The following is a 57671-nucleotide window of genomic DNA, read 5'->3' as shown; positions in this document are numbered from 1 at the left end:
AAGTGAGCAAGGTCGTTTCAGCGGCGCAGGCAGCCGGTCTGATCAAGGATGGCATGACCGTGTCCGTCTCCTCGTCGAGCGGTCTCGGCTGCCCGGACGCCGTGCTCGCCGCCATCGGTGAGCGCTTCGACGCGGAAGGCCACCCGAAAGATATCACCACGCTGCACCCGATCGCCGCGGGCGACATGTATGGCATCAAGGGCATCGACCATCTGGCAAAGCCTGGCCTTTTGAAGCGCACCTTGTGCGGCTCCTATCCATCCGGTCCCTCCTCTTCCGAACCGCCGCGGATCTGGAAGATGATCGGCGACAATTCGGTGGCCGCCTACAACGTGCCGTCCGGCATCCTGTTCGACATGCACCGCGAAGCCGCCGCCAAGCGGCCGGGCGTGCTGACCAAGGTCGGGCTCGACACCTTCGCCGACCCGCGCCATCAGGGCTGTGCCATGAACGCGGCGGCCAGCGAACCGATCGTCTCGGTGCAGCAGTTCGACGGCGAGGAATGGCTGTATTTCCGCTCGATCGTGCCCCACGTCTCGATCATCCGCGCCACCACGGCGGATGAGCGCGGCAACCTCACCTATGAACATGAAGGCGCCTATCTCGGCGGCCTCGAACAGGCACTCGCCGCTCGCAACAATGGCGGTGTCGTCATCGCTCAGGTCAAGCGCGTCGTCGAAAACGGCACGCTCAAGCCGCATGACGTGCGCGTGCCGGGCGTGCTGGTCGATCACATCGTCGTCGCGCCCGACCAGTTGCAGACGACGCTGACCCCGTACGACCCGGCCATATCAGGCGAGATCTTCCGGCCGCTGTCGACCTTCCGCAACGCCGAGATGAACGTCCAGAAGGTGATCGCCCGCCGCGTCGCCATGGAACTGCGCGACGGCATGGCCGTCAACATCGGTTTCGGCATCTCCGCCAACGTTCCGCGCATCCTTCTGGAAGAAGGCCAGCACGGCAAGGTGACCTGGGTGATCGAGCAGGGCGCGGTCGGCGGCGTGCCGCTGCTCGACTTCAAGTTCGGCTGCTCGTCGAATGCCGACGCCTTCATGCCCTCGCCGCACCAGTTCATCTATTTCCAGGCCGGCGGCTTCGACGCTTCGCTGCTCTCCTTCCTGCAGATCGACCGCCATGGCTCGGTCAACGTCTCGAAACTGTCGGCGCGGCCGCATGTCACCGCCGGCGCCGGCGGTTTCGTCGACATCACCGCACGGGCAAAGAAGATTGTTTTCTCGGGTTTCTTCAATGCCGGCGCAAAACTGTCATTGGCCGATGGCGGCATCCGCATCGACCAGGAGGGCAAGGTCAAGAAAATCGTCGGCGAGGTCGAGCACATCTCCTTCTCCGGCAAGCGCGCGGTCGCGCAAGGTCAGGACATCACCTATGTCACCGAGCGCTGCGTGATGAAGCTGACGCCTGACGGGCTGATGGTGACGGAACTGGCGCCGGGCATCGATCTGGAGCGCGATGTGCTGGGGCAGTCCGAGATCGCACTCGGTGTCGCCAACGACCTGAAGGTAACGCCGGCGGCACTCTATCACAACCAGCCGATCGGCCTGTCGCTCAATGGCGGCGCCTCGCTCGGAGGCGCGCATGGCTGAACGCCTCGTCACCTTCGAGCAGGACGGCGCCATCGGCATCGTCACCTTGCGCCGCCCGGAGAAATTCAACGCGCTGGATATTCCGATGCTTCGCGCGCTCGAAACAGCGCTCGACGAAGCGGAGGCGGCCGACAGCGTGCGTGTCGTGCTCATCCGCGGCGAAGGCAAGGGCTTCTGTGCCGGTGGCGATGTCGAGGCCTGGGCCGCCATGAGTGCCGCCGATTTCCAGGTGCAATGGGTGCGCTACGGCCACCGCGTCTTCGACCGGCTGGCGCGGCTGCGGCAACCGACCGTCGCCGTGCTGTCGGGCCACGCGCTGGGCGGCGGGCTGGAACTGGCGGCAGCCTGCGATTTCCGGGTCGCGGAAACACAGGTGAAATTGGGCTTCCCCGAAACCTCCATCGGCGTCGTGCCTGGCTGGTCCGGTACGCAGCGCGCCGTGCGCCGTTTCGGCGCTCAGACGGTGCGTCGCATGGCGTTGGGTGGCGAGGTTCTCCTTGCTCCTGAAGCGCTGGCCCTGGGCGCGGTCGATCGAGTGGTCGAAACCGGCAAGGCACTCGCCGAGGCCAAGGCCTGGGCCGAGAAGATCGCCGAGCGCGGTCCGCTGGCGACGGAAGCGGCCAAGCTGATGATCGCGGTTGCCGAAGGTGAGGAAAGTGCCGCCGCGACCGAAGCGCTGGCCAGCGGCTTCATTGCGCTGACCGGCGACCTCAAAGCCGGCGTCGGCGCCTTCAAGGCCAGGCAGAAACCGGCATTTTCAAGATCCTGAGGAATCACGACCCAAGATGAACGCGCCTCTCAACATCGCCATGCCCGCCGAGGCTTCCGCAGCGCCGAAGACCTATCGGCTGCTGATCGATGGCAAACATGTCGATGCCCGCGACGGCAGGACGCTGGAGCGCAACAGCCCCGGCCACGGCTTCACGGTCTCGCGTTACGCGCAGGCCGGCGAGGCCGAGGTGGAAGCGGCGATGCAAGCCGCGCACAGGGCGTTCGAGACCGGTCCCTGGCCGCGCATGAAGGCGGCCGAACGCGCCGCGCTCCTGCACAAGGCGGCCGACCTGATCGAAGCTCGGCTTGAAGACATTGCCCGTCTCGATGCGCTGGAATCCGGCAAGCCGATCGCCCAGGCCCGCGGCGAGATCGGCGGCGCCGTCGACATCTGGCGCTATGCCGCTTCGCTCGCCCGCACGCTGCATGGCGAGAGCTACGCCAATCTCGGCGACGCCATGCTGGGCGTCGTGCTGCGCGAACCGATCGGCGTCGTCTCGATCATCACGCCGTGGAATTTCCCGTTCCTGATCGTCAGCCAGAAACTGCCCTTCGCGCTCGCCGCCGGCTGCACGGCGGTGGTCAAGCCGAGCGAAATGACCTCGGCCTCGACCTTCGTGCTCGGCGACATCCTGATCGAGGCCGGCCTGCCTGCCGGCGTCGTCAACATCCTGGCCGGCCTGGGCAGCGATGTCGGCGCACCGATGGTCAGCCACCCCTTGGTCGAGATGGTGTCCTTCACCGGCTCCACCCGCGTCGGCAAGATGACCATGGCTTCCGCCGCGCAGTCGCTGAAGAAGGTCTCGATGGAGCTCGGCGGCAAGAACGGCCAGATCGTCTTCCCCGATGCCGACCTCGAAGCCGCGGCCGACGCGGCGGTGTTCGGCGGCTTCTTCAATGCCGGCGAATGCTGCAATGCCGGCAGCCGGCTGATCGTGCACGAGGCGATCGCCGACGATTTTCTGGCCGCCGTGAGGACACTAACGGCCAAGGTGACAGTCGGCGATCCGCTCGACGACAGGACCAAGGTCGGCGCGATGATCTCGTCGGACCACATGGCCAAGGTGACCGGTTACGTGACGGCAGCGGCAAGCGACGGCAGCAGCATCTACAGCGGCGGCAAGCAATTGGCCTCCAATGCCGGCCAATATCTCGACCCGACCATCATCCGCGGCGTCACCGATGACATGGCCATCGCGCGTGAGGAAGTGTTCGGCCCGGTGCTCTCCGTGCTGACTTTTGAATCGATTGAAAAGGCGTTGCACATCGCCAACAACACGCCCTATGGTTTGTCGGCGGGCGTGTGGAGCGCCAGCATCGACACATGCATGTCGGTAGCGCGTGGGGTGCGTTCGGGGACGGTTTGGGTGAACACATTCATGGAAGGTTATCCCGAGCTGCCTTTCGGGGGCTACAAGCAGTCCGGTCTCGGACGCGAACTCGGCAAGCGCGCCGTCGAGGATTATACCGAGGAAAAGACAATCCAGTTTCATCGCGGCCAGCGCACCGGATGGTGGGTCGGCTGAGTTGGGAAGAACCCGGTGGGCTTCCACCGGTCGTGTAATGCAACAAGGGAGGAAGTACATGTTGCGCAAACTGCTTATCGGAACGGCTCTCGCATCGGGGCTCGCTTTCGCAGCCCATGCCGAGGACGTCAAGGAAGTGCAGATGCTGCATTGGTGGACGTCGGGCGGCGAAGCGGCTGCCCTCAACGTCCTCAAGGGCGATCTGGCCAAGGAAGGCTATGCCTGGAAGGACGTGCCGGTGGCCGGTGGCGGCGGCGACGCTGCGATGACCGCGCTGAAGGCGATGGTCGCGGCCGGCAATTACCCGACCGCCTCGCAGATGCTCGGCTACACCGTGCTCGACTATGCCGCTGCCGGCGTCATGGGCGACCTGACCGAGACGGCGAAGAAGGAAGGCTGGGACAAGTCGGTTCCGGCGGCCCTGCAGAAGTTCTCGGTCTATGACGGCAAGTGGGTCGCGGCTCCGGTCAACGTCCACTCGGTCAACTGGCTGTGGATCAACAAGGCCGTCATGGACAAGATCGGCGGCGCCGAGCCGAAGACTTTCGACGACTTCGTTGCGCTGCTCGACAAAGCCAAGGCGGCAGGCGTGATCCCGCTCGCTCTCGGCGGCCAGAACTGGCAGGAGGCCACCATGTTCGACTCGGTCGTGCTGTCGACCGGCGGACCTGAGTTCTACAAGAAGGCTTTCAACGACCTCGACGACGCGTCGCTCAAGTCCGACACGATGAAGAAGTCGTTCGACAACCTCGCCAAGCTCGTCACCTATGTCGACCCGAATTTCTCGGGCCGCGACTGGAACCTTGCCACCGCCATGGTCATCAAGGGCGATGCCCTGGTGCAGGTCATGGGCGACTGGGCCAAAGGCGAGTTCCACGCCGCCAAGAAGACCCCGGGCACGGACTTCCTGTGCTATCGCTTCCCGGGCACCGACGGCTCGGTGATCTACAACTCCGACATGTTCGGCATGTTCAACGTTCCGGACGACCGCAAGGCCGCCCAGGTCGCACTGGCCACCGCCACCCTGTCGAAGAGCTTCCAGTCGGCCTTCAACGTCGTCAAGGGTTCCGTTCCGGCCCGTACCGACGTTCCGGACACCGACTTCGACGCTTGCGGCAAGAAGGGCATCGCCGACCTGAAGGCCGCCAATGAAGGTGGCACGCTGTTCGGTTCGCTGGCCCAGGGCTACGGCGCGCCTCCGGCAGTCGCCAATGCCTACAAGGACGTCGTCTCCAAGTTCGTGCATGGTCAGATCAAGACCTCGGACGAAGCCGTGACCGAGCTGGTCAAGGCGATCGACGACGCCAAGTAGGCGCTACGCCAGAAAACACCTTCCCCGCTTCGGCGGGGAAGGTTTTATCCCAACGATTGGCCGGCTCAACAGCATGCCGACCGAAGACCCGTATGCACGGGCCGCTTGCCGCCTGACGGCAGAGCACGGACGACCCAAAACGGGAGGAGCTCATGAGCACGGTAGCGACAAGCCAAATCAAGCTGACGCCGGAGCACACCAGGCCACGCGCCTCGGTGCGCTCGCGCCTGCAGGACGCCTTGCCGAAGATCGTGCTGGCGCCGAGCTTCGCCATCACCATCGTCTTCGTCTACGGCTTCATCCTGTGGACGATCTATCTGTCCTTCACCAACTCCAAGACCTTCCCGTCCTATGTCATCACCGGCTCGCGCGCCTATCAGCGGCTGTGGGGCTGGACCTTCGACACCGACCCGCCTTCGAGCTGGTACACGTCGATCACCAATATGGGCATTTTCGGCTTTCTCTATATCCTGATCTGCCTGGCGCTCGGCCTGTTCCTGGCCATCCTGCTCGACCAGAAGATCCGCGGCGAAGGCGTGCTGCGTCCCATCTACCTCTATCCCATGGCGCTCTCCTTCATCGTCACCGGTGTCGCCTGGAAATGGTTCCTCGATCCGGGTCTTGGCCTCGAGCAGACGTTGCACCAGTGGGGCTGGACGAGCTTCCATTTCGACTGGATCAAGAACAAGGATTTCGTCATCTACACGGTGGTCATTGCCGGCGTCTGGCAGGCTTCCGGCTTCATCATGGCGATGTTCCTGGCCGGCCTGCGCGGCATCGATGGCGAAATCATGAAGGCGGCGCAGATCGACGGCGCCACCACCTTCCAGCTCTATCGCCGCATCGTCATTCCGCTGCTGCGGCCGATCTTCCTGTCGGCCTTCATCGTGCTCGCCCACCTTGCCATCAAGTCCTATGACCTTGTCGTGGCGCTGACCTCCGGTGGACCCGGCGGCTCGGCCTGGCTGCCATCCAACTTCATGTACGAGTACACTTTCAAGCGTAACGAGATGGCTGTCGGCTCGGCAAGTGCGGTGATCATGCTGATGACCATCGTCGCCATCATCGTGCCCTATCTCTATTCCGAATTGCGGGAGAAGCCGCGATGAGCGCTGTCACCACTCCCGCCCGCCAAGCCTCCGGCGGCGTCAATGTCAAACTCGTCAACCGCATCGTCATCTATGGGCTGCTGGCGCTGTTCGCGCTGTTCTACCTGATGCCGCTGTTCGTCATGCTGGTCACCTCGTTCAAGACCATGGACGAGATCCAGAACGGCAACATGCTGGCGCTGCCCAAGGCGCCGACCTTCGATCCATGGCTGAAGGCCTGGGGCGAGACCTGCGTCGGCCTCACCTGTGCCGGCATCAAGGGCTATTTCTGGAACTCCATCAAGATGGTGGTTCCGGCCGTCATCATTTCGACGATGCTCGGAGCGCTGAACGGCTACGTGCTGACCAAATGGCGTTTCCGTGGCGCCACGCTGGTGTTCGGGCTGATGCTATTCGCCTGCTTCATCCCGTTCCAGTCGGTGCTGTTGCCGATGGCCACGATCCTCGGCAGCCTCGGCCGCTTCGGCGTGACGCTGCAGAATTCGATCGGAACCAGCTTCGGGCTCGGCAATCCGACCGTAAACCTGGTCTTCGTCCACGTCGTCTACGGCCTCGGCTTCACCACCTTGTTCTTCCGCAACTATTACGAGGCGTTCCCGACGGAATTGGTGAAAGCCGCCCAGGTCGATGGTGCGTCCTTCTTCCAGATCTTCCGCCGCATAATGCTGCCGAACTCGATGCCGATCTTCGTCGTCACCGTGATCTACCAGTTCACCAACATCTGGAACGACTTCCTGTTCGCCTCCGCCTATGCCGGCACCGGCGACTCGATGCCGATGACGGTGGCGCTCAACAACGTCGTCAACACCTCGACCGGCGTCGTCGAATACAACGTCAACATGGCGGCGGCGATGATCGCCGCACTCCCAACCCTTCTCGTCTATGTGCTCGCCGGCCGCTATTTCGTGCGCGGTCTCATGGCCGGCGCCGTCAAAGGATGATCCGATGGCTTTTCTGGAAATTGATGGTCTGAGGAAGCGCTTCGGCCAGGTCGAGATACTCAAGGGCATTGACCTCGATCTGGAAAAGGGTGGCTTCCTGGTGCTGGTGGGTCCCTCCGGCTGCGGCAAGTCCACGCTTCTCAACACCATCGCCGGGCTGGAGACGATCACCTCGGGTGAAATCCGCGTCGACGGCCGCGCCATCAACGATCTCCACCCTTCGAAGCGCGACATCGCCATGGTGTTCCAGAGCTACGCGCTCTATCCGAACATGACGGTGGCCGGCAACATCTCCTTTGGCATGGAGATGCGCGGCGTGCCGGCGGCGGAGCGCCAGAAGGCGATCGACAAGGTGGCCAAGGTTTTGCAGATCGGCCACCTGCTGCAGCGCAAGCCGAGCCAGCTTTCAGGCGGCCAGCGCCAGCGCGTCGCCATGGGGCGGGCGCTGGTGCGCGACCCCAAGCTGTTCCTGTTCGACGAGCCTTTGTCCAACCTCGACGCCAAGCTGCGCGTCGACATGCGCATCGAGATCAAGCGCCTGCATGCCACCACCGGCACCACAATCGTCTACGTCACCCACGATCAGATCGAGGCGATGACGCTGGCGACCAAGATCGCCGTCATGCGCGACGGCGAGGTGCAGCAGTTCGGCACGCCGGCCGAGATCTACAACAACCCCAGCAATTTGTTCGTTGCCGACTTCATGGGCTCGCCGGCGATGAACCTGATCCCGGCGACCATCGCCACCTCAGGCAATGCACTGTCCGTTGTGCTGCAGCGCGAGGCGCGCGAGCCCATCACCTTGCCGATGGCCAATGCCCCGGCGGGCCTGTCGGCTTTCCAGGGCAAGCCGATCATCTTCGGCGTCCGCCCGGAGGCACTGACCGATCCGGAAGGTGCGGAACGAAACGCCTCGAACATCGCCACCGCTGACCTGCACATCGAAGTGGTCGAGCCGGCTGGTTCCGACACTTTCGCCGTCACCAATCTCGGCGGCAAGGGCGTGGTGGCGCGGCTGCGTGCCGACGCCAACATCCAGCCGGGCACCAGCACGCCGCTCGCCTTCAATCTGACCAAGGCGGTATTCTTCGATCCGGCGACCGAAAACCGCATCCTCTGAGCGAAATGACAAATCCCGATATCGTCATCATCGGCTCCGGCATTGGCGGCTCGACAATTGCTTCCGGCCTGGCCGGCAGCGGCGCCTCGATCCTGATGCTGGAGCGCGGCGACCCCTTGCCGGCAACGCCGCATGCGCGCGATACGCGTTCCATCTTCGTCGACGGCCACTACCGGCCGAAGGAGATGTGGCGCGAGGCCGGTGGAGCGGCCTTCAACCCCGGTAATTACTATTATGTCGGCGGCAATTCGAAATTTTACGGCGCGGTGCTGATCCGCTATCGCAAGGAAGATTTTGCCGCCATGGAACATTTCGGCGGCGTCTCGCCGGCCTGGCCTTTTTCCTATGACGAATTCGAGCCCTGGTATTCCAAGGCCGAGCAGCTGTTTCGCGTCCGCGGCGCACTGGGCGAGGATCCGACCGAGCCGTTCCACTCGGTCCCCTATGCCTATAAGCCGGTGCCCGACGAGGCGCCGATCGCGCGCGCCCGCGCCGAGCTCAAGGGACTGGGCCTGCATCCCGCCTCGCTGCCGCTCGGCGTCGATATCAACACTTGGTTGAAGGAAGGCAAGACCGGCTGGGACGCGTTTCCCAACACCGGCCAGGGCAAGGTCGACGCGCAGACCGGACCGCTGACGGCGGCACTGACGGACACCAATATCCGGCTCGAAACTGGCTGCTATGTCGAATACCTGGAGACCTCGGCCGACGGCAAAACGATTGCTGCCATCCACTATCGGCAGAATGGCGAGCTGAAAAAGGTCGCGCCGAAGCTGGTGATCCTGTCCGCCGGCGCGGTCAATTCCGCCGTTATCCTGCTGCGCTCGCCGTCTTCCGATGGCAAAGGCCTCGCCAACAGCTCCGACCAGGTCGGCCGCAATTTCATGAACCACAATTCGAGCGCCATGCTGGCGATCGATCCGCGCCGCCGCAACGATGCCGTCTACCAGAAGACGCTGATGCTGAACGATTACTACCTGTCCGACGGCAAGGGCGGCAAACCTCTGGGCAATGTCCAGCTGCTCGGCAAGATCGACGGCAATATGCTGAAGGCCAACGTGAAGTCGATGCCGAAATTCGCGCTCGACTTCATGGCCGGCCACGCCGTCGACTGGTACCTGATGTGCGAGGACCTGCCCGATCCGGAAAGCCGCATCATGGTCGACGGCAAGGACATCGTCATGCAGTGGCGGCGCTCCAACATGCAGTCGCTCGATGGGCTGACCAAGGTGATGCGCGAAAACTTCCGCGCCTGCGGTTACCCCATCGTGCTGTCGCGCCCCTTCGACAAGCGCACCCCCTCGCATCAGTGCGGCACGGTCAAGATGGGCGACGACCCGGCGACCGCGCCGCTCGATCCGTTCTGCCGGTCCTTCGACCACCATAACCTGTTCGTCGTCGACGGCAGTTTTTTGCCGAACTCGGCCGCTGTGAACCCCGCGCTGTCGATCGCAGCTCAGGCGCTGCGTGTCGCCGACCATATCCGCAAGGCTAGCCTCCAATGACCCGCCCGTCGGCCCTTGTTACGGGCGGCGCGCGCGGCATTGGGCTTGCCTGTGCGGAGGCACTGGCCGATGCCGGCTTCGACATCCTCGTTGCCGATCTGGCCGAGAAAGCCGCAGACGGGCTGGCCGGGAACATCACCGCACGCGGCGCGAAATTCGCCTACACCCAATGCGACATCGCAGACCTCGACACCCACACAGCACTTGTCGATGCCGCGCTACGCGCCTTCGGCCGCATCGACTGCCTCGTCAACAATGCCGGCGTCGGCGCCGTCGTTCGCGGCGATTTGCTGGAGCTAAAACCGGAGAATTTCGACCGCACGCTCGGCATCAACCTGCGCGGCACCGTGTTCCTCAGCCAGGCCGTCGCCAAGGCGATGCTGGCCGCACCAGGCGACGGCCCAAAATCGATCATCACCATCACCTCGGTCAGCGCCGAAATGGCGTCGCCCGAACGCCCGGACTACTGCATCTCCAAGGCCGGGCTTTCGATGTGGGTGAAGAACCTTGCGCTCAGGCTCGCTCCGGAAAACATCGGCGTGTTCGAGGTGAGGCCGGGCATCATCCGCACCGACATGACTGCAGGCGTGACCGCCAAATACGACGCCCTGATCGACGGTGGACTGGTGCCGGCAAAGCGCTGGGGCGAAGCATCAGACATCGGCGCCGTGGTGGCGACGCTTGCCGCCGGCAAGCTCGGCTTTTCGACCGGCTCGATCATCAATGTCGACGGCGCCCTCTCCGTGCCGCGGCTGTAAGTGGACAGTGTCATGACCGACTACATCATCGTGGGCGCCGGCCCGGCCGGCTGCGTTCTGGCCAACCGGCTGAGCGAGGACCCGGCCAATTCCGTGCTGCTGCTGGAGGCCGGTGGCAAGGACTGGCATCCCTATATCCATATGCCGGCGGGCTTCGCCAAGATGACCAAGGGCATCGCGTCCTGGGGCTGGTCGACCGTGCCGCAAAAACACATGAAGGACCGCGTCTTCTGGTACACGCAGGCCAAGGTGATCGGCGGCGGTTCCTCCATCAACGCCCAGATCTACACGCGTGGCAATGCCCGCGACTATGACGCCTGGGAGAAGGAAGGGGGTCTTGCCGGCTGGGGCTATCGCGACGTGCTGCCCTACTTCAAGCGGGCCGAGAACAACCAGCGCTTTGCCAACGACTTCCACGGCGACCAGGGCCCACTCGGCGTGTCGAACCCGATCTCGCCGCTGCCGATCTGCGAGGCCTATTTCCGCGCTGGCCAGGAGATGGGCATTCCCTTCAACCCGGATTTCAATGGCGCTGCCCAGGAAGGCGTCGGCTACTATCAGCTCACCCAGAAGGATGCCCGGCGTTCCTCCGCTTCGGTGGCCTATCTCAAGCCGATCCGCGCCCGCAAGAACCTGACCGTCAGGACCGATGTTCTGGTGACCCGCATCGTCGTCGAGAACAGTCGCGCCATCGGCGTCGAGATCGTCGACAGGCCAGGCGGCGAGAAGAAAATCTTGCGCGCCGAGCGCGAGGTGATCGTCTCGTCCGGCGCCATCGGGTCGCCGAAGCTGCTGATGCAATCGGGCATCGGCCCAGCGGACCATCTCAAGTCGGTCGGCATCACGCCGGTGCACGACCTGCCCGGCGTCGGCTCCAACATGCAGGATCATCTCGATCTGTTCGTCATCGCCGAGTGCACCGGCGACCACACCTACGACAATTACGCCAAGCTGCACCGCACCGCCTGGGCCGGCCTGCAATATCTGCTTTTGAAAAAGGGGCCGGTCGCCTCCAGCCTGTTCGAGACCGGCGGTTTCTGGTACGCAGACCCGACCGCCGGCTCGCCCGACATCCAGTTCCATCTCGGCCTGGGCTCAGGCATCGAGGCCGGCGTCGAGAAGCTGAACAATCCCGGCGTCACCTTGAACTCGGCCTTCCTGCGGCCACGCTCGCGCGGCACCGTTCGCCTGAAGAGCGCCGACCCGGCCGACCATCCGCTGATCGATCCTAACTACTGGTCCGATCCCTACGACCGAGCAATGTCGATCAAGGGACTGCGGCTGGCGCGCGAGATCATGCGGCAGAAGGCGCTTGCCCCCTACGTGCTGCGCGAGGTGCTGCCCGGCCCTTCGCTCGCCAGCGACGACGAGCTGTTCGACTACGCCTGCCGCAGCTCCAAGACCGATCACCACCCGGTCGGCACCTGTCGCATGGGCCATGATGAGATGGCGGTGGTGACGCCGGATCTCAAACTGCGCGGCATCGAGGGATTGCGTGTCTGCGATGCTTCGGTGATGCCGCGCGTGCCCTCCTCCAACACCAACGCACCGACCATCATGGTCGGCGAGAAGGGTGCCGACCTGATACTCGGCCGCGAGCCCTTGCCGCCGGCTGTGTTTTCCGGCAACCGGGCTGCTTAGGAGCAAAAGATGATCAGGCACTGTGTCTTCGTCAAATTCCGCAATGATGTCGGTATCGGTGAACACAAGGCGATCCATGCCGACCTCGAGGCGTTGCGCCAGGTGATCGACGGCATGGACACCGTCCATTTCAGTGCCAATGTCAGCCCGGAGCCGTTCGCGCGCGGCTTCAGCCATGGCCTCACCATCGATTTCCGCGATGCCGCCGCGCGCGACGCCTATCTGGTGCATGAAGCGCATCAGCGGGCCGGGGCCCGGCTGGTCGCCGCACTGGAAGGCGGCACCGACGGGTTGATGGTCTTCGACCTCGAGCTTACGAAAAAGTGACCGCTTAGCCTTTCGAAAGCCGGCTGAATGCTGTTCTCTTTTGCCAATCGGGCGACATATCGTTCCTTTGGGGGATACAAAGGAGGACGCCTTGAACCTCACTGCCGAGCAGAAGAAAACCGTCCTGGCCTCGTTCCTGGGGTGGACGCTGGATGCTTTTGATTTCTTCCTGCTGACATTCCTGCTCACCGATATTGCGAGTGAATTCCAGACAGACGTCCCGGCGGTCTCAAAGGCACTGTTCCTGACCTTGGCGATGCGCTTCATCGGCGCGTTCTTCTTTGGCATGCTCGCCGACAAATACGGGCGCAAGCCCATCCTCATGCTCAACATCGTCAGTTACTCGGTGATCGGCGCGCTCGCCGCCTTCTCGCCCAGTCTCGGCATCTTCCTGGCGCTGCGTGCGCTGTTCGGCATCGCCATGGGCGGCGAATGGGGGCTCGGCAGTTCGCTCGCCATGGAATCCGTCCCGCCGAGTGCACGCGGCTTCGTCTCGGGCATCCTGCAATGCGGCTATCCAGCCGGCTACCTGCTGGCGGCCGTGGTCTATGGTCTGCTCTATCAGCAGACGATCGCCGGTTACACGATCGGCTGGCGTGCCATGTTCCTGCTCTCCTTCATCCCGGCGCTGATCGTGCTCTTCATCCGCTCGCATGTGCCGGAATCGCCGGCCTTCGTCGAGGCGCAGAAGACCGCCAGGCCCGGCATGCTGGAAACGGTGCGCAAGCACTGGGGTATTGCGCTCTATGCCGTCGTGCTGATGATGTTCTTCAATTTCTTCAGTCATGGCACGCAGGATCTCTATCCGACCTTCCTGAAGAAGCAGCATGGCTTCGATCCGCATACGGTGAGTTGGATCACCATCGTCGCCAACATCGGCGCCATCGTCGGCGGCCTGGCGTTCGGCGCGCTGTCCGAGAAGATCGGCCGCGTCAACGCCATCACGCTCGCCTGCCTGATAGCGCTGCCGTCGATTCCGCTATGGGCCTACAGCTCGACACCGTTCATGCTCGCCGTCGGCGCCTTCGTCATGCAGGTCGCCGTCCAGGGCGCATGGGGCGTCATCCCGGTGCATTTGAACGAGCTGTCGCCCGGCGCTGTGCGCGCGACCTTGCCCGGTTTCATCTACCAGGCCGGCAATCTGGCGGCGTCCTATGGCGGCCCGTATCAGGCCGGCATCGCCGAAGCGCCTGGAGGCAGCTATGGCTACGCACTGGCGCTGTTTGCCGGCGTGGTCGCCATCTGCATCATCGTCGTCATCCGCTTCAGTCCCGAACGGCGCGGCCAGGTCATGACGGTGCTGGACCACGAGGTCAGCCGAGTCTGAGCGCCACCACACCGGCGACAATGCTGAGCGCGGCCGCGCCGCGCCAGCCCGTCATCTTCTCGCCGAGCGCGAAGACCGAGATCATCATGGCAAACAGGATCGAGGTCTCGCGCAGCGAGGCCACCGAGGCGATCGGCGCCTTGGTCATCGCCCACATCACGATCCAGTAGGCAGCGCCGCTGAGCACGCCTGTGAACAGTCCGGTCTTCCAGTCGCGCGCCAGAACAGGAAGCGCCTTGGGACCCCGGAAGATCAGGCACAGCACCAGGGCGCCAAAAGCATCGCAAATGAACAGCCAGGCGGCATAGCTCTGCGCGGTGGCCGCCAGCCGCGCGCCGCTGCCGTCCGACAGCGTGTAGCTGGCGATGAAGATCGATGTGCCGAGCGCAAAACCGACCGCGCGCAGGTTCAGCTTCTCCAGATGCGCGCCGCCGCGAAACGACATCACCAGCGTGCCGGCCGACAACAGGAAGATGCCCAGAATGGCAAGCGGCGCCGGCACTTCGGCAACGACGAACATGCCGCCGAGGGCTGCCAGCAAAGGTGCCGTGCCGCGCGCCAGCGGATAGGTCTGGGCGAAATCGCCGGCCTGGTAGGCGCCGATCAGGAAGGTGCGGTAGCCCATGTGGAAGAGGACCGAGGCGATGATGTAGGGCCACACCTGCGCCTTCGGCACCTCGACGAAGGGCAATACCACCAGGCCCGCGACACCCATGCCCAGCGTCATCAGCGTGATCGACAGGAAACGGTCGAGATGGACCTTGACCAGCGCGTTCCAGATCGCGTGCATGGCGGCGGCGGCAAGCACCACGAAGAAGACGAACAGGGTCATGCACAGCTCATGTGGCGATGCCCGGCGTCTCCAGATCGATGTCGATCCGCAGCGGAAAATGGTCCGACGCAATCTCGCCGATGTCGGCGCCAACCGAGCGCACGCGGCCCGCGAACATGCCGCCGACAAAGCAATGGTCGAGCCGGCGGTTCGTCAGTTTGCCGTCGATGGTCTTCACATGAGTGTGGAAATCCCGGGTGTGGAAATCCAGGACCGGCTCGCTGGCGACAGCGGCTGCGTCAACGAAGCCGTCCAGATAGGCGGCACCGCGATGATAGGGCGTGCTGCCGACGATGCGGCGGTATTCCGCGCTGCCCGGCTCCATGTTGAAATCGCCCATCCAGATCGCCGCCAGCGGATTTTCCGGCTCGGCCTCGCCGCTGGTCCAGTTGCGCGACGGCTCGTCGTCGGCGCCGCTCCACGGGCCACCCTCGGAAGGCGCCCGGCGGTGTTGGGCGAGCAGATAGTCGATCTGCTCCAGCCGCTCCTCCGCCGCGATGTGGGCGAGGTGCAGCGACAGCACCCGCAGCGGCCCGGCCGGTGTGCGGATCATGCATTCGAGTGCGGCGTTGCGGGTGTTGAGCGGCCGCAGCGTACGCCGCATCGGCAGCGCGTGAAGCCGCGACCAGGCGATCGGCAGCTTCGACAGCACCATAGTGCCGAACTGCCGGCGCCGATTGACCAGGCGGCCGTCGCGCCGCTCGCTGGCGTCCATGTCCAAGGCCGGTCCATAGACCCAATGATAATCCGGCAGCAGGCGTGAAAGCAGTTCGGGCTGGTCGTCGAAATTGCTGCGCTGCCAGTGCCGCTCCACCTCTTGCAGCGCAATGATGTCGGCGCCGGCAACGATCCGCGCCGCGCGCGAAAGATCGTAGCGGCCGTCGCTGCCGAACCCGTACTGGATGTTGTAGCTGACCAGCTTCATTGCTTATCCGGCTCAATTTCGACGTTGGCAGTAGCGGTTCGGCGAATTGGTTGCAATGTGCAGCGAAATGGCATCGGCTTGGGCCAGAAGCCTCCCTGCCGGCCCGGCTGCCTAGTCGGCCTAGTCGGTCGTCAGGGGTTGGAACCGGCCAGCCGGCGACGCCGCCAGTTCCGACCAGTCGATCTCTTCCTCCAGCCGGTGATAGGCTTCATCGCCGATCGTGCCGTTGCTGCGCAATTCCTCGAGCGTGTCGCGCTGGCGGTTGATGGCATAGAGGCGCAACCGGTCATATTCGGTTGCGGCTTGCGCGTCGTCCGGGTTTTCAGCGATCACACGCTGAGCCTCATACTGCTCGCGCACGACGGCGGCCGCCGCCGACGTCTTGCGGCTCAACACGTCGAGCGCGGCCTGCATGACGGCGACGCGTGCCTGAGCCACTTCGCGATCTATTGTCGTATCCCGTTCGAAGTCGAGTATCCGCAGCAGGGGCTTCAGCGTCATGCCTTGCAGCACGAGCGTGCCCAGAACCACCGCGAAGGCCGCAAGCACGATCGGATCACGACCGGGAAAATTGGCTGGCAGTGCAATGGCCACCACCAGCGTCACCAACCCTCGCATGCCGCACCAGCCGACGAGAATGGCGCCGCCGAACGTCGGCAACTCCCGCCTTGCCTCTTTGCCACCGAAGCGGGCAATCCATCGGATGATCGCGACGTAACTCGCCACCCAGACAAGACGTGCGACGATAACGACGACCAGCACCGTTGCGGCGAAAAGGAAGGCTTCGCCTTGCCCGTCTCCGGCCAGCCGGCCGACGATCGAACGCGCCTGCAGGCCCATCAGCACGAAGGCCAGCACGTTGAGCACGAACACTGCCGATTCCCATACCGAATAGGTGCTGACGCGGCGTCTCGCCGACATGCGGCGCGGCGCTGTGCGCGCAATCGTCATGGCATAGACGACGATGGTGATGATGGCGGACAGGCCCAGCCTGTCAGCCAGTATCCAGACCCCGAAAGTCCCGGCGAATTGCACCACCGTGCTGCTTGCCGCGTCCTCGATACGGGTGAGCGTCAAGAGTGAGATGCGGCCAAACAGGTAACCCGCGATCAGGCTGCCGATCGTCCCCAGCAGGATCGTCGGAACGGCGTTGCTCAGCATGATCGAGCCGAGCGCGGCCGAAACCGCCAACCGGTAGATCAGCAGCGCGGTGGCGTCGTTGAGCAGGCTCTCGCCTTGCAGGATGGCGGTGATGCGATGCGGTACCTTGAACTGGCTGAGCACAGCGCTTGCCGCCACCGCATCCGGTGGCGCCACGATGGCGCCGAGCGCGATGGCCGCCGCGATCGGCAGGCCGGCCATCTTCCAGCCGACGAAGGCCACGACGGCAGTGGTGAAGACAACGGCGCCCAGCGCCAGCAGCGCCAGCGACAGCCGGTAGCGCTTGAGGTCGCGCAGCGACGTGTCATAGGCGGCATCGAGAAGCACCGGCGCGATGAACAGGGCAAGCGCCAGTTCCGGATCGATCTCGATCGTTGGCGCACCGGGTACGAAAGCGATCGCAACCCCGGCCAGCGCCAGCAGCGACGGATAGGGAATCTCCAGCCGTCGCGACAGCGCCGTCAGCGCAACGGCGGTCAAAAGCAGGACAAGCGTCAGTTCGAAGAGAGCCATGGCTCATCGTAGCGACGGAACAAGCCGATTGGCAGTGCCAAAGTCATTACAGTAGGCAGTTACGTGCCGTGTGGTGGCGCGGCGGTTAGTGCAGCACCAGCATGTCGCCCGACGAGAACGAAATCTCGGCCTTCTCGCCGACGGCGGGCGGCGGCGTCGCCGGGCTGTTGAACGTGTCGAGCGACACCGTGTTGCCGCCGATGCCGACGCGAACCCGGATCACCGAGCCGAGGAAGTGGACTTCGGAAATCTCGCCGGACAGGCTGGAATCGCGGCCAGGCTGACGGCCGAGCGAGATCGCTTCCGGCCGCAGCGCCAGCGACAGCGTGTCGCCGGACTTCGAACCATTGAGCTTGCCCTTGAGCGAGACTTCCTGGGTGTTGACCTGCACCTTGCCGGCCGCGGCATCGGTGACCTTGCCTTCGAGCACGTTGAGCGTGCCGACGAAATTGGCAACGAACTTGGTCGCCGGCCGGTTGTAGATCTCGAACGGCGTGCCGACCTGCTCGGCCTTGCCGCCATACATGACCGCGATGCGGTCGGAGATCGACAGCGCCTCTTCCTGGTCATGGGTGACGAAAATGGTGGTGATGCCGAGCTTCTTCTGGATCGAGCGGATCTCCTCGCGCAGCGACACGCGCACCTTGGCGTCGAGCGCCGAGAGCGGCTCGTCGAGCAGCAGAAGCTTCGGCTTCGGCGCGATGGCGCGCGCCAGCGCGATGCGCTGCTGTTGGCCACCGGAGAGCTGGTAGGGATAACGATCGGCCATCTGCGGCAGTTTGATCATGTCGAGCATCTCGGCGACACGCCTGTCGGCATCGGCCTTCGACATGCCGGCGACCTTCAGCCCGAAAGCGATGTTCTGTGCCACGGTCAGGTTGGGAAACAGCGCGTAGGCCTGGAACACCATGCCGACATTGCGCTGGTTGGGCTTCAGCCTCGTAATGTCCCTGCCTGCGACGACGATCTTGCCGGCCGACGGCTCCTCGAAGCCGGCGACCATGCGCAGCACGGTGGTCTTGCCGCAACCGGACGGCCCGAGGAAGGAAACGAATTCACCGGGCTCGACGTCGAGACTGAAATCCTGGACCACGGTGTTGGAACCGTAGGACTTTCGCACATGCTGGATGGACAGGAATGGCTCGGCCATGGCTTTTTCTCTCAGGTCAGTGCTTTTCGTTCAGTTCGGGCGGTTCGCCGATTTCGGCGCGAAGCGGGACAGGATCTGGATCAGCGACATGCAGCCCCAGGTAATGGCGAAGGCGATGATGGCAAGGGCCGCCGGTTCATAGGCGCGGTTGGCGCCGATGTTCTGCAAATACGGGCCGAAGGCCGGGCGATTGAGCAGGCTGGCCATGGTGAACTCGCCGATGACGATGGCAAAGGTCAGGAAGGCGCCCGACAGCACGGCGATCAGCACATTGGGCAGGATGACGCGGCCGATGATCGTTCCCCAGCCGGCGCCCAGGATCTGTGCCGCTTCCGTCAAGGTGCGCACGTCGATGGTGCGCAGCCCGGTATCGACCGCGCGATACATGTAAGGCAGCGCCAGCGTCGCATAACCGATCACCAGCAAGGCATTGGCGCCCATGTTGCTGCCCAGGAACGGAAGCGGCGAATTGGAGCCGTACATCCTGATATAGCCGAAGACGATGACGATGGCCGGAATGACCAGCGGCAGCAGCGTGATGAATTCGACGATCGGCCTGAGCTGCGGCAGGCGCAGCCGGATCCAGTAGGCCGCCGGCACCACGATCAGCACACCCAGAATGATGGTGAAGATGGCAGCGACCACCGAATACAGGAAGGTCGACTGGAAGCGCGCGTCGCCCAGCACGATCTGATAGGCGTCGAAGGAATGGACGCCTCGGCGCATGCGCAGCGAAAACTCGACCGTCGCCATCAGCGGAATGAAGAAATAGGCCGCACCGATGATGAAGACGACCCAGGCCCAGAATTTTCCCGACTTCATTTCAGCCACCTCTCCGAGCGAGTCCGGAACCAGATGTAGAAGACATTGGCGAGTCCGGTGATGACGATCATGCCGAAGGCGATGGCATAGCCGAGCTGCGGATTGTGCAGCACGTCGCCGTTGATCTGCGAGTACAGCTTGATGGGAACGATGTTGAGCGCCGGACCGGCAAACGCATAAGCGGTGGCGATGGCGCCGAAGGCGTTGGCGAACAGAAGGATGACCGTTCCAAGGAAGCTCGGCCATATCACCGGTATGACCACCATGCGCCAATACTGCGCCTGAGTGGCGCCGAGCGTCGCTGCCGCCTCGCCCCATTCCTTCTTCAGTCCGTCAATGGCCGGCACGATGATGACCACCATCAGCGGAATCTGGAAGAACAGATAGACCGCGATCAGGCCCGACGTGGTGAGGAAATTGAAGCCCATCGCATAGATGTTGATATTGAGCACATCACGCAGAAGCGTTGTGACGATGCCGACACGGCCGAGCGTGGCCAGGAACGCGAAGGCGAGCGGCAAGCCCGCGAAATTCGACGCGACACCGGAAAAGGTCAACGTCGCGGAGCGCGTCCAGCTCGGCAGCCCGCCGCGCACGATGGCGATGGCGATTGCCAGGCCGGCAAAGGCGCCGATGATGGCCGACCAGAAACTGATCTTGATCGAGACCCAATAGGAACTGCTGATCGAGGGATCGCTGACCAGTTGCAGGATGTTGTCCAGCGTGAACTGGCCATCGCTTCGCTGGAAAGCTCCCACCACGAGATAGATCGTGGGCAGGATCAGGAACATCAGGGCGAAGATGAAGAACGGCGCCACACCAATCCATTGCGTCGGCAAGCGGAAAGCGGTCGCCTCGTTCGGTGGCGCGGGCTTGGTGGCAATCGTTCGATTTGAAAGCGAGAGGTCGGTCATGCGCCGGCTACCGTCTTCGAGGGAAGGCCGGGCGGCCTCGCGACCGCCCGGTGGATTTCAAGTCTTACTTGACGTTGGCGCCGACAACGGCGTCCCAGTTCTTGCTGATGACTTCCTTGGCCTTGCCCTGCTCGTCGAGCGTCGGGAATGCGGCCGAGGCGTAGGATTCCGCCGGCGGCAGCTTGGCCAGCACGTCCGCCGGGATCTTGCCGTTCTTGGCGAGATCGTTGAAGCGGATCGGGTGGCAATAGCCCTTCAGCCAGCCGACCTGGCCTTCGTCGGAATAGAGGTATTCCATCCAGAGCTTCGCTGCGTTCGGATGCGGCGCAAAGGCGCTGATGGCCTGCACGTAGACACCAGCGACGACGCCGGTCTTCGGCACCACGACATCGACGGGCGGGTTGCCCTTCAGCGTGTCGCGGCCAGCAAGCGCGTTATAGTCCCAGTTGATTAGGATCGGCGTCTGGCCCTGGGCGAGCGTAGCGGGCTTGCCAACGACTGGGACGAAATTGCCGGCGGCGTTGAGCTTCTTGAAGAAGTCGAGACCAGCGGTACCGGCAGCTTCACCAGCGGCAGCCCCCGACGACAGGCCGGCGGCATAAACCGCCTGGATGGCCTGGTTCGAAGCGCGCGGATCACCGGCGACGGCAACCGCGTTGGCGAATTCAGGCTTCAGCAGGTCCGCCCAGTCAGCCGGCGCTTCCTTGATCAGATCCTTGTTCACCATGAACGAAAGAACGCCGTAGTAGTCGCCGTACCAGGCGCCGTCGGCATCCTTGGCGCTGTCAGGGATCGAGTCCCAGGTCGACACCTTGTAAGGCATCAGCAGGCCGTCGGCCTTGGCGGTCGGACCGAAGGACAGGCCGACGTCGATGACGTCGGGTGCCTGCGGGCCCTTGTTGTCCTTGTTGGCCTTGATCGCCTCGACCTCGTCGCCGGAGCCGGCATCGGGGTTGAGCTCATTGATGGTGATTTCGGGATACTTAGCCTTGAAGCCGGCGATGACGTCGCCGTAACCGCACCAGTCATGCGGCAGCGCGATGGTGGTTAGCTGGCCTTCAGCCTTGGCGGCCTTGACGAGATCATCCAGCGAAGCCGCGGACGAAATCACCGACGACACCATCAGTGTCGCGGCCGAAAGGGAAAGCACTTTCCCCGTGAATTTGAACATGTGTTCTCTCCGTTGAACTGACGCCGTTGGACGCCTGCGATGCGGTAGCGTTTTCGTGTGACAGCCAGATGAAAGGTTTGTGAAACCATTGGCCGGCAGCGGAAAAGTTAACTCTTTTTAACGGGCTGTAGCAATTAGCCGTCACTTATTTTTCCGGCTAATCACTTTCTGCCTTGTTCTCCATCCCTTCCCCCTTGGTTAGCGCTTATTTTCAGATCAACTTTCCGCAACGGCAGGCCGTCTCAGATCGTGCCGGCGATCGCGTTTTCCAGCAGCGTCAGTGCCGCCTTCTTGGTCAGCTTGACCGGATTGCCGCCGGCCGTCGGATCGACCACCGCCATGTCGGCGATCAGCGCCTTGCGCTTCTTGTCCATGTCGAGCCCCTTGATCAGGCCCGGCAGCGCATGCGGCACCTTCAATTCCTTGCGCAGCTTGATGATCGCCTTGGCGAAGCCGTCGAAACCGCCCTTGATGCCACAGTAGGCGGCGAGCCTGGCGATACGCTCCTCGATGGCGTCACGGTTGAAGGCGAGCACATAGGGTATGAACACGGCGTTGGTCATGCCGTGATGGGTGTCGTAGAGCGCACCGATCGGATGCGACAGCGAATGGATGGCGCCGAGCCCCTTCTGGAAGGCGGTGGCGCCCATCGCGGCGGCACTCATCATGTGCGCGCGGGCGACGAGATCCCGGCCGTTGGCGAAGGCCTTGGGCAGGTTTTCGAACACCAGACGCACGCCTTCGACCGCAATGCCGTCGGCCATCGGATGATAGCCCGGCGCGCAATAGGCTTCGAGGCAATGGGCCAGCGCGTCCATGCCGGTGCCGGCTGTGATGAAGCCCGGCATGCCGACCGACAGTTCCGGGTCGGCGATCACGATCGCCGGCAGCAGCTTGGGATGGAAGATGACCTTCTTGGTGTGGGTCGCCTCATTGGTGATGACCCCGGCGCGGCCGACTTCCGACCCGGTGCCGGCCGTGGTCGGCACCGCGATGATCGGAGCGATCGCATCCGAATTGGCGCGCGTCCACCAATCGTCGACATCCTCGAAATCCCACACCGGCCGCGTCTGGCCGGCCTGGAAGGCGATCAGCTTGCCCAGATCGAGCGCCGAGCCGCCGCCGAAAGCTATGACGCCGTCATGCTTGCCCTTCTTGAACACGGCAATGCCGGCGGTCAGGTTGGACTCGACCGGGTTCGGCCTCACCTCGGAGAAGACGCCATAGGGGATTTTGGCGTCGTCGAGGATCTTCAGGGTCGAGGCCACGACCGGCAGTTTGGCCAGGCCCGGATCGGTGACGAACAAAGGCCGCTTGATGCCGGTGGCACCAAGCACCTCGGGCAGTTCCTTGATACGCCCGGCGCCGAAGCGAACGGTGGTGGGGTAGTTCCATTTGGAGATCAGCTTGGACATTTTTTGTCTTTCGAAAAATCAGATGGCTTCGCGCAGGTGGAAGGATTTCGGCCGGGTCAGATTGTCGTAGCCGATGGCTGACAGCCCCGCGCCCTTGCCGGTGTCCTTGACGCCGGTCCAGACCAGGGCCGGATCGAGATAGTCGCAGCGGTTCATGAACACCGTGCCGGTCTCGACGCGGTTGCCGATCGCCACCGCGTGCTCGGTATCGCGCGTCCAGATCGAGGCCGTCAGCCCATAGGGACTGTCGTTCATCAGCGCGATCGCCTCCTCGTCGTTGCGCACCTTCATGATGCCGACGATCGGACCGAAACTCTCCTCGCGCATGACGCTCATCTGGTGATCGACCTCGGTCAGCACCTCCGGCGCCAGATAGGGCGAGCCAGCCTTGTCGTCGGCCATCTTCATGTTGATGTGCGCCTTGGCACCCTTGCGCAGCGCCTCGGCCTTCTGCTCGCGGATCAGATCGGCGAAACGAGCCTGCGCCATCGGCCCCATCGTCGTTGCCTGATCGAGCGGATTGCCGACGACATAGTTCTTCGTCTCGGCGATGAAGCCCTCGACGAATTCATCATAGACCTTTTCGTGCACATAGACACGCTCGATGCCGCAGCAGCATTGGCCGGAATTGTAGAAGGCGCCGTCAACCAGATTGGCGACCGCATGGTCCATCTTGGCGTCGGGCAGCACATAGGCCGGGTCCTTGCCGCCAAGCTCGAGCCCGAGCGTCATGAAGGTGCCCGCCGCCGCCTTTTCGATGGCACGGCCGCCGGCGACCGAGCCGGTGAAATTGACATGGTCGATCTTGCCCGAACCGAGCAGCTTTTCGGTCTGGGCATGGTTGAGCACGACATTCTGGAACACGCCCTTGGGCAGGCCGACCTTGTCGAAGGCCTGCTGAAAACGCTCGCCGACGAGCAGCGTCTGCGCCGCGTGCTTCAGGATGACGCTGTTGCCGGCCATCAGCGCCGGCACGATGGTGTTGACGGCCGTGAGATAGGGATAGTTCCAGGGCGCGATAACCATGACCACGCCGAGCGGATCCTTCTTCACATAGCGGCGGAACCCGTCCTTCGGGTTGGAGGCCGGCACGGATTTGAGCGCCGCCTCGGCGATCTCGACCATGTAGTTGGTGCGTTCCTTGACGCCTCCGAACTCGCCGCCATAGCGGACCGGCCGCCCCATCTGCCAGGCGATCTCCGGCACGATCTCGTCGGTCATCGCGACCAGCGCTTCCAGCATGGCGAGCATGTATTTGCCGCGCTCGACGATCGGCACCTGCGCCCACTTCTCCTGCGCCGCCTTGGCGCGCTCGACTGCCGCATTGACCGCCTGGTCCGTTGCGATCGGCCGCTCGGCATAGATCGAGCCATCGACGGGGGTGATGAGTTTGACCGTTTCGGTCATCGTTTAAGTCCTCGCACTTCTTTAAAATCGAAAATCATCGGTCTTTGTGCTGCCTCATCCGCCCGCCGGCACCTTCCCCGTATAGTGACGGGGAGAAGGGAACGCTCCAAGGTCGACGCATCCTCCACCCGTTCTTCACTGGGAGAGGGTGAGGGGCAGCGCGGACGCTTCGCAGCCAATCTAGTACCGCTCGAATCCCCTGTGCAGTTCCCAATCCGTAATGCGGCGATCGTATTCGAACTGCTCCCACTTGGCGGTGTGGACGTAGTGTTCGAGCACGTCCTCGCCGAGCGCCTGTTTCAGCATCTTCGACTTCGCCAGCGTCTCGGTGGCATCGCGCAGCGTCTTCGGAATCTCCGGCAGGCGAGAGGCCTGATAGGCATCGCCGACGAAGGGGTTCTGCAATTCGAGCTTCTCGTCGATGCCGGCAAGGCCGGCCGCGATCAGCGCGGCGAAGGCGAGATAGGGGTTCAAATCGGCGCCACCGATGCGGCATTCCATGCGGATGCCCTTGGTGCCCTCGCCGCACAGGCGGAAGCCGGCCGTGCGGTTGTCCTCGCTCCACATGATCTTGGTCGGCGCGAAGGTGCCGGCCTGGAAGCGCTTGTAGGAGTTGATGTAGGGCGCCAGGAACCAGGTGAACTCCTTGGCGTATTTGAGCTGGCCCGCCGCCCATTGCTGGCCGAGCGTGGACAGCGTCCAATCAGCCTTCTTGTCGAAGAACAGCGGCGTCTTGCCGTCGGCGCTCCACAGCGAATTGTGGATGTGGCTGGAGTTGCCGGCGAGCCCGTAATTATATTTCGACATGAACGAGATCGCCTTGCCCTCGGATTCGGCAATCTCCTTGGCGCCATTCTTCAGGATGACGTGGCGGTCGGCCATGTCCAGCGCCTCGGCATAGCGCACATTGATCTCTTCCTGACCCGGACCCCACTCGCCCTTGGAATTCTCGATCGGGATGCCGGCCGCTTCCATCTCGTTGCGAAGCCGGCGCATAACGCCTTCTTCCTTGGTGGTGATGCCGATCTGGTAGTCGCCGATATAGGGCGAAGCGGTGTCGAGACCCTGCCAGTGCTTCTTGCGGGCGGAATCGTAGGTTTCGTTGAACAGATAGAATTCAAGCTCGGACGCAAAATAGCCGATATAGCCGCGTTCCGTCAGCCGCTTGATCTGCTTCTTCAGGATGGCGCGCGGCGAATGCGGCAGGTCGTCATGGGTGTGGTGGTCGAGCACGTCGCAGATCACCAATGCTGTCTTTTCCAGCCACGGAATGCGCCGAAGCGTGGCGAGATCCGGCTTCATGACGAAGTCGCCATAGCCCTTCGACCAGCTTGCCGCCTTGTAACCGGGCACCGGCTCCATATCGATGTCGGCGGCCAGCAGATAGTTGCAGCCATGCGTCTCATCATGCGCGGAATCGACGAAGTACTGTGCCAGGAATCGCTTTCCCGCCAACCGGCCCTGCAGGTCGACGATGCAGGCCAGCACCGTGTCGATCTCGCCGCTGGAGACCGCTTTCTTCAACTGATCGAACGAGAAATTTCCGGCCATTCCTGTGGCACTCCAGTGCTTGGTCGTTGAAAGGGGAAAACGAAACCATGGCCGGCGCGATGCCGGCCATGGTTAGTGATGGTCATCTCAGTGGCCGGTCTCGCCGACCGCCTGCTCCGCTGCCTTGATGGCCGCCTGACGCGCCGCGATGATGTCGCCGAGCGGCGGACCCTGGAAGCGGTTGCGCTCGAAGGCAAACCAGACGATCGCCGTCAGAATGAAGAAGCCGACGGTGATGTAGAGCGCCCAGTCGTTGGGCGGCTGGATGCCGATGACGAAGATCAGGATCATCGACAGGATCGACAGGAAGGCGAACAGCATGAACACGCCGCGCCCCATGTTCCACGGTCCCATCTTGTCCCACTTCGGCGTTCCCCAGGCCAGCATGCCGAGCACGATCGGCACGGTGAAGGACAGGAACAGGAAGATGACGGTGCAGGACACCACGATGGTGTAGGCCGAGGTGCCGGCGACAGAAACCAGCGTCGAGCCCCAGACGAACAGCACCGACAGGACCGACGCCGTCCAGATCGCCGCCACCGGCGTGCGGTAGGTCGGGCTGACCTTGGCGAGCGCCGCCGAGCCAGGCAGGCCGCCGTCACGCGAGAAGGCGAAGATCATGCGCGACGCTGAGGTGACGGTTGCCAGGCCGCACAGCAGCTGCGCGACGAACACGACGAGGTAGACGAACTCCTTGATGCCGGGGCTGACGCGCTGGTCGAAGGCCCAGAAGAACACGTTCCAGCCCTGCTTGGCGGCGTCGTCCATGTTCGGGATCATCAGCACGAAAGCCGCGAGGAACAGGTAGCCGAACAAGGCCGACCAGATCACCGACATGACCATGGCGCGTGGCACGGAAGAGGCCGCCTTGATGGTTTCTTCCGAGGTGTGCGCCGAGGCATCGTAGCCGGTGATCGTATAGATCGGCAGCAACAGGCCAAGCGCGAACACCCAGGCATTCGACACCGACGGCCAGACGCCGCCGCCCGCATCGCCGGAATAGTTATGGAAGGTGAAGAGACGGCTGAAGTCCCAATGCTCGGCAGAAATCAGGCAGACCACCGCGATCAGGATGGCGCCGAAGAAGATCAGGTAGCCGGAGAAGTCGGTCAGTTTCGCCGTCAGCTTGATGCCGAGATGGTTGATCAGTGCCTGAAGACCGGTGACGACGACCAGGAAGATCATCTGGTTGGTCAACGTGCCTTCGATGCCGAGAGCCGGACCGAAGGCGCCGATGAAGAACGTCCAGGTGCCGACATTGATGGCGCCGAGAACGGTGATCAGGCCGAGCAGGTTGAGCCAGGCCGTCACCCAGCCGGTACCGCGATTGCCGAGAATCGAACCCCAGTGATAGAGGCCGCCGGCGGTCGGATAGGCCGAACTGATCTGCGACATGGCGACCGCGAAAGTCAGCGACACGAAGCAGCCGACCAGCCAGCCGATGCCGATGCCGATGCCGCCGGCGCCCGACGTGCCTTGCGCCAGCGAGTTGATGCCGCCCGACAGGATGCAGATGATGGAGAAGGAAACCGCGAAGTTCGAGAAACGGCTGAGACGCCGCTCCAGTTCCTGGGCGTAGCCCATGCTATGGAGGGCCTTTACGTCCTCCGCCTTGTCAATGTCTGTATAACCCGGTGCTGCCATTAGTATTCCCCTGTTTGTTTCTCAGCTGGCCGATTGGACTGACTTTCTGACTGAATGCGATCTGGGCCGCGTGGCCTCCTCTGGTTCCAGATCCGAAAAAATGCCGGTGAGCAGATCCGCCCATTTCCGCTGCCCGGTGTCGCCGGAGATTTCATCGTTGCGGATTTCTATCATGGCGCAGGGCAGCCCGCGTGAGCGCGCATGCCGTTCCAGCGTGAAATAGACGCGGTCGGCAGGCGAATAGGGTTCGTTGACGCCGACTGCGATGCCGGCGAGCCGCTTGAGCGCCGATATCAGTGGCGATGCCAGCCGGCGGTCCTCGTCGTGAATGATGCCGATATGCCAGGGCCGGTTGCGGCTCTTGTAGACCGGCGTGAAGGAATGGACGGAGACCAGGCGGGTCTCCTGACCGCGCGCCAGCCTGTCCTCGACAATGTGCTCGATGGCGTCGTGAAACGGCTGCCAGGCAAGGGCGATCCGCGCCGCGCGCTGTTTTTCCGACAGGCCCGTATTGCCGGGTATGGCCGTTGTCTCGCTGACCGGCGGCACAAGGTCCGGCGCGTCGAGCGGCCGATTGCAGTCGATGACGAGACGCGAAATGCGGGTTTCGACCAGCGTGGCATCGAGTGCCTGCGCCATGCGCATTGCCACCGGCAGCGCGCCGGGATCCCAGGCGATGTGCCGGGACAGATCCTCGGTGGCAAGGCCGAGCGTGCCGAATTCGGCGGGCAGGAAATTGGAAGCGTGATCGCAGGTCAGCACGAAAGGGCTCGATCCGCCCGGGTTCGTCACCCTCACGGTATCGGACGATGCAGGGCTGGCGGGCCGTGCTTTCTCCATAGTCTGCGGTCCCCGGGGAGCGCTGTATCGTATGTTACGTATTTTGCCTCATTGCGTCCCTACGGATGATTTCATACAGTTTGTCCGGCTTTGTCAAATGCGATCTCGTGGGCCAGGCCAAGGGGTGGGGAAAACATGATTTCCAGCATTGCCGAACTGATCGCCGACCGCGTCGGCACAATGCCGGCCGGCGAACGTCGCGCGGCCCAGACGCTGATCGCGAGCTATCCCTTGATCGGCCTCAAGACGGTCGCCGAATTCTCGGCCGCGGCCGGCGTCTCCTCGCCGACGATCCTGCGCTTCGTTGCCCGGCTGGGCTTCCAGAACTATCCGGAATTCCAGTCGAGCCTGCAGGACGAGTTGGCGGCGCAACTGCAATCGCCGGCCACGCGAACTCTCAACCCGCCTTCGCCCGGCGGCGGCACGGTGTCGCCGATGCTGGAAGCGACGCTCGACAACATGCGCGAGACCTTCCGCCACCTCTCGGACAGACAGCTTGCCGACATTGCCACCCGGCTTGCCGAGCGGCGCGGCAAGACATTCCTGATCGGCGGCCGCTTCACCGATCCGCTGGCGCGCTACATGGCTGCCCACCTCGCCGTCATCCAGCCCGATGTGTTCCATCTCGCCGGCCAGGAAAGCATGTGGCGCGACCGGCTGATCGACATGGGCAAGCGCGACGTGCTGGTGATCTTCGACATCAGGCGCTACCAGGACAGCCTCGTCCGCTTCGCCGAAAAGGCGCATCAGCGCGGCGTTCAGATCGTGCTCTTCACCGACCAGTGGCTGTCGCCGATTGCCCGGTTTGCCCGCCATGTTATCGCCGGACGCACCGCCGTGCCTTCCGCATGGGATTCTTCGGCCGCGCTTTTCGTCGTCGCCGAAACGCTGATCGGCGCCGTCACCAGACAACTCGAGGCCGATGGCGCCCGGCGTATTCGGGAAATGGAAGGCCTGCGCTAGGTAGGTTTCCAAGGCAAATCGCAACGGCTCCAGGGAGCGTCCGGATCTCACGTTACCGAGATTTAATGTGCACGATCGCGTGATAATTGCCATAAACCGATGATACCGGGATGTGGCGTGGCCGGTTTTCGCCCCCAGCCCGTATCGTCTCTGCATTCGTTTCCATCTGGAACCGGCAGACGATTCTTGCCGCTGGAGTGTCGATGTCGCGCTGGAAACAGATTGTCCTTTCGCTTGTGATTTTGGTCGCCGCCGCGGCCGCCTGGGCGCGCTTCTACCCCGGTGCTCCCGAAGTGCTGGCGCGCTGGGGGATGGATTGGGCGTACGGCGCGACACCTCCGGCGAAAGAGGCCTCGGCCGCCGGTTCCCGGCAGGGCGGGCGCAACGGCGCCCAGATCGTCACCATCGTCGCATCGCCGGCCGCCTCCGCAACCATCAACGACCGCCTGCAGGCGATCGGCACCGGCCGCGCCAACGCCTCGGTGACCGTCAATCCCTATAGCTCCGGCCGCCTTGCCGAACTGCTGGTCGAATCGGGCAGTCATGTCGATAAGGGCCAGATCATCGCGACGCTCGATTCCGAGACCGAGATCATCGCGCAGAACCGCGCCAAGCTCGCTTTGCAGGATGCGCAATCCAAGCTTGACCGCGTCAAGTCGCTGCGCGCCTCCAACGCGGCGACGCCTGTCGCCGTTGCCGACGCCGAAGTGGTTCTGGCAGGCGCGAAGCTGGCGCTTCAGGATGCCGAACTTGCATTGCAGCGCCGCTCGATCCTGGCGCCGATCGCCGGCACCGTCGGCATCCTGCCGATCTCCGCCGGCAACTATGTGACCAACCAGTCGGCGATTGCCACGCTCGACGACCGTTCCTCGATCCTGGTCGATTTCCAGGTGCCCGAGCGCTTCGCCGCCGCCATCAAGGTCGGCGCCCAATTGACGGCGACGCCCATTGCCAATCCGAGCAACGCCTATACCGGCACGGTTTCAGCCATCGACAACCACATCGACGAAAAGAGCCGCACGCTGCTGGTCAAGGCCAAGATCGCCAACCCGGCCGATTCGCTGCGCGCCGGCATGTCGTTCGGCATCACCATGAAATTCCCCGGCGAGACCTATCCGGCTGTCAGTCCGCTGGCGATCCTGTGGGGATCGGACGGCGCTTATGTCTGGCAGATCGAGAACGGCAAGGCCAAGCGGGTGCCGGTGCGCATCATCCAGCGCAACACTGAAACCGTGCTGATCGACGCGAAGATCGACAGCGGCGACATGGTGGTCACCGAAGGCACGCAGAGCGTCAGCGAGGGCGGCGAGGTTCGCATCGCCGGCCAGGAGCAGCCCAACCCCAACGCCGCCGAAGGCTCATGACCGGCCCCGTCAACGCCGCCAGCGACACCGGCTTCACCGCACTGTTCATCCGCAGGCCGGTGATGGCCTTCGTGCTGAACACCCTCATTGCCGTTGCCGGCCTTGCCGCCTTCTACGGCGTCGAGATCCGTGAACTGCCTGACGTCGACCGCGCCGTCGTCACCGTTTCCACCACCTTCGAGGGGGCGGCGGCCGAAACCGTCGACCGCGAGTTGACCGACACGATCGAGGGTGCCGTCGCCCGCGTCTCCGGCGTCAAATCGATCTCGTCCTCGTCGTCCTTCGGCTCGAGCCGCGTCACCATCGAGTTCAACGACGGCGTCGACCTGAATGTGGCCGCCTCCGATGTGCGCGACGCCGTCGGCCGCGTCGCCAACCAGATGCCGGACACCGCCGATCCGCCACGCATCGTCAAGGCCGATGCCAATTCCGACGCGGTGATGCGGCTGGCGGTGACCTCCGACAACATGTCGATCCAGGACATGACGGTCGTGGTCCAGGACCAGATCGAAGACGAACTGGCGGCCGTGCCCGGCGTCGCCGACGTCCAGGTCTATGGCGACCGCGACAAGATCTTCCGCATCGACGTCGACCAGAACAAGCTCGCCAGCCTCGGCTTCACGGTCGCCGACCTCAGGACGGCGCTTGCGTCCGTCGCCTTCGATTCTCCTGCCGGCTCGATCACCACGACCAACCAGGACCTGATCGTACGCACGACCGCCGACGTGACAACGCCCGAGGAATTCGAAAACATCATCATCGGCGGCACGACGCGCATCCGCGATGTCGCCACCGTCACGCTCGGCCCCGATATCGGCCAGACGACGCTGCGTTCGGATGGCAAGACCGGCATCGGCATCGGCATCATCCGCCAGGCGGAATCGAACACTTTGGACATTTCGACCGGCGTCCAGGCCGCCGTCGCCAAATTGCAGCAGAACCTGCCCAAGGGCATGGCGATCAAGATCACCAGCGACGACGCCGTCTTCGTCAAGGGCGCCGTGCACGAGGTCGAGATCGCGCTCGGCCTGTCGGTCACCATGGTGCTGATCGTCATCTATGTCTTCCTGCTCGACTGGCGCGCAACGCTGATCCCCGGCCTGTCGATGCCGGTGGCCATGATCGGCACCATCGCCGCCATCTATCTGGCCGGCTTCTCGGTCAACATCCTGACGCTGCTCGCCTTGGTTCTGGCAACTGGACTGGTGGTGGACGACGCCATCGTGGTGCTCGAAAACATCGTGCGACGGCGCAACGATGGCATGGGACCGCGCGCGGCCGCCGTGCTCGGCGCGCAGGAAGTATTCTTCGCAGTCGTTGCGACCACGTTGACGCTGGTCGCCGTCTTCGTGCCGATCTCGTTCCTGCCCGGCCAGACCGGCGGCCTGTTTCGCGAATTCGGCTTCGTGCTCGCCATGTCGGCGCTTCTGTCCTGCGTGGTGGCGCTCACGCTCTGCCCGATGCTCGCCTCGCGCATGCTGACCGGCGCATCGCTTCACCACGAAGGCGGCCACGGCATCGGCGCCCGCATCAGCGGTGCCTTGAATGCAGGCTATCGGCGCGGCCTGCACGCTTGCCTCGACGCGCCCTGGATCGTGGTTCTGGTCGCGGTGCTGTTTGCCGGTACCGCCTTCACGCTGTTCGGCACCATCCGCCAGGAACTGACGCCGACTGAGGACCGCGCCGCCGTCTTGTTGCGCATCAGCGCCCCGCAAGGCGTGAGCCTCGACTACACGACGCAGCAGATGCAGAAGATCGAGAAGCTGATCCAGCCGATGCGCGATTCGGGCGAGATCCGCTCGACCTTCGAGAATGCCGGCCAGAATGGCTCCTACAATTCCGGCTTCATGGTGATGACGCTCGCCCCCTGGAACGAGCGCAGCCGCAGCCAGCAGGAGATCATGGCCGAGATCAGCCAGCTCACCAAGCAGGTGCCGAGCGTGCGCATCTTCCCGGTGCAGCCCAACAGCCTCGGCATCCGCGGCGCCGGCAACGGCCTGCAATTCGCGCTGGTCGGCAACGACCGCAAGGCGCTCGGCGACGCGGCGCTGAAGATCATCGCCGAGATGCAGAAGGACCCGCGCTTCCAGACGCCGCGCCTGTCGATCGACCCGACCCAGCCGCAGCTTGCCGTCGCCATCGACCGCGAGCGCGCCTCCGACCTCGGCATCGACATCACCGGGCTCGCCAACACCATGCAGGCCATGCTCGACGGCAATGATGTCGTCGACGTCTACATCGCCGACCGCAGCTATGGCGTGAAGCTGGTTTCCACCACCAATCCGATCAACGATCCGACCGACCTCGAAAACGTCTTCCTGAAGACGGCGGACGGCCGTTTCGTGCCGATGTCGACCATCGCTACATTGACCGAGCGTGCCGTGCCGCCATCGCTGTCGCGCGAGCAGCAGCAGCCGTCGGTGGCGATCACCTCCAACCTCTCAGGCAATTTCGCGCTTGGCGATGCCTTGACCCGCGCCGAGGAGATCGCCACGCCACTGCTGCCGCCAGGCAGCCGCATCTTGCCACTGGCCGAGGCGGCGACGCTGGGCGAAACCAACAGCGCCATGATCACCATCTTCGGCTTCGCGCTGGTCATCATCCTCCTGGTGCTGGCCGCGCAGTTCGAGAGTTTCGTCAGCGCCGTCATCATCATGGCGACGGTGCCGCTTGGTCTTGCCTGCGCCATCATCGCACTGCTGTTGAGCGGCACCAGCCTCAATGCCTACAGCCAGATCGGCCTGGTGCTTCTGGTCGGGGTCATGGCCAAGAATGGCATCCTGATCGTCGAATTCGCCAACCAGTTGCGCGATCGCGGCCTTGGCGTGCGCGAGGCGATCGAACAGGCCTCGACCATTCGCCTGCGGCCGGTGATGATGACGATGATCTGCACCATACTTGGCGGCGTGCCGCTGGTGCTGGCCGCCGGCGCCGGCGCCGAGGCGCGCGTGGCGCTCGGCTGGGTGATCGTCGGCGGACTGGGGTTGGCCACCGTCTCGACGCTGTTCCTGACGCCGGTCGCCTACCTCCTGCTTGGCCGCTTCGTCACGCCCAAGACGCATGAGGAAGCACGGCTTAAGCGCGAACTCGAGGAAGCCGCCTACACCAATGTGGAGCCGGCGGAATAAAAAATTCCACGAAAGTGTGTTGCGATATTCCATCCGGAATTTCGCCGGAACAGAACACGCTATCTTAAGAGCCGGCCCTCGATCGACCAGCGCGCGGCGATGAAATTCAGCACCGCCGCCACGATGACACCGCCGATCTTTGCCGGCCACACGCCGGCGATGCCGGCAAGGAGTGCTATCGACAGGCTGGAGACGCCGAGCGAAATCAGCGCTCCAAGCGAGACGAAGCGAAGGAAGGCGTCATGCAGCCGGATCGCGCGATTGCGCTCGAACGACCAGAACCCATTCGCCGCGAAGGAGAAGACGACGGCGATGGACCATGAAACGATGTTGGCGGGCAGCGGCGGGACATGCAGCTTGAGCAGCAGGAAGAAACCGGCAAGGTCGATGGCCGTGTTCACCAGCCCGACAATGGCAAAGCGGACGATCTTGCTGCCGGTCGAACGCTGGGGCTGGTCGGCGCCGCTCATCCCCTGCCATCCATGATCTCGACACCGGCGCGGGCGAGGCTCGCGCCGAATGCGTCCGAGGCCAGCACCTCGAATTCCACTTCGCGCACCCGCTGCATCGGATCACGCCCGCGCAATGTGTCGTCGACATGGCCGGGATGGCACATGAACAGGCCTCGTTCCGGCAGTGTTTCGACAGCGACTTGCAGAACCGGAGCAAATCTCTCGGATTGCCGCCAGTCATAGATGCCGGCGAGCGGCTCGAAAATGGTGAAGCCGGCGCGCTCCATCGCACGGTTGAAGCCGGCGGCCAGAGCGGCGATTGCCGCGACTTTCGGCGCCACGGCGGCATTGCCGAGCGCCGGCGCCCCGCGCAGCGCCGGCTTCTCGGAAGCTTCTGAAAAACGCGCCCGCAGCCATGTGCGCACGACAGGCAGGAAATGCACGTGCTGGTGCCCGTCGATGAAGTCGGGCCGGCGGCCCAACGCCTCGACGAAGCGGCCGTACTGTGCGTCGAGCTCGGCATGGACATCTCGCTCGTCGGCGCGGCCGCGCAGGACCGGCAGTGCCAGCCGGCGGAGCGGCGGCAACCGGCCTTCCGGCGCCAGGCTCGATCGGCCGGTGACCGCAGGCTGATCCGTCAGGGTAAGATGCAGACCGACCGCCGCGCGGCCGCACAGCGGCTTTATGAGCGCTGCCGCATCAGGCCATTCGGGAAAGCCGGTCATGCAGCTGGTGCCCGTCAGGCGCCCTCGATCGAGCAGGTCGAGAATCCCGGCGGAAACGCCTGGCGCCAGGCCGTAATCGTCGGCGATCAGGCGGATGCGCCGCGTCATGCCCCGGGTGCGCCTGGCAACCTGTCAGGGGCGACCTCGCCGCGCAAGACCTCACCATGCAAGACATCCCCGCGCAAGACGTCGCGCACGATATAGACCGGTCGATCCTTGCTCTCCGAGAGCGTGACCCAGACATATTCGCCGATCAGCCCGAGCAGTGTGAGGTTGAGGCCGCCGAGCAGGACGACGGCGACCATCAGGCTGGGATAGCCGGGCACGGCAATGCCGTAGAACATCACTTCGAAGAACACTTTGGCGCCGTAAAGCAGGCCCGCCAGCGCCGCCAGCATCCCGCTCAGGCTGATGATGCGCAGCGGGATGACGGAAAACGACGTAAACCCTTCCAACGAGAACGCGATCAGGTTGAGGCGGCTCCATTTCGAGGTACCGCTGGCGCGGTTCTCCGGCGAATATTCTATGGCCTTCTGGCGGAAGCCGGCCCAGGCGAACAGACCCTTGTTGAAGCGCCGCTTGTCGCGCAAGCTCGTCAGCGCGCGTGCCACAGCGGCCCGCATGACGCGGAAATCACCCGCGTTCTCCGGAATGTCGAAGCGCTGGCTGCTGTTGATCAGGCTGTAGAAAAGCCGTGCCAGCTGGCTGCGCCGCCAGCTGGCCTCGCGCCGGTCGTTCTGCGCGTAGATGACGTCGATGTCGGGGTTTTCCACCAGTTCGGCGATCATCTTCAGGCTGATGTCCATCGAATGCTGGAGGTCGGCGTCCATGATCAGCACCATGTCGCTTCGCGACTGGTCGAGGCCGGCAAGCACCGCGACTTCCTTGCCGAAATTGCGGCTGAGCCGCACGATCTCCCAGGAACCCGACAGCGCCTGCGAAAATCGCTCGGCGCCATCGTCGCGGCTGCCGTCGTCGATCAGGATCTTGTGGACGGCCATGCCGAAACGTTGCGACACCGTGGCTTCGAGCCTGTCGAGCAATTCGGCAAAAGCCGAAGCCGATTGCGCCTCGTTGAAGAACGGCGCCACGATATCGAGAGTGGGTCGCGACTCAGCCATTTGCGACAGGCCCTTCATTCATCACCTTTTCCCGCGTCACCTTGCCTTGCGCCTTGGCCCAGAACCACCAGATCAGGGAACCGGCAATGACGGTGACCGCGATCGGCCGAAACCAGGGATAGGTCAAATCTTGGATATGGCGCTCGACGCCCGTCAATCCGGTCAGGAACAGCATCACCGACAGCACCGAGGCCAGGACACCGCCTTTTTCCTCGCGCCATAACAAGGCAATGGCTAGGCCGGCGGGCACGGCGATCATGGCATAAGTGTTGGGCTCGACACGCGGGTTGAAGACGCACATGTAGAACGTCGCCGTCAGGAAGATGGCGAGATCAGCCGTTCCGCGCTCGAGCCTGCGGTCGAACCAAATGACCGCGCAGAGCGTAAACAGGGCCATGACGATGCGTATGACCGTGGCGCCGATTTCCGGCAGCGGCAGTCCCATCCGGGTGAAGGGGGCTGTGAAATCGGTGGGGACGAAATGGCTGGTGTTGTCGACGGCCATCGAGGTCAGCATCTCGGCGAAAAGACGATACTGGTCGTTGAGATAGCCTGCAGGTGCGAAAGCGTAGGGCAAGGCGAGCACGAACAGCACCGCCAGCACCAGGACCGGTATCAACCGGAGGCGCAGGGCTCCCAGCAACAGCAGCATGATGATCGCCGTCGGCTTGGCGATGATGGCAACGGAAGCCCAGAAGAACGTTTCGGCGCGACGCCCCTCGAGCGCAGAAAAGGTAAGGAGCCAGCAGGCGCCGGCCAAGAGGATCGTCGCCTGGCCGTTGCGGATTGCACCCATCGCCATCGGCAGGGCAAGAAAGAGCCCGAAGGAAAGCAGCCATGGCAGTTCCCCGCCGCCGAGCTTGCGCACCTGCCGCATGGCGGCCAATGTCAGCACCGCGAAACCGATAATGTGCCAGGTCAGGCCGCCGAGATGCGGGCCGAGCTTGACCAGCGGAACGTAGAGCGCGGCAAAGGCCGGCGCGTAGAGATACCCCATCTCGGAGCTGAGATTGTAGAGCGGCCGGCCGGCCAGAAGGGCCTCGCTGCCGTCTATATAGGCCTGCCAGACAGTACGCGTGTGGGGTGACCACAGGACGAGCGCAAGAACGACCAGGAAGGCTCCGATCCACATGCCAAGTCCCAAACGGTCGAAAACCGGCTTGGAAAGCGTCATCCGCGCACCCCACACAATTCCAGAACGATTTCCCATCACCGCCTGTATTTGAAGGCGGCATATCACGGACAAAGCAGCGTGGCATAGAGGGGCCGGAAGCCGTGGACTTCGAAACCGCTGGCCCACCCTGAAGCCAAAGACCGGCCTTTGTTGATGACCATCGATGGCCTTTTGAAGGCCTCGGCATCGAACTGCAGATGCCCTAGGAATTGCGCTAACGCTTTGTTTTGACGCAATTTCCAAGGGGAAGCGCTATGCGCTTTTCACGGGAAAACGGCTTCCCACTTTTCCGGAAGTTGCTTTAAGGCCGGATGAAAACCTTGCCACTGGGCTTGGCCAGTTCCGCCGGCAACCGCGCCATGGCCTCGGCGAGCGGCACGACCGACGTCACGTCGGTCGACCAGCGCCCGTCGGAAAACCGCTTCTGCGCTTCCAGGATCGCCGGACCGCGGCGATCCCTGGATTGCCGCATCCATTCGCTCAGCCAGAAGCCTTCTATGTGCTTGTGCTGAAAGATCAGCTGGCCAGGCTCGCGGATGATGGTGGCGTCAGTGTCGAGCCGTCCATAGATGATCCAGCGCGAACGCTTCGGCATGGCGTCGAAGATGGCCGAGGCCAATGGTCCGGTCACCGCATCGAGGAAGATGCGCGGCTGCTCTTCCTTCATCACTTGACGCAGCGCTGCCTTGAAGTCCGGCGCCTTTTCATTGAGGACATGCGCCGCGCCAAGTTCTTTCAGCAATGCGGTCTGGTCGTCACGGCGCACGGTGACGATAGGCCGGAACCCCGCTTCCCCAGCCAGGCCGATGATCAGCTTGCAGAGCTGGCTGGCGCCGGCGGTCATGACGAAGGCCTTTTCGCCCTCCTGTTTGACGATGTCGAACATGGCGATCGCGGTGAGCGGATTGACGATCATCGCCGCTCCATCCTCATCACGCACGGTGTCGAGGAGCGGAATGCAGACCGCCGCCTCGGCGACGGCATATTGCGCCCACGAGCCCCAATTGGTGACGCCGGTGGCGAAGGCGACCCGCTTGCCGATCAGGCTTTTCGGATAGGGTTCATCACCGCCGGCAACGACCGTGCCGACACCTTCGAAGCCGGCCGGTTGGCCCTTGGCGCGCGGCTGGCCGTACTGGCCCTTGATGAAGGCGACGTCGGAAGGATTGATCGAGGCGAGACTGACCCTGATCAGCACCTGGCTCGGTCCAGGCGCCGGCACCGCGATGCTGCCCGGTTCGATGTAGGGCTCCATCGCCTCCAGCACGCTGCCGCTCGGCGTCCTGGTGTAGCCGTCGCCGACCAGCAGCAGCGCCTGCATTTCGGAGAGGATGGTCATCGCGGGCTCCTTGCTTGCCGGCAGAGGTCAGGCAGCGGCTCAGACCTTTTCCTGCGTGTATTTCTTCAGCTCCGTCCGCGCCACCTGGCGGCGATGCACGGCGTCGGGTCCGTCGGCGAGGCGCAACGTCCTCAGATGCGTCCACGAGCGGGCAAGCGGCGTATCCTGGCTGATGCCCTGGGCGCCGAACATCTGCACCGCCTCGTCGGTCACCTTGAGCGCGACGCGTGGTGCGATGACCTTGATCTGGCTAATCCAGGGGGCCGCGGCGCGCGCATCGCCCTGGTCGATCATCCACGCCGCCTTGAGGCACAGCAGCCGCGCCATCTCGATCTCCATGCGGCATTCGGCGATGATGTCGAAATTGGCGCCGAGTTTCGCCAGGGGCTGGCCGAAGGCCTCGCGGCGCACGGAGCGCTGGCACAGCATCTCCAGGGCCATCTCGGCCTGGCCGATGGCGCGCATGCAGTGGTGGATGCGGCCCGGCCCGAGCCGGCCTTGCGCGATCTCGAAGCCCCTGCCCTCACCGAGAATAAGGTTCGAGGCGGGTACTCGGACATTGTCGAAGCGAAGGTGCATGTGGCCATGCGGCGCGTCGTCGTCGCCATAGACCTGCATGGCGCGGACCTTGGTCACGCCCTTGGTGTGCGATGGCACCAGGATCATCGAATGGCGACGGGGCCGCGGTTCCTGGTCGCCGCCGGTCCGCACCATGACGATGAAGATGGCGCAACGCGGGTCGCCGGCGCCCGACGCCCACCATTTCTCGCCATTGAGCACATAATCGTCGCCCTGCCGCTCGCAGCGCATCGCAATGTTGGTGGCGTCCGACGAGGCCACATCCGGCTCGGTCATCAGATAGGCCGAGCGGATCTTGCCGTCGAGCAGCGGATCGAGCCACGTCTTCTTGTGGTCGGCCGAACCGTAGCGTTCCAGCACCTCCATGTTGCCGGTGTCTGGCGCCGAGCAGTTGAAGGTCTCCGCGCCGAGATGCGCCTTGCCCATCTCCTCGGCCAGATAGGCGTATTCGACAGTCGACAGGCCATAGCCGCGCTCCGAGCCGGTCAGCCAGAAATTCCACAGGCCGCGCTCCCGTGCAGCCTTCTTGAGCCCTTCGAGGATCTCGCTTTGCCGCGCGCTGTAGACCCAGCGGTCGCCGTCCTTGCCCACTTCGCCGAGGAATTCCTTGTCCAGCGGCATGATCTCGTCGCGCACCATGGCCGCGACGCGGGCGTGGATCGGCTTCAGCCGCTCGGTCATGCCGAGGTTCATCTCCGTCATCGGTCGCTAACCCTTCATACAGGCCGGGCATTTTACCCGTGGCAAGGATGACCGTACTTCGGATAGCCTTGTCAACGCGAACTGTTTGCCGCATGCCGAGGCAGGGCGCGGAGGATTGTGATGGGCTATCTGGACGAGCTGTTTTCGGTGGCCGGCAAGACCGCGCTGGTGACGGGTGCGGCGACCGGCATCGGCCGCATGGCGGCTACCGCGCTGGTCAAGGCCGGCGCCAGCGTCATGATCGCATCGCGCAAGGGCGAAGACTGCGTCAAGGTCGCCGGCGAACTGAACGATCTCGGCGCCTCCGGGCGAGCCGATGGTTTTGCCGGCGATGTCTCCAGCGAGGCTGGCATTGCCGCGCTTGTCGCCGAGGTCAAGGCGCGGACCGATCAGCTCGATATTCTGATCAACAATGCCGGGATTTCCTGGGGCGCGCCGCTGGAGAGCTTTCCCTACCACGCCTGGGCCAAGGTTTTTGGCGTCAATGTCACCGCGGTCTTCCACCTGACGCGCGAATTGCTGCCGCTGCTCGAGGCCGCCGCCAGCGACGCCGATCCGGCCCGGGTGATCAATCTGGGTTCGGTGATGGGCACGCAGCCGCTCGCCGACGACGCCTATTCCTACACCGCCTCGAAGGCCGCCGTTCATCATCTGACGCGCACACTGGCGCTCGAATTCGCCCCTCGCCGCATCACCGTCAATGCCTTCGCACCCGGCCCCTTCCAAAGCCGCATGACTGCCTTTGCCACCGGCACCCAGGAACAGGCCGACCATGTCGGCAGTCATGTTCCGATCGGCCGTATCGGCACACCGGATGACATTGCCGGCGCAACGCTCTATTTGTGCAGCCGTGCAGGCAGCTATGTCACCGGCGCCATCCTGCCGATCGACGGCGGGCAATCGGTGCAGCATGGATTGACCTTGTTCAAGGAATGACATTTGCCGGCCGCAGAAGCCGGGGGTGAACTGGAGGACATGAGCGTGGAACCGATCAGTCTCGATGTGCTTCTGGCCAGCGTCGGCAAGGAAGTTGGCGTTTCACCCTGGCGTGCGGTCACACAACGCATGATCGACCAGTTTGCGGACGCTACCGACGACCACCAGTTCATCCACTGCGACCCGGAGCGGGCCAAGCGCGAGACGCCGTTCGGTGGCACCATCGCCCATGGCTTCCTGTCGCTGTCGCTGCTGTCGGCGATGACCTTCGAGACCATGCCGCCGCTGGAAAACGGCAAGATGGGTGTCAATCACGGCTTCGATTCGCTGCGCTTCCTGGCGCCGGTCAAGACTGGCGCCCGCATCCGCACCCGTTTCGTGCTGGCCGACGTCAAGGTCAGGCCGTCGGGCTGGGTGCAGACCGCGCACGACGTGACGATCGAGATCGAGGGCTCGAAGAAACCGGCGCTCACCGCCCGCTGGCTGACACTGACCCTGATCGAACGCCAGCCCGAGACCGCATGAACGACCCGAACGCGCTCGACCAGGCCGCGCTCGCGTCCTACCTCGAGGCGGAAATCCCGGGCTTTTCCGGGCTCGCCGCAATCGAAAAGTTCAAATCCGGCCAGTCGAACCCGACCTATCTGCTGACGGCAGCGAGCGGCCGCTATGTGCTGCGTGCCAAGCCGCCGGGGCAGTTGCTGAAATCGGCGCATCAGGTCGACCGCGAATTTCGGGTGATGAAGGCGCTTGCCGGCAGCGCGGTGCCCGTCCCGCGGATGCTGCATCTGTCGGCCGAGGATTCGCCGATCGGCCGCATGTTCTACGTCATGGATTTCCTCGACGGCCGCATCTTCTGGGATCCGGCACTGCCCGAGGCGCGCGACAACGGTGAGCGTTCCGCCATCTACGACGCCATGAACGGTACGCTGGCGGCCTTGCACGCTGTCGATGTCGAGGCCGTGGGCCTCGGTGATTTCGGCCGGCCGGGCAATTATTTCGAGCGGCAGCTGGCGCGCTGGACCAGCCAGTACCGCGCTTCGGAAACCGGCGCCATCGCCGACATGGACCGCCTGATCGCCTGGCTGGAAACGCATATGCCCGCCGATGACGGCCGTGTCTCGCTGGTCCATGGCGACTACCGGCTGGATAATCTGATCTTCGCGCCGGACCAGCCAAAGGTGCTGGCGATGCTCGACTGGGAACTGTCGACATCTGGCCATCCCTTCGCCGACATCGCCTATCAGTGCATGCAGTGGCGCTTGCCGCACGCATCCGGCTTTCGCGGCCTCGGCGGCATTGACCGTGCGGCGCTCGGCCTGCCCTCGGAAGAGGATTATGTCGCCGCCTATTGCCGCCGACGTCGGCTCGAAGGCATCGGCAACTGGACATTCTTCCTCGCCTTCTCCTTCTTCAGGTTGGCAGCGATCTGCCAGGGTGTCTACAAGCGGGCGTTGGACGGCAATGCCTCCAATCCCGAAAAGGCCAGAACCTATGGCGAGGCGGTGAAGCTCTTGTCGCATCTTGCAGTCAAACTGATCGACAAAGAGATGTGACGTGATGGGAGAGACGGCTGCGTCGGAGCGATCTGATGCCTGCCGTTTGGGAACCTGGGGCGCCCTTGTCCATTTCCGTACAGCGTATATAATTTAGTCGGAACACCACCAACCGAAAGGCACCAGACTTGCCGCCGAGCGTCCAGACACGCCGCGAGAAACAAAAGGCCGAGCTACGCTCCGAACTGGTCGCAGCCGCGCACAAGCTCGTCCAGGAAGAAGGCTATGAGGGTCTGACCATCCGCAAGCTGGCCAAGCGGGTCGGCTATGCACCGATGTCGGTCTATTCCTACTTCGCCGACAAGCAGGACATCCTGTTCGCGCTGGCCGAAGATGCGTTCGAGACCCTTGCCCGGCGCATCGAGGAGCATCCGTCAGACGATCCGATCGCGGCTTTGCAGGCGGTCATGACCGAATATGCCGCCTTCGGCCTCGGCAATCCCAATGAATACCGCACCGTCTTCATGACCGAAAAGACCAAGCTGCCGGAAGGCAGGAGCTACGCGGACATGGAGGAAGGCAACCCGGCGATGAAGGCGCTGATCAGCCGGGTCGAGGCCTGCGTCGCCGCAGGCGAGTTGCAGGGCGATCCGCGCGCCATCGCCACCATGCTGTGGGCGGTCGGCCATGGCACGATCTCGCTGCTGATCACCTTTCCGTTCTACCCCTTCGGCGACCCGCAGGCCTTTGTGAAGCGGATGTGCGATTTCACGCTTGCGACACTGCGCACGCAAAATGTGCCTCCGCTGACCGAGACCCCGGTCAACTGCTGAACGATATCTCCTTTCCTGCAAGCCTCGTCGCCACCAGGTAAACCGGTGGCGATTTCTTGGTTAACAAAAAATTTCCGTACATGTACGATTTCAGCTTGAACTTCGCGAACGGCAGGCGTATCTGTACGGCATAACGTACACGTACGAAGAAATTCACCTGTTGGAAAACGGAGACTGACAATGAAAAAGACCGTCCTCACCCTCGCCGCCATTCTGGCCCTGTCGGGCTCGGCTTTCGCCGCCAGCGCCACCCAGCCGGCCAAGCACCTGCCGGCCGCGACCTGCGTCGACACCAGGACCCATGTGAAGCTCGATTGCGCTTCGACCGGCTCGGTCGAGAAGAAGGGCACCACGGAAAACACCGCTGAGGGCAAGGGCCCGCGCCTCGGCATCAGCATCAACCCGTGGATCGTGCCGAGCGCTTTCTAACATTTGCGCCAAACGCTTCTGGCCGGCGCGGCCGGCCATTCGGTGACGTCAGCCGATCGAGACCGGCAGCCTGGTCGCCGAACTCTCGAACGCTGCATCGATCAGCTTCTGCATGTCGGCGGCGCGCCGGAACGACGGATCGCCGTTTTGCCCGCTATCCAGCGCATCGGCGAAGCGTCTTGCATTGCGTTTGACGTCCGGCGGCGCCAGAGTCCGCCAGCGCTGCAGGTCGATATCTCCGCCGAGACAGGCGGACAGGTGCGAAACCTTGCCGTCGGTCTCGACCTTGATGGCGCCCTTGGTGCCGTGCAGCGTCAGCGAGAGATCGTTGGCGTGGCCTGTCGTGTAGCGGCTCGCCATGATCGTGGCGAGCGCGCCTGACTTCAGCCGCGCTGTCATCGCCACGCTGTCATTGGCGTCCAGCACGTAGTCGCCGATCTGCTCGCCCTCGGCCTTCGGAAACGTCACCAGGTCGGCATGCAGGCTGACGATGTCCTGGGCGGCGCCATAGGTGGCGAAGTCCAGTATATGTATGCCGACATCACCCAGCACGCCTGTCGATCCATGCCGGCTCGACAGGCGCCACAGCCATTTGTCCTCGACCCGCCAGTTGCCCCAGGATTTGCTGACCAGCCAGCTTTGCCGATAACTCGCCTCGACATGGCGGAGTTCGCCGATGGCGCCGGCCTGCACCATGCGCCGCGCTTCCTGGATGGCCGGCGAATTGCGATAGGTCAGGTTGACCATGTTGACGACGCCTGCTGCCTCGGCGGCTTCGGTCATGACAAGCGCGTCGGCATGGTTCGGCGCCAGCGGCTTCTCGCAAAAGACGTGTTTGCCCGAGGCAAGCAGCGCCAGCGTCGTTGCCTTGTGCACGCCGTCCGGCGTGGCGTTGATGGCGGCATCGAACTGGCCCCAGGCGATCGCCGCCTCCAGGCTCTCGAAGCAGTCGCCTATCTTGTTTGCCCCGGCGAACGTCGCCGCGCGGCCTGGCACCTGGTCGACACAGGCCACGATGCTGCAGCCGGGAATCCCGGCGAACTCCTCGACATGATGCCCGGCGATGCCGCCGGTGCCGAGCAGAAGAATTCGGTGCATCAACCCACCCCCAACCAGTTCATGCCCCGATCAGCCCAGGTCGCGGTCAGCTTAGGCCGATCAACTAAGACCCTTATCGCCATCGGCATGCAGGCGCAGGCCTTTCTGGACGATCTTCTCCTTGGCCCTGTCCGTCGGCACGTTCGGCGCATTGGTGACGCCGGACCATGCGGGTGCGGGATTATGCGCCCAGTGCACGGCGTTGCGCAGCACCTGTTGCACCCCGTCATTGTGGTAGATCGGATAGGTCTCGTGGCCCGGCGAAAAATAGAAGATCCGTCCCGCGCCGCGCTGATAGGTCAGTCCCGACCGGAACACCTCGCCGCCCTCGTACCAGGAGATGAATACCGTCTCCAGCGGCTCCGGCACCGCGAACGGCTCGCCATACATTTCCGTCTCGCCGATCTCCAGGCATTCGCCGATGCCTTGCGCGATCGGATGGCCGCGATTGATCGCCCAGACGCGTTCACGCTCGCCCGCCTCGCGCCATTTCAGCGAGCAAGGCGTACCCATCAGGCGCTTGAAGATCTTCGAGTAGTGCCCGGAATGGAGCACGATCAGCCCCATGCCTTCCCAGACCCGCTTCTGCACGCGTTCGACGATCTCGTCCTTGACCTCGCCATGGGCGGCGTGGCCCCACCACAGCAGGACCTCGGTGCCGGCAAGGCGCTTCTCGCCCAGGCCATGTTCGGGCTCCTGCAAGGTGGCCGTGGTCGCTTCGATGCCCTTGTCCTGGTTGAGCGCGGCGGCAATAGTGCCGTGCATGCCCAAAGGATAGAGGTCCCGCACGGCGGCATTGGTCTGCTCGTGCACGTTCTCGCCCCAGACGACAGCTTTTATCGGCATTTTCATCTCCCAAAGCGCTTTAAATAGCGCATGTGACGGGACCTTGAGAAGGTACCGCCAAGATTGAAACTGGGGAAATCAGGGCTTGCGGGTTTTCCGTCCCGCAACGGTCTTGGCCTTGCCGGGTTTGGCAGGAGCGCCTGAGATGACTGATCCGGTGATCGACACCGGATCGCTGGCCGGAAAAGTGTCCTCGAGGCCCTCCTCGAGTTCCTCTTCGGCATTGGCCTCGTGATGCCGCTCGTGTTCGAGCGAGCGGACCGCCGCGGTTTTGGATTGCGGCGGCGACTTCGGCGCGGACTTGGACGGCATCGACATTCTCCCTCGACTTGTTGCCGCACAACGGACGCGCGCGGCAAACGTTCCGGGTTCAGACCGCCGCGTCGCGTGCCCCTTCGGACAGGAAAGTAAAGACATAGTCCGAGAAGGAACGCCAGCACTCGACCCGGAAGGCGTCCGCGGCCGTACGCAACAACACGATTTCGGCCTTGCCAAGGATAGTGCGCGAGGCAGCCCCCACCGGGAATGCATCGAGCGACAGATCCTGCGGGCAACCCGAATTGATCGTTGCGGCCGCCGCCGCGCCGGTAACGGCAATCGCGATATTGCGGTGAGAGACACCCACTGCCGAATGGAGCGCGGCAACCGTGGCGCAAGCGGCGAGCGGATCGTTGCCGGCCTCGTCGATGACAAACCATTCGTCCGGCCCAAGCCACAGCGCGGTGCGGCCAGCCTTCGACACGGACGTCTTCGGCTTTTTCGGCAAGGTCACGCCGAGCGCCTTCGACAGCGCCGCGACGGAAGCCTCCGGCGCGCGCAGCGAAATACGCTCTGCCGGCGGCAGGATCTCGACCTTGGCGTTGGTTGCGGTGGTGCTACGTCCAGCCAGTGCCGGGCGACGCTCAACCGAAGGCGATACGGCGGAAACCGTCTTCTTTTCAGCAGCCTTAGCCATTGAGGCGCCCTCCCGTCTCGTCGAAGAACACCATGCCGGTAACCTCCACTTCGATCACTCCGTTCGGCATCGGCACGTAGAGCGTGTCGCCCATGCGGTCGCGGCCGCCGGCGACCAGCGCCAGCGCGATGGAGCGGCCGCAATTTTCCGACCAGTAGCTCGAGGTGACATGGCCGATCATCTTCATCGGGATCGCCTGCTTCGGGTCCTCGACGATCTGCGCGCCTTCCTCCAGCACCACCTTAGGGTCCTTGGTCTTGAGGCCGACCAACTGCTTGCGGCCCTTGGCCACCAGATCCGGCCGCGTCAGGCCGCGGATGCCGACGAAATCGGCCTTCTTCTTGCCGACCGCCCAATCGAGGCCGGCATCACCAGGGGTCACCGTGCCGTCGGTGTCCTGGCCAACGATGATGTAGCCTTTTTCGGCGCGCAATACGTGCATGGCCTCGGTGCCGTAGGCGGCGGCGCCATGCTTCTGGCCCTCGGCCCACAGCGCTTCCCAGACGGCCTGGCCGTAATCGGCCGGGACATTGACCTCGAAGCCGCGCTCGCCGGTGAACGACATGCGGAACAGCCGCGTTGGCACGCCGCAGATCTTGCCTTCGCGCACCGACATATGCGGCAGCGCCTCGTCGGACATGTCGATGCCCTCGACCAGCGGTGCGATGATGTCGCGCGACTTTGGCCCTTGCACGGCGATCACCGCCCATTGTTCGGTGATCGAGGTCAGCCAGACATTGAGATGCGGAAACTCGGTCTGGAGATAGTCCTCCATGTGGTTCATGACCCGCGGCGCGCCACCGGTCGTCGTCGTCACATGGAAACGGTCCGGTGCCAGTCGGCCGACGACGCCGTCATCATAGATGAAGCCGTCCTCGCGCAGCATGATGCCATAGCGGCAGCGGCCGGGTTCCAGCTTCTCCCACGGATTGGTGTAGAGCAACTCCATGAACTTGGCGGCATCCGGCCCGACCACTTCGATCTTGCCGAGCGTCGAGGCATCGAACAGCCCTGCCTTGTTACGAACCGCGACGCATTCGCGGTCGACCGCTGCATGCATGTCTTCGCCCGCCTTCGGGAAATACCAGGCGCGCTTCCACTGGCCGACATCCTCGAACACCGCGCCCTGCGCTTCGGCCCAGGGATGGATCGCGGTCTTGCGTGTCGGGTCGAACAGCGGCCCGCGCGCATGGCTGACGATCGCGCCGAAAGTGACCGGCGTGTAGGGCGCGCGGAACGTGGTCAGGCCGACTTCCGGGATCGGCTTGCCCAGCGTCTCGGCGGCGATCGCCAGGCCGTGCATGTTGGAGGTCTTGCCCTGGTCGGTCGCCATGCCGTTGGTGGTGAAGCGCTTGACGTGCTCGATCGAGCGCATGCCCTCATGCACCGCCTGGCGAATATCCTTGGCGGTGACGTCGTTCTGGAAATCGACGAACGCCTTCACCGTCGTGTCCGGTCCGGCGCCGGGGCCAGCCCCCAGCATGCCGCGCGACCAGCTCTCCGAGGCATCGACCTTCGGCTTGGCGCCCTTGGCGGTTTTCGCGCCGGCATCTTTCGCTGCCTTGGCGCCAGCCGCGTAGGCCTCGTCGACCGTCGCCGACAGCCCGTCAGTGCCGTTGCAGGCGCCGACGGAGACGCAGTCTTGTGCGTAGATGCCCGGCACGAAGCGCTTGGTCTCGTCGTTGAAGGCGACCTTGCCGCGCGACTGCGAGAACAGATGCACCGACGGCGTCCAGCCGGCCGACATCAGGATCGCGTCGACGGGGATAGTGCGTTCGCCGCCGCCATTCTTCGGCTGCACGGTCATCGACGACACCCGCAATTTGCCGCCGGCACGGATCACCGCGCGGCCGAAATTGATCTCGATGCCGAGCGCCCTTGCCTCGTCGATCACCGGTCCTGTCGGGTTGTCGCGCAGGTCGACGATCGCCGCCACGTTGACGCCGGCCTTCTTCAGGTCGATCGCCGCCGCGTAGGCCGAATCATTGGCGGTGTAGACGCCGACATTCCTGCCGACCGCCACGCCATAATGATTGAGGAAAGTGCGCGCCGCGCCCGCCAGCATGATGCCCGGCCGGTCGTTGTTCGCAAACACCATATGGCGCTCGATGGCGCCGGAGGCCAGCACGACGCGCTTGGCGCGGACCTGCCACAGCCGCTCGCGCGGCAAATCGTGGCCGGGGGCCTTCAGATGATCGCTGACACGCTCGACCAGGCCGACGAAATTCTGCGCGTAGTAGCCAAAAGCAGTTGTGCGCGAGAGCACGCGGACATTGTCCATCGCGCTCAGTCTGGCGATCGCCGCCTGTGCCCAGGCAAAACCGTCCTGGCCGTCTATTTTCGCGCCACTCTCGAAACGCAGGCTGCCGCCGAATTCGACCTGCTCGTCGGCGAGGATGACGCGCACGCCGGTCTCCGCCGCCGCCAATGCCGCCGCGATACCTGCGGCACCGCCGCCCAGAACCAGCACGTCGCAATGCGCGTAGCGCGAGGAATAATGGTCGGGATCGGGTTTGTCCGGAGAAACGCCAAGGCCGGCGGCTTCGCGGATCTTGGGCTCGTAAAAGCTCTTCCAGGCCGCCTTGGGCCACATGAAGGTCTTGTAGTAGAAGCCGGCCGAAAACATCGGCGATGCGATGTCGTTGACCGCGCCTATGTCGAAGGACAGCGACGGCCAGCGGTTCTGCGAATTGGCGGCAAGTCCGTCATAAAGCTCCTGCACGGTGGCGCGCACATTCGGCGTCTTGCGCGCGTCGTCGCGCACGATCTGCACCAGCGCGTTAGGCTCTTCCGCGCCTGCCGACAGAATGCCGCGCGGCCGGTGGTACTTGAACGAGCGGCCGACCAGATGCACGCCATTGGCAAGCAGCGCCGAGGCCAACGTGTCGCCCTCGATGCCGGTATAGGGCTGGCCGTCGAAGCTGAACCGCGCGGTCTTGGCCTGGCTGAGGCGACCGGCGCTCGGAATGCGGAACCCGCCGCTCATTTGGTAACCACTTCGTTGGAGTTTTTGGGCAGCTTGGCGGGTTTCGGCTCACCGGCCTTGTAGGTCATGACGAACTTGTCGGTGACGGTGTCGCGCACTGCGTTGAAGAAGCGGGCGCAGCCATGCATGTGCCGCCAGCGCTCGTAGATGATGCCCTTGGGGTTCGAGCGGATGAAGAAGAATTTCTCGAAATCGTCGTCGCTCTCGCCGGCCATATTGGCCGAGCGCGCGATATGGGCCTCGCCGGCGTTGCGAAATTCGAGCTCCGGGCGCTCTTCCTCGCAATAGGGGCAGCGTATGAGCAGCATCGTCTTCGTTCCTACAATTCGCCGTGGCCGACGTGGGCGCCGGCGGGTTGGTCGCAAAGCTTCTGACCCATGGTCATGAATGGAGCGACGAGCCGCAGGCGCTCCTCGACGTTTGTCGCATCGCGAAACAAAGCGCGGTTGGCCATGTTGCCGAGCGTCAGTTGCATCGGGTCGGTGGTGACGATCACGCCACGCGGCTCGAAATCCTCGTCCTCGTCCAGCCCATGCGGCCGGCCTTCAAAGAACATCACCACTTTCTGGCCGGCGCTCCACACGCATGCCAGCGTCCCCTCGTCGACCGAAAACGGCCAGCCGGCCTCGTTGCCGGCACGTTCGATCGGCTGCAGCCGCACCTCTTCCGGCGACGGCAAATGGAACATGCCCTGTTCCCCCGCCAGCACCAGCGGCATGGCGACAGCGAGTTCCGTCATCATCAATGCGCCACCGCCGCCGCCGCGGCCTCGTCGATGAGGCGGCCGGTGCGGAAGCGTTCGATGGTGAAGGGCGCGTTGATCGGATGCGGATCGTCCCTGGCGATGGTGTGGGCAAAGACATGGCCCGAGCCGGGCGTCGCCTTGAAGCCGCCGGTGCCCCAGCCGCAATTGACGTAGAGGCCGGGCACCGGCGTCTTGGCCAGGATCGGCGAGCGGTCGGGCGTGACGTCGACGATGCCGCCCCACGAGCGCAGCATCTTCATGCGCGTGAAGATCGGGAACATCTCGCAGATTGCGTCGAGCGTATGCTGCAAGATGTGCAGGCCGCCGGTCTGCGAATAGGAGACATACTGGTCGGTGCCGGCGCCGATGACCAGCTCGCCCTTGTCGGACTGCGAGATATAGGCGTGCACGGTGTTGGACATCACCACGCAAGGCACCACCGGCTTGACCGGCTCCGACACCAGCGCTTGCAGCGGATAGCTTTCCAGCGGCATGCGCACGCCGGCCATGTTCATGATGACAGACGAATGGCCAGCAGCGACGACGCCGACCTTCTTGGCGCCGATGAAGCCGCGTGTCGTATCGACGCCCATGACCGCGCCATTGGCGGCCCGCTTGACGCCGGTGACCTCGCAATTCTGGATGATGTGCACGCCGCGCGCCGAAGCGCCGCGCGCGTAACCCCAGGCCACCGCATCGTGGCGCGCCGTGCCGCCGCGCCGCTGCAAGGCGGCCCCGACCACCGGATAGCGCGCATCCCTGGAGATGTTGAGCGGCGGGCAGAATTCCTTGGCCTGCTCCGGCGACAGCCATTCATTGTCGATGCCGTTCAGCCGGTTGGCATGGACATGGCGCTTCAGCACCTGGACGTCGTGCACATTGTGGGCGAGCATCATGACGCCGCGCGCCGAATACATGACGTTGTAGTTGAGCTCCTGGGAAAGCCCATCCCACAGCTTCAGCGCATGGTCGTAGATGCCGGCGCTCTCGTCATAGAGATAGTTGGAGCGGATGATGGTGGTGTTGCGGCCGGTGTTGCCGCCGCCCAACCAACCCTTTTCCAGCACAGCGACATTGGTGATGCCATGCACGCTGGCGAGATAGTAGGCGGTGGCCAGCCCATGGCCGCCGGCGCCGACGATGATGACGTCGTATTCCTTCTTCGGCTCGGGCGAGGACCATTGCTCCTCCCAGCCCTTATGGCCGCGCATGGCCTCGCGGGCGATGGCGAATACCGAATATTTTTTCAACGTTCCAGCCTCGCAAATGGCGGCGAGGCGTTCACTTGGCCCCGGCGCGCGAGGTGTATCACTAGCGAAACAGCGCTTCCACCCTTGCGCTGTTTGCGACGGCGCTTGCCGTTTTGCGCCGCGACGAGAAACAGGCATGCGGGCTGGCTGCCATGGCTGCGGTCAGTCACACTGCCTGTCGCGAGATTCTTGAGGACGAGAGGACGAGTATGGGCAACGCCTGGTGGAATCTGACGCTACGCTTCCTGTTGGAGCTTGCCGCCTTGCTTGGTCTCGGCGTCGCGGGCTGGAACCTCTCCGAGGGATGGTGGCGATGGGGCCTGGCCCTGGTCCTGCCGCTTGTTGCAGCCGTGCTGTGGGGCACTTTCGCGGTACTCGACGACCCGAGCCGATCAGGCCGTGCGCCAGTACCGGTTCCGGGCACGGTGCGGCTGGCGTTGGAATTGGTCATCCTGTTCGGCGGCGCTGCTGGATTCCATGTGGCCGGTTACACGACCACGGGCATCATCGTCGCCCTGCTTATCGCCATGAGCTACGCATTTTCGCTCGACCGGCTCGGTTGGCTGCTGAAGCAATAGTTCAGGGACGACGCAGCCTTCGCAGGTATCGGGTGGCTCCGACCAACCCCATTTGCGACCAAGCATCCGATCGCCGGCAGAACTGGCGCCAAGCAAAGGATGCAAAAAATGCTCGCACTCGCCAACAAGATCGCCATCGTCACCGGCGCCAGTTCCGGCATTGGCCGCGCCACCGCAAAACTCTTTGCCGAGGAAGGCGCGAAGCTCGTCGTCGCCGCGCGGCGCCAGGCAGAGCTCGACGCGCTCGTCGCCGAAATATCGGACGCGGACGGCACCGCCGTCGCGCTTGCCGGCGACGTCAGGGACGAAGCCTATGCAAAGGCTCTTGTCGATCTGGCGTTGGAAAAGTTCGGCGGCCTCGACATCGCCTTCAACAACGCCGGCGCCGTCGGCGTGATGGCGCCCCTGCCCGACATGGTGCCGGCGGCATGGCACGAGACGATGGACATCAACCTGACAAGCGCCTTTCTCGGGGCAAAGCACCAGATACCGGCCATGCTGGAGCGGGGCGGCGGGTCGCTGATCTTTACCTCGAGCTTTGTCGGCTACACTGCCGGCATGCCGGGCATGGCCGCCTATGCCGCTGCCAAGGCCGGCCTGATCGGCCTGACGCAGGTGCTGGCCGCCGAGTATGGGCCAAGGGGGCTACGCGTCAACGCGCTGCTGCCCGGCGGCACCGACACACCCGGCGCGACGACCACCACGCCGCAGGCACGCGCCTTCGTCGAAGGCATCCATGCCTTGAAGCGTATGGCGCAGCCGGAGGAGATTGCCCGCTCGGCGCTTTATCTCGCCTCCGATGCCTCGAGCTTCACCACGGGAACCGCGCTGTTTGCCGATGGCGGCGTCTCGATCAACCGGACGTGAACCCGGCGAACAGGCCCGTTCGTCCAAGTGACGCAGACCGCCGGTCTTGCTTTTTCGGCGCGATTTGGCGATTCCGTTTTGTCGAAACCGGTCTTCTTGCCGAAACAGGTCCTGAAACCATGATGCTGATCCGAACCTATGTGGCCGCGAGCGCGATCGAGGGCGTCGGCATGTTCGCCGCCGAGCCGATCCGCAAGGGCGCCTCGATCTGGCGCCTCGATCCTGATTTCGATCGGCTGATCCCGATGGACAGATACGAGGCAGCGCCGCCACCGCTGAAGGAATTGCTCGATCGTTATGCCTATCCGAGCCCGGACCGGCCGGGTTTCATGGTCTATGAAGTCGACAATGGTCGCTTCATGAACCATTCGGCGACGCCGAATACGGATTTCTCGCAATATGGCGGCGCGACGGCGACCCGCGATATCGCCGTCGGCGAAGAGATCACCTGCGACTACGGCGAGTTCTTCGAGGATTTCGAGCGGCTGCATCTGGCCACGGCGTAGCTGATGGCCTATCTACCAGGCAACCGTGGCAATTTGGCCGTTGTCCTTCATTTCGACTGTGGACAGCGCGGCTTGATTCTGCTATCAGCCGCCACAATTCGTGGTGTCGAGCGCCGCGGAGGCTAGTGGCTATGGCTGCTTGCCTGTTGATATCAAACCCGAAAGACAGGATTGCCCGTGCAGGTACTCGTCCGCGACAACAACGTTGATCAGGCGCTTCGCGCGCTCAAGAAGAAGATGCAGCGCGAAGGCATTTTCCGCGAAATGAAGATGCGCGGTCACTACGAGAAGCCTTCCGAGAAGCGCGCCCGTGAAAAGGCCGAGGCCGTTCGCCGCGCCCGCAAGCTGGCCCGCAAGCGCGCACAGCGCGAAGGGCTGCTGCCGATGACGCCGCGTCCGGTGGCTGCCGGCGGTGCTGCCGGTGCAGCGCGTCCGCCGCGCTGATTAACGCCAATATTTCGTCCTTTTCGAAGGATACCAAGGTGGCGCGATGTGGAATCGCCGCCACCTTTTTATTTTGATGTGACCGGCCCGGAGGGGGGATCCGGGCCTGAATGACGCGGCGCAAGTGAGGACAGGGCAGACATGAACGCAACGAGCGTGGAGCGCGGGACCGCATTGCGTGGTTTTGCCCTGACAGCGGCCCTGCTTTCCGGACTGGTGCTTGCCGGCTGCCAGACATCGGGTCCGACCGGCGAGTTCAACAACATCGACAAGGCGCAAGGGTCGAGCGAGAACATCTCCTCGCTGTCGGCGGTGATCCAGCGCAATCCCCAGGATCCCGAAGGCTACAATGTGCGCGGCTCGGCCTATGGCCGTGGCGGCCAATACCAGGCGGCGCTCAAGGATTTCAACCAGGCCATCCAGCTCAACCCGAATTTCTACCAGGCCTATTCGAACCGGGCGCTCATCCAGCGCTTCCTCGGCAATCAGGAAGCCGCGCTTGCGGACTACAACCGCTCGATCCAGATCAACGGCAACTATGACGCCGCCTATATCGGCCGCGGCAATCTCTACCGCAAGGCGGGCCGCACCCAGGATGCCTTCAACGACTTCCAGAAGGCGATCCAGCTCGACACCACCGATGCCCGCGCCTATCACAATCGCGGCCTGATCTATCAGAGCCAGGGCCAGCACAAATTCGCCATCGAGGATTTCTCGACTGCCATCTCGCTGGCGCCGGACGCAGCCGAACCGTACAACGGCCGTGGCCTTTCCTATCTGGCGACAGGCGACGAGGACAATGCCTTCTCCGACTTCAACATGGCCATCAAGCTTGACGGCAAGAACGCCGAGGCCTGGGCCAACCAGGCGCTGATCTACGAGCGGCGCGGCGACAAGGCGAAGGCCGCGAAATCCTACAAGGAAGCCGTCCGCCTCAACCCGACCTATCAGCCGGCCAAGGACGGCCTCGCCCGCGTCAGCTGACATCGGTTTCGCCAGATCCGCTAAACATTCCAGATCGTTAGCGTGTCCAAAAGGACACGCTGCTCTGGCTTTCGCCGGCAATCCGGCAACCGCGCGTTAACCCCCGCTGCAACCCGTCAACCCTTGCCTTGTTCGCGCCAAGTTTTCAGCGGAACGGTCTGGCCATCAAAGCCGTTACTTGGAAGCAATCGCGAAAGGACCCTCCCATGATCAAGAAACTCGCCTGCGCCGCCGCTCTCGCCATGACCGCGTTCGCTGCCGCACCGGCCAGCGCCGGCAAGCTGCAGCTCGGCACGCTCGACTGCACCATCGATGGCGGCACTGGTTATATCGTGACGTCCAACAAGGGCGTGTCCTGCGTCTTCCGGCCCCACCATCATGGACCGTCCGAGGTTTACACAGGCGTCATCTCCAAGCTTGGCGTCGATCTCGGAAAGACTCATCAGGGCCAGTTGGTCTGGGCCGTTTTTGCCGCGACACGAGACCGTGACGCGGGCGACCTCGCCGGCAGCTATTACGGCGTCAACGCCGAGGCCAGCGTCGTGACCGGCGGTGGCGCCAATCTGCTGGTTGGTGGCTTCGACAGCGCCTTCATGCTCGAGCCGCTCAGCGTCCAGGCGCAGACCGGCGTCAATCTTGCCGTCGCCGTGACGTCGCTCGAGCTGATCCACTCGCTCAAATGAATGCATGGAGCCATGGGCTCCACGACCCCTCACTTCGCGGCGCGGAACCAGATAGGATGGTTCCGCGCCGTTTCATTTTTGAGGGGAACAGAATGCCGAAGACAGCCATCGCCGCTGCCGTGATTGCAACCGCGCTTGCCGGTGCGGCACGAGCCCAGGACCGTGGCATCGAACTCGGCGCGCTTGAATGCGCCATATCAGGCGGCACCGGCTTCATTTTCGGCTCGACCAAGGATTTGAGCTGCACCTTCACCCCCTCCGACAAGACCTTCGCGCCGGAAGCTTATTTCGGCGCCGTCAACAAATACGGCCTCGACATCGGCACGACGAAGCAAGCGGTGATGCGATGGTTGGTGCTGACGCCGCTGAAGAACATCTACGCGCCGGGTGCGCTGGCGGGCGACTATATTGGCGCCAGTGCCGAGGTGACGGCGGCCGTCGGCGCCGGCGCCAATCTGCTGGTTGGCGGTTCGTCGCAGGCCTTCACCCTCCAGCCGCTCAGCCTGCAGACCCAGACCGGCATCAATCTGGCCATCGGCGTCAGCCAGTTCCAGCTGCGCAGCACCGAGAATTGAACCGCCGGCCGCCGGCCGCAAACATCTCGAAAATTTCGCTTGAGCTCAATCGCGGTTGAGGTTTTACAAGCCTGCCCGACCGGAACAGCGCCCCGGTCTGACGCGCGATCCGGCGTTGCCGACACGCATGGTCCTGCCGGAAACCCTTTCTGGCTTCTGGTGCCCAGCGCCGTCATCGAGCTATGCAAGGCCGGGGTAGAGATGACTGAAATCGGTATAAACAGGGTCGACTGGCGCGCATTGTGGGCGAGCGGCGACCTGGCGCGCTTCTGCTTCATCAGCCTCGGCATCCTGCTGCACGCGACCAATGAGACGATGGTGGCGACCGTCATGCCCGCCATGGTCGGTGAACTGGCCGGCGTGCAGCTCGTCGGCTGGTCGCTGGCGATCTACGAGCTCGGCGCCATCGTCGCCGGTGCCGCGGCCGGACGGCTGGTGAGTTATGTGGCGCTGCGCACCAACATGGGGGTCGCCGCCCTGCTCTACGCGGCCGGAGCATTGATCTGCGCCACCTCGCCTTCCATGCAGCTGTTCCTCGCCGGCCGCCTGATCGAGGGGCTTGGCGGCGGCGCGCTGGTGTCGCTGGCCTTCGTCTCGGTCGAGCGGTTGTTTTCGCGTGCCATCTGGCCGCAGCTTTTCGGCATCATGTCCGCGATCTGGGGCGTCGCGGCCTTCAGCGGCCCGTTGCTCGGCGCGATCATGACCGAGCTTCTCTCATGGCGCTGGGCATTCGGCGTCTTCACCGTCGGCGGCACGGCCATGGCGTTGGCAAGCTTCATCGTGCTCGACACGCCCGAGGCGACGAGACCCACCACGAGCAAGGGCAAGGCGCCGCCCTTCCCGTTCGCCGCCCTCGCCTGCCTTGCCGTGGCCGTGGTGCTGATCGCCTCTGCCGGCGTCGACATCGCCTTGCTGCGCTCTTCGCTGCTGATCGCCCTCGGTCTCGGCGGCCTGGCGCTGTTCTTCTGCATCGACGCGCTGAAGCCGCGGTCCCGGCTGTTCCCGGCGCGGCTGTTCTCGTGGCGCACGCCGGTAGGCGCCGGCATGACCATGGTCGCCGCCTTCTCGGTGGCGACCTGCTCCTTCGGCGTCTACGGGCCGCTGCTGTTGACCAGCCTGCACGACATCCCGCTGCTGACCACCGGTTATATCATCGCCGCCGAATCGATCGCCTGGTCGATCCTGTCGATCCTCGTCGCCAACGCGCCACCGCGCCGCGAGCGGCTGATCATCGTCTGCGGCGCGCTGATGATCGCCGCCGGCATCGCCGGCTTTGCCTATACGATACCGCTGGGCTCTATCCCGCTGATCCTGGTCTGCGCCCTGTTGCAGGGCGGCGGCTTCGGCATCGCCTGGCCGTTCCTGACCCGCGTCATCGTTGCCTCCGCCCCGGATGAGGAGCAGACAATTGCCTCGGCAGCGGTGCCGACCATGCAGCGCATCGGCTATGCCGTGGGTGCCGCCCTTGCCGGCATCGTCGCCAATGCCAGCGGTTTTTCGCAAGGGTTGAACCACGACGCGGCCGCCAATGTCGCGAGCTGGCTGTTCCTGGCCTTCGTGCCGCTTGGAATTCTCGGCTGCCTGGCCGCCTTGCGGGCATCATCGACCCCGAACCGACTGCAGCAGG

General features: G+C 63.8%; 55 protein-coding genes (2 of these 55 cut by a window edge). 29 read left to right on the top strand and 26 right to left on the bottom strand.

The features are described from left to right. The 13 genes from LB568_RS12280 to LB568_RS12220 form a co-directional block, all read left to right on the top strand. Window positions 1-6 carry the final stretch of a Gfo/Idh/MocA family protein gene (locus LB568_RS12280; RefSeq protein ID WP_224730256.1) on the top strand. Its footprint begins 1011 nt before the window's first position, so only the last 6 of its 1017 coding nucleotides appear in the window; its start codon lies off the left edge, out of view; it ends in the stop codon at window positions 4-6. Beyond that, entirely contained in the window at window positions 3-1604 is a 1602-nt protein-coding gene (locus LB568_RS12275) for an acyl CoA:acetate/3-ketoacid CoA transferase (RefSeq protein WP_224730255.1), read from the top strand. Before LB568_RS12280 ends, LB568_RS12275 begins: the two co-directional genes overlap by 4 nt. Then, the gene (locus LB568_RS12270) at window positions 1597-2373 is read left to right on the top strand and encodes an enoyl-CoA hydratase/isomerase family protein (protein WP_224730254.1); all 777 of its coding nucleotides are present in this window, start codon (window positions 1597-1599) and stop codon (window positions 2371-2373) included. The genes LB568_RS12275 and LB568_RS12270 overlap by 8 nt, the downstream gene beginning before the upstream one ends. A 16-nt stretch (window positions 2374-2389) precedes the next feature. Beyond that, the gene (locus tag LB568_RS12265; RefSeq protein ID WP_224730253.1) at window positions 2390-3901 is read left to right on the top strand and encodes an aldehyde dehydrogenase family protein; all 1512 of its coding nucleotides are present in this window, start codon (window positions 2390-2392) and stop codon (window positions 3899-3901) included. Between the two features lie 58 nt (window positions 3902-3959). Further along, a complete protein-coding gene (locus LB568_RS12260) occupies window positions 3960-5213 on the top strand; it encodes an ABC transporter substrate-binding protein (protein WP_013893106.1) in 1254 nt (417 codons plus the stop codon). 152 nt (window positions 5214-5365) lie between these two features. Continuing rightward, a complete protein-coding gene (locus LB568_RS12255; RefSeq protein ID WP_013893105.1) occupies window positions 5366-6322 on the top strand; it encodes a carbohydrate ABC transporter permease in 957 nt (318 codons plus the stop codon). Then, complete coding sequence (locus tag LB568_RS12250) at window positions 6319-7263, top strand: carbohydrate ABC transporter permease (protein ID WP_013893104.1); 945 nt, start codon at window positions 6319-6321, stop codon at window positions 7261-7263. Before LB568_RS12255 ends, LB568_RS12250 begins: the two co-directional genes overlap by 4 nt. A gap of 4 nt (window positions 7264-7267) precedes the next feature. Further along, window positions 7268-8383, top strand: a complete 1116-nt coding sequence (locus LB568_RS12245) for an ABC transporter ATP-binding protein (protein ID WP_224730252.1) — start codon at window positions 7268-7270, stop codon at window positions 8381-8383. Between the two features lie 5 nt (window positions 8384-8388). After that, window positions 8389-9888, top strand: a complete 1500-nt coding sequence (locus LB568_RS12240) for a GMC oxidoreductase (RefSeq protein WP_224730251.1) — start codon at window positions 8389-8391, stop codon at window positions 9886-9888. After that, the gene (locus tag LB568_RS12235) at window positions 9885-10646 is read left to right on the top strand and encodes a 3-ketoacyl-ACP reductase (protein ID WP_224730250.1); all 762 of its coding nucleotides are present in this window, start codon (window positions 9885-9887) and stop codon (window positions 10644-10646) included. The genes LB568_RS12240 and LB568_RS12235 overlap by 4 nt, the downstream gene beginning before the upstream one ends. Before the next feature lie 12 nt (window positions 10647-10658). Further along, on the top strand, window positions 10659-12287 hold the full coding sequence (locus LB568_RS12230) for a GMC family oxidoreductase (protein ID WP_224730249.1): 1629 nt from the start codon (window positions 10659-10661) through the stop codon (window positions 12285-12287). A 9-nt stretch (window positions 12288-12296) separates the two neighbouring features. Then, a complete protein-coding gene (locus LB568_RS12225) occupies window positions 12297-12614 on the top strand; it encodes a Dabb family protein (protein ID WP_224730248.1) in 318 nt (105 codons plus the stop codon). A 91-nt stretch (window positions 12615-12705) separates the two neighbouring features. Then, the gene (locus LB568_RS12220) at window positions 12706-13941 is read left to right on the top strand and encodes an MFS transporter (protein WP_224730247.1); all 1236 of its coding nucleotides are present in this window, start codon (window positions 12706-12708) and stop codon (window positions 13939-13941) included. Here LB568_RS12220 and LB568_RS12215 read toward each other — a convergent pair. The 12 genes from LB568_RS12215 to LB568_RS12160 form a co-directional block, all read right to left on the bottom strand. Then, window positions 13928-14773: an EamA family transporter gene (locus tag LB568_RS12215; protein ID WP_224730246.1), complete on the bottom strand. Its 846-nt coding sequence runs from the start codon at window positions 14771-14773 to the stop codon at window positions 13928-13930. The genes LB568_RS12220 and LB568_RS12215 overlap by 14 nt on opposite strands. 7 nt (window positions 14774-14780) lie before the next feature. Beyond that, the gene (locus tag LB568_RS12210; RefSeq protein WP_224730245.1) at window positions 14781-15698 is read right to left on the bottom strand and encodes an endonuclease/exonuclease/phosphatase family protein; all 918 of its coding nucleotides are present in this window, start codon (window positions 15696-15698) and stop codon (window positions 14781-14783) included. Between the two features lie 120 nt (window positions 15699-15818). Next, complete coding sequence (locus LB568_RS12205; protein ID WP_224730244.1) at window positions 15819-17372, bottom strand: cation:proton antiporter; 1554 nt, start codon at window positions 17370-17372, stop codon at window positions 15819-15821. Window positions 17373-17457: 85 nt separating this feature from the next. Continuing rightward, window positions 17458-18522, bottom strand: coding sequence for an ABC transporter ATP-binding protein (locus LB568_RS12200; protein ID WP_224730243.1), 1065 nt, complete (start codon window positions 18520-18522; stop codon window positions 17458-17460). Window positions 18523-18552: 30 nt separating this feature from the next. Continuing rightward, a complete protein-coding gene (locus tag LB568_RS12195) occupies window positions 18553-19344 on the bottom strand; it encodes an ABC transporter permease (RefSeq protein ID WP_013893093.1) in 792 nt (263 codons plus the stop codon). After that, window positions 19341-20258, bottom strand: a complete 918-nt coding sequence (locus LB568_RS12190) for an ABC transporter permease (protein WP_013893092.1) — start codon at window positions 20256-20258, stop codon at window positions 19341-19343. The genes LB568_RS12195 and LB568_RS12190 overlap by 4 nt, the downstream gene beginning before the upstream one ends. 64 nt (window positions 20259-20322) lie before the next feature. Continuing rightward, complete coding sequence (locus LB568_RS12185; RefSeq protein WP_013893091.1) at window positions 20323-21429, bottom strand: ABC transporter substrate-binding protein; 1107 nt, start codon at window positions 21427-21429, stop codon at window positions 20323-20325. Window positions 21430-21671: 242 nt separating this feature from the next. Continuing rightward, window positions 21672-22844, bottom strand: coding sequence for an iron-containing alcohol dehydrogenase (locus LB568_RS12180; protein WP_224730242.1), 1173 nt, complete (start codon window positions 22842-22844; stop codon window positions 21672-21674). A gap of 18 nt (window positions 22845-22862) precedes the next feature. After that, complete coding sequence (locus LB568_RS12175; RefSeq protein ID WP_224730241.1) at window positions 22863-24251, bottom strand: aldehyde dehydrogenase family protein; 1389 nt, start codon at window positions 24249-24251, stop codon at window positions 22863-22865. A 180-nt stretch (window positions 24252-24431) separates the two neighbouring features. Beyond that, window positions 24432-25802, bottom strand: coding sequence for a glutamine synthetase family protein (locus LB568_RS12170; RefSeq protein WP_224730240.1), 1371 nt, complete (start codon window positions 25800-25802; stop codon window positions 24432-24434). An 87-nt stretch (window positions 25803-25889) separates the two neighbouring features. Then, window positions 25890-27446 carry an amino acid permease gene (locus LB568_RS12165; protein WP_224730239.1) on the bottom strand — a complete coding sequence of 519 codons (1557 nt, stop codon included), beginning with the start codon at window positions 27444-27446 and terminating at the stop codon, window positions 25890-25892. 21 nt (window positions 27447-27467) lie between these two features. After that, the gene (locus tag LB568_RS12160) at window positions 27468-28286 is read right to left on the bottom strand and encodes an N-formylglutamate amidohydrolase (protein ID WP_224730238.1); all 819 of its coding nucleotides are present in this window, start codon (window positions 28284-28286) and stop codon (window positions 27468-27470) included. Between the two features lie 135 nt (window positions 28287-28421). Between LB568_RS12160 and LB568_RS12155 the strand changes: the two genes are divergently transcribed. From LB568_RS12155 to LB568_RS12145, 3 genes are all read left to right on the top strand, one after another. Beyond that, window positions 28422-29249, top strand: a complete 828-nt coding sequence (locus tag LB568_RS12155; protein ID WP_013893085.1) for a MurR/RpiR family transcriptional regulator — start codon at window positions 28422-28424, stop codon at window positions 29247-29249. 203 nt (window positions 29250-29452) lie between these two features. After that, window positions 29453-30613: an efflux RND transporter periplasmic adaptor subunit gene (locus LB568_RS12150; RefSeq protein ID WP_224730237.1), complete on the top strand. Its 1161-nt coding sequence runs from the start codon at window positions 29453-29455 to the stop codon at window positions 30611-30613. Continuing rightward, window positions 30610-33741, top strand: coding sequence for an efflux RND transporter permease subunit (locus LB568_RS12145; RefSeq protein WP_224730236.1), 3132 nt, complete (start codon window positions 30610-30612; stop codon window positions 33739-33741). The genes LB568_RS12150 and LB568_RS12145 overlap by 4 nt, the downstream gene beginning before the upstream one ends. 59 nt (window positions 33742-33800) lie before the next feature. Here the strand turns inward: LB568_RS12145 and LB568_RS12140 are convergent, their stop codons facing one another. The 6 genes from LB568_RS12140 to LB568_RS12115 form a co-directional block, all read right to left on the bottom strand. Further along, window positions 33801-34211 carry a GtrA family protein gene (locus LB568_RS12140; RefSeq protein WP_224730235.1) on the bottom strand — a complete coding sequence of 137 codons (411 nt, stop codon included), beginning with the start codon at window positions 34209-34211 and terminating at the stop codon, window positions 33801-33803. Continuing rightward, window positions 34208-35026 carry a ChbG/HpnK family deacetylase gene (locus tag LB568_RS12135; RefSeq protein WP_224730234.1) on the bottom strand — a complete coding sequence of 273 codons (819 nt, stop codon included), beginning with the start codon at window positions 35024-35026 and terminating at the stop codon, window positions 34208-34210. Before LB568_RS12135 ends, LB568_RS12140 begins: the two co-directional genes overlap by 4 nt. Then, window positions 35023-36039: a glycosyltransferase family 2 protein gene (locus LB568_RS12130; protein WP_224730233.1), complete on the bottom strand. Its 1017-nt coding sequence runs from the start codon at window positions 36037-36039 to the stop codon at window positions 35023-35025. The genes LB568_RS12135 and LB568_RS12130 overlap by 4 nt, the downstream gene beginning before the upstream one ends. Then, on the bottom strand, window positions 36032-37213 hold the full coding sequence (locus tag LB568_RS12125) for a glycosyltransferase 87 family protein (protein WP_041164039.1): 1182 nt from the start codon (window positions 37211-37213) through the stop codon (window positions 36032-36034). Before LB568_RS12125 ends, LB568_RS12130 begins: the two co-directional genes overlap by 8 nt. 301 nt (window positions 37214-37514) lie before the next feature. Further along, window positions 37515-38552 carry a zinc-binding dehydrogenase gene (locus LB568_RS12120; protein WP_224730232.1) on the bottom strand — a complete coding sequence of 346 codons (1038 nt, stop codon included), beginning with the start codon at window positions 38550-38552 and terminating at the stop codon, window positions 37515-37517. A 39-nt stretch (window positions 38553-38591) separates the two neighbouring features. Further along, entirely contained in the window at window positions 38592-39833 is a 1242-nt protein-coding gene (locus tag LB568_RS12115) for an acyl-CoA dehydrogenase family protein (RefSeq protein WP_224730231.1), read from the bottom strand. A gap of 120 nt (window positions 39834-39953) precedes the next feature. On the opposite strand from LB568_RS12115, the gene LB568_RS12110 reads away from it, so the two are divergent. The 5 genes from LB568_RS12110 to LB568_RS12090 all read left to right on the top strand — a co-directional run bounded on the left by LB568_RS12110 (window position 39954) and on the right by LB568_RS12090 (window position 43527). Further along, window positions 39954-40769 carry an SDR family oxidoreductase gene (locus LB568_RS12110; protein WP_224730230.1) on the top strand — a complete coding sequence of 272 codons (816 nt, stop codon included), beginning with the start codon at window positions 39954-39956 and terminating at the stop codon, window positions 40767-40769. A gap of 39 nt (window positions 40770-40808) precedes the next feature. Continuing rightward, a complete protein-coding gene (locus LB568_RS12105; protein WP_023765869.1) occupies window positions 40809-41294 on the top strand; it encodes a MaoC family dehydratase in 486 nt (161 codons plus the stop codon). Then, window positions 41291-42325, top strand: a complete 1035-nt coding sequence (locus tag LB568_RS12100) for a phosphotransferase family protein (protein WP_224730229.1) — start codon at window positions 41291-41293, stop codon at window positions 42323-42325. Before LB568_RS12105 ends, LB568_RS12100 begins: the two co-directional genes overlap by 4 nt. A gap of 128 nt (window positions 42326-42453) precedes the next feature. Further along, a complete protein-coding gene (locus tag LB568_RS12095; RefSeq protein WP_013893073.1) occupies window positions 42454-43098 on the top strand; it encodes a TetR/AcrR family transcriptional regulator in 645 nt (214 codons plus the stop codon). Window positions 43099-43278: 180 nt separating this feature from the next. Further along, a complete protein-coding gene (locus LB568_RS12090) occupies window positions 43279-43527 on the top strand; it encodes a DUF680 domain-containing protein (RefSeq protein WP_013893072.1) in 249 nt (82 codons plus the stop codon). Window positions 43528-43575: 48 nt separating this feature from the next. Here the strand turns inward: LB568_RS12090 and LB568_RS12085 are convergent, their stop codons facing one another. The 8 genes from LB568_RS12085 to LB568_RS12050 form a co-directional block, all read right to left on the bottom strand. Beyond that, window positions 43576-44625, bottom strand: a complete 1050-nt coding sequence (locus LB568_RS12085) for a Gfo/Idh/MocA family protein (RefSeq protein WP_224730228.1) — start codon at window positions 44623-44625, stop codon at window positions 43576-43578. 60 nt (window positions 44626-44685) lie between these two features. Next, window positions 44686-45471, bottom strand: a complete 786-nt coding sequence (locus tag LB568_RS12080; protein ID WP_013893070.1) for a ThuA domain-containing protein — start codon at window positions 45469-45471, stop codon at window positions 44686-44688. A 78-nt stretch (window positions 45472-45549) separates the two neighbouring features. Then, entirely contained in the window at window positions 45550-45783 is a 234-nt protein-coding gene (locus LB568_RS12075; RefSeq protein ID WP_013893069.1) for a hypothetical protein, read from the bottom strand. 58 nt (window positions 45784-45841) lie between these two features. Beyond that, a complete protein-coding gene (locus LB568_RS12070) occupies window positions 45842-46426 on the bottom strand; it encodes a sarcosine oxidase subunit gamma (RefSeq protein WP_013893068.1) in 585 nt (194 codons plus the stop codon). Continuing rightward, window positions 46419-49412: a sarcosine oxidase subunit alpha gene (locus tag LB568_RS12065; RefSeq protein WP_013893067.1), complete on the bottom strand. Its 2994-nt coding sequence runs from the start codon at window positions 49410-49412 to the stop codon at window positions 46419-46421. Before LB568_RS12065 ends, LB568_RS12070 begins: the two co-directional genes overlap by 8 nt. Then, the gene (locus LB568_RS12060; protein WP_013893066.1) at window positions 49409-49720 is read right to left on the bottom strand and encodes a sarcosine oxidase subunit delta; all 312 of its coding nucleotides are present in this window, start codon (window positions 49718-49720) and stop codon (window positions 49409-49411) included. Before LB568_RS12060 ends, LB568_RS12065 begins: the two co-directional genes overlap by 4 nt. An 11-nt stretch (window positions 49721-49731) precedes the next feature. Then, on the bottom strand, window positions 49732-50154 hold the full coding sequence (locus LB568_RS12055; protein ID WP_013893065.1) for a hypothetical protein: 423 nt from the start codon (window positions 50152-50154) through the stop codon (window positions 49732-49734). Then, window positions 50154-51407, bottom strand: coding sequence for a sarcosine oxidase subunit beta (locus tag LB568_RS12050; protein WP_224730227.1), 1254 nt, complete (start codon window positions 51405-51407; stop codon window positions 50154-50156). Before LB568_RS12050 ends, LB568_RS12055 begins: the two co-directional genes overlap by 1 nt. A gap of 152 nt (window positions 51408-51559) precedes the next feature. Between LB568_RS12050 and LB568_RS12045 the strand changes: the two genes are divergently transcribed. The 8 genes from LB568_RS12045 to LB568_RS12010 form a co-directional block, all read left to right on the top strand. Continuing rightward, window positions 51560-51985, top strand: coding sequence for a YrdB family protein (locus tag LB568_RS12045; RefSeq protein ID WP_224730226.1), 426 nt, complete (start codon window positions 51560-51562; stop codon window positions 51983-51985). Between the two features lie 108 nt (window positions 51986-52093). Continuing rightward, the gene (locus LB568_RS12040; RefSeq protein ID WP_140571005.1) at window positions 52094-52852 is read left to right on the top strand and encodes an SDR family oxidoreductase; all 759 of its coding nucleotides are present in this window, start codon (window positions 52094-52096) and stop codon (window positions 52850-52852) included. A 119-nt stretch (window positions 52853-52971) separates the two neighbouring features. Beyond that, a complete protein-coding gene (locus tag LB568_RS12035) occupies window positions 52972-53358 on the top strand; it encodes an SET domain-containing protein (RefSeq protein WP_140571007.1) in 387 nt (128 codons plus the stop codon). Between the two features lie 177 nt (window positions 53359-53535). Further along, window positions 53536-53802, top strand: a complete 267-nt coding sequence (gene rpsU, locus LB568_RS12030; protein WP_010911429.1) for a 30S ribosomal protein S21 — start codon at window positions 53536-53538, stop codon at window positions 53800-53802. A 141-nt stretch (window positions 53803-53943) separates the two neighbouring features. Then, entirely contained in the window at window positions 53944-54786 is an 843-nt protein-coding gene (locus LB568_RS12025) for a tetratricopeptide repeat protein (RefSeq protein WP_013893060.1), read from the top strand. A 206-nt stretch (window positions 54787-54992) separates the two neighbouring features. After that, window positions 54993-55469 carry a DUF992 domain-containing protein gene (locus LB568_RS12020; RefSeq protein WP_013893059.1) on the top strand — a complete coding sequence of 159 codons (477 nt, stop codon included), beginning with the start codon at window positions 54993-54995 and terminating at the stop codon, window positions 55467-55469. Window positions 55470-55561: 92 nt separating this feature from the next. Next, entirely contained in the window at window positions 55562-56044 is a 483-nt protein-coding gene (locus LB568_RS12015) for a DUF992 domain-containing protein (protein ID WP_013893058.1), read from the top strand. Between the two features lie 201 nt (window positions 56045-56245). Further along, on the top strand, window positions 56246-57671 hold the 5' portion of the coding sequence (locus tag LB568_RS12010) for an MFS transporter (RefSeq protein WP_224730224.1). Its footprint extends 14 nt past the window's final position; 1426 of the gene's 1440 nt are visible here — the first part of the coding sequence; it begins with the start codon at window positions 56246-56248; its stop codon lies beyond the right edge, outside the window.

It is taken from the genome of Mesorhizobium sp. B263B2A, assembly GCF_020165775.1.
Taxonomy (GTDB): Bacteria; Pseudomonadota; Alphaproteobacteria; order Rhizobiales; family Rhizobiaceae; genus Mesorhizobium; species Mesorhizobium opportunistum.
The sequence above is the reverse complement of the archived record's forward strand: the minus strand, read 5'-3'. Positions and strand labels throughout refer to the sequence as shown.

Coding starts and splice junctions, on each gene's coding strand:
- LB568_RS12270 (WP_224730254.1), top strand. CDS start 1,597: ATGGCTGAACGCCTCGTCACCTTCGAGCAGGACGGCGCCATCGGCATC.
- LB568_RS12265 (WP_224730253.1), top strand. CDS start 2,390: ATGAACGCGCCTCTCAACATCGCCATGCCCGCCGAGGCTTCCGCAGCG.
- LB568_RS12260 (WP_013893106.1), top strand. CDS start 3,960: ATGTTGCGCAAACTGCTTATCGGAACGGCTCTCGCATCGGGGCTCGCT.
- LB568_RS12255 (WP_013893105.1), top strand. CDS start 5,366: ATGAGCACGGTAGCGACAAGCCAAATCAAGCTGACGCCGGAGCACACC.
- LB568_RS12250 (WP_013893104.1), top strand. CDS start 6,319: ATGAGCGCTGTCACCACTCCCGCCCGCCAAGCCTCCGGCGGCGTCAAT.
- LB568_RS12245 (WP_224730252.1), top strand. CDS start 7,268: ATGGCTTTTCTGGAAATTGATGGTCTGAGGAAGCGCTTCGGCCAGGTC.
- LB568_RS12240 (WP_224730251.1), top strand. CDS start 8,389: ATGACAAATCCCGATATCGTCATCATCGGCTCCGGCATTGGCGGCTCG.
- LB568_RS12235 (WP_224730250.1), top strand. CDS start 9,885: ATGACCCGCCCGTCGGCCCTTGTTACGGGCGGCGCGCGCGGCATTGGG.
- LB568_RS12230 (WP_224730249.1), top strand. CDS start 10,659: ATGACCGACTACATCATCGTGGGCGCCGGCCCGGCCGGCTGCGTTCTG.
- LB568_RS12225 (WP_224730248.1), top strand. CDS start 12,297: ATGATCAGGCACTGTGTCTTCGTCAAATTCCGCAATGATGTCGGTATC.
- LB568_RS12215 (WP_224730246.1), bottom strand. CDS start 14,773: ATGACCCTGTTCGTCTTCTTCGTGGTGCTTGCCGCCGCCGCCATGCAC.
- LB568_RS12210 (WP_224730245.1), bottom strand. CDS start 15,698: ATGAAGCTGGTCAGCTACAACATCCAGTACGGGTTCGGCAGCGACGGC.
- LB568_RS12205 (WP_224730244.1), bottom strand. CDS start 17,372: ATGGCTCTCTTCGAACTGACGCTTGTCCTGCTTTTGACCGCCGTTGCG.
- LB568_RS12200 (WP_224730243.1), bottom strand. CDS start 18,522: ATGGCCGAGCCATTCCTGTCCATCCAGCATGTGCGAAAGTCCTACGGT.
- LB568_RS12195 (WP_013893093.1), bottom strand. CDS start 19,344: ATGAAGTCGGGAAAATTCTGGGCCTGGGTCGTCTTCATCATCGGTGCG.
- LB568_RS12190 (WP_013893092.1), bottom strand. CDS start 20,258: ATGACCGACCTCTCGCTTTCAAATCGAACGATTGCCACCAAGCCCGCG.
- LB568_RS12185 (WP_013893091.1), bottom strand. CDS start 21,429: ATGTTCAAATTCACGGGGAAAGTGCTTTCCCTTTCGGCCGCGACACTG.
- LB568_RS12180 (WP_224730242.1), bottom strand. CDS start 22,844: ATGTCCAAGCTGATCTCCAAATGGAACTACCCCACCACCGTTCGCTTC.
- LB568_RS12175 (WP_224730241.1), bottom strand. CDS start 24,251: ATGACCGAAACGGTCAAACTCATCACCCCCGTCGATGGCTCGATCTAT.
- LB568_RS12170 (WP_224730240.1), bottom strand. CDS start 25,802: ATGGCCGGAAATTTCTCGTTCGATCAGTTGAAGAAAGCGGTCTCCAGC.
- LB568_RS12165 (WP_224730239.1), bottom strand. CDS start 27,446: ATGGCAGCACCGGGTTATACAGACATTGACAAGGCGGAGGACGTAAAG.
- LB568_RS12160 (WP_224730238.1), bottom strand. CDS start 28,286: ATGGAGAAAGCACGGCCCGCCAGCCCTGCATCGTCCGATACCGTGAGG.
- LB568_RS12155 (WP_013893085.1), top strand. CDS start 28,422: ATGATTTCCAGCATTGCCGAACTGATCGCCGACCGCGTCGGCACAATG.
- LB568_RS12150 (WP_224730237.1), top strand. CDS start 29,453: ATGTCGCGCTGGAAACAGATTGTCCTTTCGCTTGTGATTTTGGTCGCC.
- LB568_RS12145 (WP_224730236.1), top strand. CDS start 30,610: ATGACCGGCCCCGTCAACGCCGCCAGCGACACCGGCTTCACCGCACTG.
- LB568_RS12140 (WP_224730235.1), bottom strand. CDS start 34,211: ATGAGCGGCGCCGACCAGCCCCAGCGTTCGACCGGCAGCAAGATCGTC.
- LB568_RS12135 (WP_224730234.1), bottom strand. CDS start 35,026: ATGACGCGGCGCATCCGCCTGATCGCCGACGATTACGGCCTGGCGCCA.
- LB568_RS12130 (WP_224730233.1), bottom strand. CDS start 36,039: ATGGCTGAGTCGCGACCCACTCTCGATATCGTGGCGCCGTTCTTCAAC.
- LB568_RS12125 (WP_041164039.1), bottom strand. CDS start 37,213: ATGACGCTTTCCAAGCCGGTTTTCGACCGTTTGGGACTTGGCATGTGG.
- LB568_RS12120 (WP_224730232.1), bottom strand. CDS start 38,552: ATGACCATCCTCTCCGAAATGCAGGCGCTGCTGCTGGTCGGCGACGGC.
- LB568_RS12115 (WP_224730231.1), bottom strand. CDS start 39,833: ATGACGGAGATGAACCTCGGCATGACCGAGCGGCTGAAGCCGATCCAC.
- LB568_RS12110 (WP_224730230.1), top strand. CDS start 39,954: ATGGGCTATCTGGACGAGCTGTTTTCGGTGGCCGGCAAGACCGCGCTG.
- LB568_RS12105 (WP_023765869.1), top strand. CDS start 40,809: ATGAGCGTGGAACCGATCAGTCTCGATGTGCTTCTGGCCAGCGTCGGC.
- LB568_RS12100 (WP_224730229.1), top strand. CDS start 41,291: ATGAACGACCCGAACGCGCTCGACCAGGCCGCGCTCGCGTCCTACCTC.
- LB568_RS12090 (WP_013893072.1), top strand. CDS start 43,279: ATGAAAAAGACCGTCCTCACCCTCGCCGCCATTCTGGCCCTGTCGGGC.
- LB568_RS12085 (WP_224730228.1), bottom strand. CDS start 44,625: ATGCACCGAATTCTTCTGCTCGGCACCGGCGGCATCGCCGGGCATCAT.
- LB568_RS12080 (WP_013893070.1), bottom strand. CDS start 45,471: ATGCCGATAAAAGCTGTCGTCTGGGGCGAGAACGTGCACGAGCAGACC.
- LB568_RS12075 (WP_013893069.1), bottom strand. CDS start 45,783: ATGCCGTCCAAGTCCGCGCCGAAGTCGCCGCCGCAATCCAAAACCGCG.
- LB568_RS12070 (WP_013893068.1), bottom strand. CDS start 46,426: ATGGCTAAGGCTGCTGAAAAGAAGACGGTTTCCGCCGTATCGCCTTCG.
- LB568_RS12065 (WP_013893067.1), bottom strand. CDS start 49,412: ATGAGCGGCGGGTTCCGCATTCCGAGCGCCGGTCGCCTCAGCCAGGCC.
- LB568_RS12060 (WP_013893066.1), bottom strand. CDS start 49,720: ATGCTGCTCATACGCTGCCCCTATTGCGAGGAAGAGCGCCCGGAGCTC.
- LB568_RS12055 (WP_013893065.1), bottom strand. CDS start 50,154: ATGATGACGGAACTCGCTGTCGCCATGCCGCTGGTGCTGGCGGGGGAA.
- LB568_RS12045 (WP_224730226.1), top strand. CDS start 51,560: ATGGCTGCGGTCAGTCACACTGCCTGTCGCGAGATTCTTGAGGACGAG.
- LB568_RS12040 (WP_140571005.1), top strand. CDS start 52,094: ATGCTCGCACTCGCCAACAAGATCGCCATCGTCACCGGCGCCAGTTCC.
- LB568_RS12035 (WP_140571007.1), top strand. CDS start 52,972: ATGATGCTGATCCGAACCTATGTGGCCGCGAGCGCGATCGAGGGCGTC.
- LB568_RS12025 (WP_013893060.1), top strand. CDS start 53,944: ATGAACGCAACGAGCGTGGAGCGCGGGACCGCATTGCGTGGTTTTGCC.
- LB568_RS12020 (WP_013893059.1), top strand. CDS start 54,993: ATGATCAAGAAACTCGCCTGCGCCGCCGCTCTCGCCATGACCGCGTTC.
- LB568_RS12015 (WP_013893058.1), top strand. CDS start 55,562: ATGCCGAAGACAGCCATCGCCGCTGCCGTGATTGCAACCGCGCTTGCC.